Source organism: Acidimicrobiia bacterium (genome assembly GCA_040878325.1).
Taxonomy (GTDB): domain Bacteria; phylum Actinomycetota; class Acidimicrobiia; order Spongiisociales; family UBA11373; genus JAUYIV01.
The window spans coordinates 132,413-189,645 of record JBBDMM010000016.1 but is presented as its reverse complement, the minus strand read 5'-3'; the positions used below and the strand labels follow the sequence as shown (position 1 = coordinate 189,645).

General features: G+C 66.6%; 56 protein-coding genes (1 of these 56 cut by a window edge). 30 read left to right on the top strand and 26 right to left on the bottom strand.

The features are described 5' to 3' along the window. Positions 1–685 carry the 3' portion of an NAD(P)H-hydrate epimerase gene (locus WD184_09840; protein ID MEX0827034.1) on the top strand. It extends 44 nt beyond the left edge of the window, so 685 of the gene's 729 nt are visible here — the last part of the coding sequence; its start codon lies off the left edge, out of view; its stop codon occupies positions 683–685. 214 nt (positions 686–899) lie between these two features. Here WD184_09840 and WD184_09835 read toward each other — a convergent pair whose 3' ends face one another. The 5 genes from WD184_09835 to WD184_09815 all read right to left on the bottom strand — a co-directional run bounded on the left by WD184_09835 (position 900) and on the right by WD184_09815 (position 5,357). Beyond that, complete coding sequence (locus tag WD184_09835) at positions 900–1,703, bottom strand: ABC transporter permease (protein ID MEX0827033.1); 804 nt, start codon at positions 1,701–1,703, stop codon at positions 900–902. Continuing rightward, on the bottom strand, positions 1,700–2,632 hold the full coding sequence (locus WD184_09830; protein MEX0827032.1) for an ABC transporter permease: 933 nt from the start codon (positions 2,630–2,632) through the stop codon (positions 1,700–1,702). The genes WD184_09835 and WD184_09830 overlap by 4 nt, the downstream gene beginning before the upstream one ends. A gap of 54 nt (positions 2,633–2,686) precedes the next feature. After that, positions 2,687–3,823 carry an ABC transporter substrate-binding protein gene (locus WD184_09825; protein MEX0827031.1) on the bottom strand — a complete coding sequence of 379 codons (1,137 nt, stop codon included), beginning with the start codon at positions 3,821–3,823 and terminating at the stop codon, positions 2,687–2,689. Positions 3,824–3,861: 38 nt separating this feature from the next. Beyond that, entirely contained in the window at positions 3,862–4,923 is a 1,062-nt protein-coding gene (locus tag WD184_09820) for an ABC transporter ATP-binding protein (protein ID MEX0827030.1), read from the bottom strand. Positions 4,924–5,162: 239 nt separating this feature from the next. Continuing rightward, positions 5,163–5,357, bottom strand: a complete 195-nt coding sequence (locus WD184_09815; GenBank protein ID MEX0827029.1) for a hypothetical protein — start codon at positions 5,355–5,357, stop codon at positions 5,163–5,165. Positions 5,358–5,361: 4 nt separating this feature from the next. Between WD184_09815 and WD184_09810 the strand changes: the two genes are divergently transcribed. Further along, positions 5,362–6,051: a hypothetical protein gene (locus WD184_09810; protein ID MEX0827028.1), complete on the top strand. Its 690-nt coding sequence runs from the start codon at positions 5,362–5,364 to the stop codon at positions 6,049–6,051. Positions 6,052–6,250: 199 nt separating this feature from the next. Here WD184_09810 and WD184_09805 read toward each other — a convergent pair whose 3' ends face one another. The 5 genes from WD184_09805 to WD184_09785 all read right to left on the bottom strand — a co-directional run bounded on the left by WD184_09805 (position 6,251) and on the right by WD184_09785 (position 11,730). Continuing rightward, positions 6,251–7,627, bottom strand: a complete 1,377-nt coding sequence (locus WD184_09805; GenBank protein MEX0827027.1) for a multicopper oxidase domain-containing protein — start codon at positions 7,625–7,627, stop codon at positions 6,251–6,253. A gap of 148 nt (positions 7,628–7,775) precedes the next feature. Then, positions 7,776–8,531, bottom strand: coding sequence for a GAF and ANTAR domain-containing protein (locus tag WD184_09800; protein ID MEX0827026.1), 756 nt, complete (start codon positions 8,529–8,531; stop codon positions 7,776–7,778). A gap of 30 nt (positions 8,532–8,561) precedes the next feature. Continuing rightward, positions 8,562–9,290, bottom strand: a complete 729-nt coding sequence (locus WD184_09795; protein MEX0827025.1) for a GAF and ANTAR domain-containing protein — start codon at positions 9,288–9,290, stop codon at positions 8,562–8,564. After that, positions 9,280–11,220 (bottom strand): EAL domain-containing protein, encoded by a 1,941-nt coding sequence (locus WD184_09790; GenBank protein ID MEX0827024.1) that lies wholly within the window; start codon positions 11,218–11,220, stop codon positions 9,280–9,282. The genes WD184_09795 and WD184_09790 overlap by 11 nt, the downstream gene beginning before the upstream one ends. Before the next feature lie 258 nt (positions 11,221–11,478). Next, positions 11,479–11,730 carry an RNA-binding protein gene (locus WD184_09785; protein ID MEX0827023.1) on the bottom strand — a complete coding sequence of 84 codons (252 nt, stop codon included), beginning with the start codon at positions 11,728–11,730 and terminating at the stop codon, positions 11,479–11,481. A 401-nt stretch (positions 11,731–12,131) separates the two neighbouring features. On the opposite strand from WD184_09785, the gene WD184_09780 reads away from it, so the two are divergent. Genes WD184_09780 through WD184_09770 form a run of 3 tightly spaced genes read left to right on the top strand, consistent with a single transcriptional unit; the run spans position 12,132 to position 15,863 of the window. Continuing rightward, positions 12,132–13,316 carry a glycosyltransferase gene (locus WD184_09780; GenBank protein ID MEX0827022.1) on the top strand — a complete coding sequence of 395 codons (1,185 nt, stop codon included), beginning with the start codon at positions 12,132–12,134 and terminating at the stop codon, positions 13,314–13,316. Beyond that, positions 13,306–14,394: a glycosyltransferase gene (locus WD184_09775; GenBank protein MEX0827021.1), complete on the top strand. Its 1,089-nt coding sequence runs from the start codon at positions 13,306–13,308 to the stop codon at positions 14,392–14,394. The genes WD184_09780 and WD184_09775 overlap by 11 nt, the downstream gene beginning before the upstream one ends. Then, entirely contained in the window at positions 14,391–15,863 is a 1,473-nt protein-coding gene (locus WD184_09770) for a glycoside hydrolase family 130 protein (GenBank protein MEX0827020.1), read from the top strand. The genes WD184_09775 and WD184_09770 overlap by 4 nt, the downstream gene beginning before the upstream one ends. 18 nt (positions 15,864–15,881) lie before the next feature. Here the strand turns inward: WD184_09770 and WD184_09765 are convergent, their stop codons facing one another. Further along, positions 15,882–16,472: a hypothetical protein gene (locus WD184_09765; protein MEX0827019.1), complete on the bottom strand. Its 591-nt coding sequence runs from the start codon at positions 16,470–16,472 to the stop codon at positions 15,882–15,884. Positions 16,473–16,598: 126 nt separating this feature from the next. Between WD184_09765 and WD184_09760 the strand changes: the two genes are divergently transcribed. The 7 genes from WD184_09760 (at position 16,599) to WD184_09730 (ending at position 21,712) form a co-directional block, all read left to right on the top strand. Then, positions 16,599–17,069, top strand: a complete 471-nt coding sequence (locus WD184_09760; GenBank protein ID MEX0827018.1) for a hypothetical protein — start codon at positions 16,599–16,601, stop codon at positions 17,067–17,069. Positions 17,070–17,135: 66 nt separating this feature from the next. Then, positions 17,136–17,621 (top strand): cation:proton antiporter regulatory subunit, encoded by a 486-nt coding sequence (locus WD184_09755; GenBank protein ID MEX0827017.1) that lies wholly within the window; start codon positions 17,136–17,138, stop codon positions 17,619–17,621. 2 nt (positions 17,622–17,623) lie between these two features. Next, positions 17,624–18,799, top strand: a complete 1,176-nt coding sequence (locus tag WD184_09750) for a cation:proton antiporter (protein ID MEX0827016.1) — start codon at positions 17,624–17,626, stop codon at positions 18,797–18,799. Between the two features lie 51 nt (positions 18,800–18,850). Continuing rightward, complete coding sequence (locus WD184_09745; GenBank protein ID MEX0827015.1) at positions 18,851–19,852, top strand: SRPBCC family protein; 1,002 nt, start codon at positions 18,851–18,853, stop codon at positions 19,850–19,852. Further along, positions 19,849–20,283 carry a hypothetical protein gene (locus WD184_09740; GenBank protein MEX0827014.1) on the top strand — a complete coding sequence of 145 codons (435 nt, stop codon included), beginning with the start codon at positions 19,849–19,851 and terminating at the stop codon, positions 20,281–20,283. The genes WD184_09745 and WD184_09740 overlap by 4 nt, the downstream gene beginning before the upstream one ends. Positions 20,284–20,339: 56 nt before the next feature. Next, the gene (locus WD184_09735; protein MEX0827013.1) at positions 20,340–20,657 is read left to right on the top strand and encodes a hypothetical protein; all 318 of its coding nucleotides are present in this window, start codon (positions 20,340–20,342) and stop codon (positions 20,655–20,657) included. A gap of 11 nt (positions 20,658–20,668) precedes the next feature. Continuing rightward, positions 20,669–21,712, top strand: a complete 1,044-nt coding sequence (locus WD184_09730) for a hypothetical protein (GenBank protein ID MEX0827012.1) — start codon at positions 20,669–20,671, stop codon at positions 21,710–21,712. Positions 21,713–21,728: 16 nt separating this feature from the next. Here the strand turns inward: WD184_09730 and WD184_09725 are convergent, their stop codons facing one another. Together WD184_09725 and WD184_09720 are read right to left on the bottom strand one after the other, a co-directional pair. Then, positions 21,729–23,045 carry a PQQ-dependent sugar dehydrogenase gene (locus WD184_09725; protein MEX0827011.1) on the bottom strand — a complete coding sequence of 439 codons (1,317 nt, stop codon included), beginning with the start codon at positions 23,043–23,045 and terminating at the stop codon, positions 21,729–21,731. Beyond that, entirely contained in the window at positions 23,042–23,971 is a 930-nt protein-coding gene (locus WD184_09720) for a DMT family transporter (GenBank protein MEX0827010.1), read from the bottom strand. The genes WD184_09725 and WD184_09720 overlap by 4 nt, the downstream gene beginning before the upstream one ends. A gap of 174 nt (positions 23,972–24,145) precedes the next feature. Between WD184_09720 and WD184_09715 the strand changes: the two genes are divergently transcribed. Next, positions 24,146–25,837, top strand: coding sequence for an LCP family protein (locus WD184_09715; GenBank protein ID MEX0827009.1), 1,692 nt, complete (start codon positions 24,146–24,148; stop codon positions 25,835–25,837). Positions 25,838–26,052: 215 nt separating this feature from the next. Here WD184_09715 and WD184_09710 read toward each other — a convergent pair whose 3' ends face one another. Further along, positions 26,053–27,021 carry a hypothetical protein gene (locus tag WD184_09710; GenBank protein ID MEX0827008.1) on the bottom strand — a complete coding sequence of 323 codons (969 nt, stop codon included), beginning with the start codon at positions 27,019–27,021 and terminating at the stop codon, positions 26,053–26,055. Between the two features lie 103 nt (positions 27,022–27,124). Here WD184_09710 and WD184_09705 point away from each other — a divergent pair, with 103 nt between their 5' ends. Genes WD184_09705 through WD184_09695 form a run of 3 tightly spaced genes read left to right on the top strand, consistent with a single transcriptional unit; the run spans position 27,125 to position 29,442 of the window. Continuing rightward, positions 27,125–27,715, top strand: coding sequence for a DUF3105 domain-containing protein (locus WD184_09705; GenBank protein ID MEX0827007.1), 591 nt, complete (start codon positions 27,125–27,127; stop codon positions 27,713–27,715). Between the two features lie 3 nt (positions 27,716–27,718). Then, positions 27,719–28,891, top strand: a complete 1,173-nt coding sequence (locus WD184_09700) for a hypothetical protein (GenBank protein MEX0827006.1) — start codon at positions 27,719–27,721, stop codon at positions 28,889–28,891. After that, complete coding sequence (locus tag WD184_09695) at positions 28,888–29,442, top strand: hypothetical protein (GenBank protein ID MEX0827005.1); 555 nt, start codon at positions 28,888–28,890, stop codon at positions 29,440–29,442. Before WD184_09700 ends, WD184_09695 begins: the two co-directional genes overlap by 4 nt. A gap of 60 nt (positions 29,443–29,502) precedes the next feature. Here WD184_09695 and WD184_09690 read toward each other — a convergent pair whose 3' ends face one another. The 7 genes from WD184_09690 to WD184_09660 form a co-directional block, all read right to left on the bottom strand. Further along, positions 29,503–31,323, bottom strand: a complete 1,821-nt coding sequence (locus WD184_09690; protein MEX0827004.1) for a VanW family protein — start codon at positions 31,321–31,323, stop codon at positions 29,503–29,505. 75 nt (positions 31,324–31,398) lie between these two features. Continuing rightward, the gene (gene bcp / locus WD184_09685; protein ID MEX0827003.1) at positions 31,399–31,857 is read right to left on the bottom strand and encodes a thioredoxin-dependent thiol peroxidase; all 459 of its coding nucleotides are present in this window, start codon (positions 31,855–31,857) and stop codon (positions 31,399–31,401) included. Beyond that, positions 31,854–32,933, bottom strand: a complete 1,080-nt coding sequence (gene rlmN, locus WD184_09680; GenBank protein ID MEX0827002.1) for a 23S rRNA (adenine(2503)-C(2))-methyltransferase RlmN — start codon at positions 32,931–32,933, stop codon at positions 31,854–31,856. Before rlmN ends, bcp begins: the two co-directional genes overlap by 4 nt. Further along, on the bottom strand, positions 32,930–33,289 hold the full coding sequence (locus tag WD184_09675) for a helix-hairpin-helix domain-containing protein (GenBank protein ID MEX0827001.1): 360 nt from the start codon (positions 33,287–33,289) through the stop codon (positions 32,930–32,932). The genes rlmN and WD184_09675 overlap by 4 nt, the downstream gene beginning before the upstream one ends. A 64-nt stretch (positions 33,290–33,353) precedes the next feature. After that, entirely contained in the window at positions 33,354–34,364 is a 1,011-nt protein-coding gene (locus tag WD184_09670) for a TIGR03617 family F420-dependent LLM class oxidoreductase (protein MEX0827000.1), read from the bottom strand. Next, positions 34,364–35,944, bottom strand: a complete 1,581-nt coding sequence (locus tag WD184_09665) for a gamma-glutamyltransferase (protein ID MEX0826999.1) — start codon at positions 35,942–35,944, stop codon at positions 34,364–34,366. Before WD184_09665 ends, WD184_09670 begins: the two co-directional genes overlap by 1 nt. 51 nt (positions 35,945–35,995) lie before the next feature. Continuing rightward, positions 35,996–36,673: a hypothetical protein gene (locus WD184_09660; protein MEX0826998.1), complete on the bottom strand. Its 678-nt coding sequence runs from the start codon at positions 36,671–36,673 to the stop codon at positions 35,996–35,998. Between the two features lie 417 nt (positions 36,674–37,090). Here WD184_09660 and WD184_09655 point away from each other — a divergent pair, with 417 nt between their 5' ends. From WD184_09655 to WD184_09635, 5 genes are all read left to right on the top strand, one after another. Continuing rightward, positions 37,091–38,401 carry an HD domain-containing phosphohydrolase gene (locus WD184_09655; GenBank protein ID MEX0826997.1) on the top strand — a complete coding sequence of 437 codons (1,311 nt, stop codon included), beginning with the start codon at positions 37,091–37,093 and terminating at the stop codon, positions 38,399–38,401. Beyond that, the gene (locus tag WD184_09650; GenBank protein ID MEX0826996.1) at positions 38,394–39,587 is read left to right on the top strand and encodes an HD domain-containing phosphohydrolase; all 1,194 of its coding nucleotides are present in this window, start codon (positions 38,394–38,396) and stop codon (positions 39,585–39,587) included. Before WD184_09655 ends, WD184_09650 begins: the two co-directional genes overlap by 8 nt. A 42-nt stretch (positions 39,588–39,629) precedes the next feature. Further along, positions 39,630–40,397, top strand: a complete 768-nt coding sequence (locus WD184_09645; GenBank protein MEX0826995.1) for an enoyl-CoA hydratase-related protein — start codon at positions 39,630–39,632, stop codon at positions 40,395–40,397. Further along, entirely contained in the window at positions 40,394–40,876 is a 483-nt protein-coding gene (locus WD184_09640) for an NUDIX domain-containing protein (GenBank protein ID MEX0826994.1), read from the top strand. Before WD184_09645 ends, WD184_09640 begins: the two co-directional genes overlap by 4 nt. Before the next feature lie 115 nt (positions 40,877–40,991). Continuing rightward, positions 40,992–42,758, top strand: a complete 1,767-nt coding sequence (locus tag WD184_09635; GenBank protein MEX0826993.1) for an SLC13 family permease — start codon at positions 40,992–40,994, stop codon at positions 42,756–42,758. A 13-nt stretch (positions 42,759–42,771) separates the two neighbouring features. Here WD184_09635 and WD184_09630 read toward each other — a convergent pair whose 3' ends face one another. Further along, positions 42,772–43,386 carry a TlpA disulfide reductase family protein gene (locus WD184_09630; protein MEX0826992.1) on the bottom strand — a complete coding sequence of 205 codons (615 nt, stop codon included), beginning with the start codon at positions 43,384–43,386 and terminating at the stop codon, positions 42,772–42,774. 65 nt (positions 43,387–43,451) lie between these two features. On the opposite strand from WD184_09630, the gene WD184_09625 reads away from it, so the two are divergent. Next, positions 43,452–44,066, top strand: a complete 615-nt coding sequence (locus WD184_09625) for a sulfite oxidase-like oxidoreductase (GenBank protein ID MEX0826991.1) — start codon at positions 43,452–43,454, stop codon at positions 44,064–44,066. A gap of 26 nt (positions 44,067–44,092) precedes the next feature. Here WD184_09625 and WD184_09620 read toward each other — a convergent pair whose 3' ends face one another. Both WD184_09620 and acnA read right to left on the bottom strand, forming a co-directional pair. Next, positions 44,093–45,133 (bottom strand): enolase C-terminal domain-like protein, encoded by a 1,041-nt coding sequence (locus WD184_09620; protein MEX0826990.1) that lies wholly within the window; start codon positions 45,131–45,133, stop codon positions 44,093–44,095. Positions 45,134–45,143: 10 nt separating this feature from the next. Beyond that, positions 45,144–47,888 (bottom strand): aconitate hydratase AcnA, encoded by a 2,745-nt coding sequence (gene acnA / locus WD184_09615; protein MEX0826989.1) that lies wholly within the window; start codon positions 47,886–47,888, stop codon positions 45,144–45,146. A gap of 210 nt (positions 47,889–48,098) precedes the next feature. Here acnA and WD184_09610 point away from each other — a divergent pair, with 210 nt between their 5' ends. From WD184_09610 to WD184_09595, 4 genes are all read left to right on the top strand, one after another. Beyond that, on the top strand, positions 48,099–48,647 hold the full coding sequence (locus WD184_09610) for a LemA family protein (protein ID MEX0826988.1): 549 nt from the start codon (positions 48,099–48,101) through the stop codon (positions 48,645–48,647). 58 nt (positions 48,648–48,705) lie between these two features. Next, positions 48,706–50,607: a DUF2207 domain-containing protein gene (locus WD184_09605; protein MEX0826987.1), complete on the top strand. Its 1,902-nt coding sequence runs from the start codon at positions 48,706–48,708 to the stop codon at positions 50,605–50,607. A gap of 53 nt (positions 50,608–50,660) precedes the next feature. After that, on the top strand, positions 50,661–51,743 hold the full coding sequence (locus tag WD184_09600) for an Mrp/NBP35 family ATP-binding protein (GenBank protein ID MEX0826986.1): 1,083 nt from the start codon (positions 50,661–50,663) through the stop codon (positions 51,741–51,743). 138 nt (positions 51,744–51,881) lie between these two features. Continuing rightward, positions 51,882–52,124, top strand: a complete 243-nt coding sequence (locus WD184_09595; GenBank protein MEX0826985.1) for a DUF3107 family protein — start codon at positions 51,882–51,884, stop codon at positions 52,122–52,124. 226 nt (positions 52,125–52,350) lie between these two features. Here WD184_09595 and WD184_09590 read toward each other — a convergent pair whose 3' ends face one another. Then, positions 52,351–52,617 (bottom strand): WhiB family transcriptional regulator, encoded by a 267-nt coding sequence (locus tag WD184_09590; GenBank protein ID MEX0826984.1) that lies wholly within the window; start codon positions 52,615–52,617, stop codon positions 52,351–52,353. Between the two features lie 197 nt (positions 52,618–52,814). On the opposite strand from WD184_09590, the gene WD184_09585 reads away from it, so the two are divergent. The 3 genes from WD184_09585 to WD184_09575 all read left to right on the top strand — a co-directional run bounded on the left by WD184_09585 (position 52,815) and on the right by WD184_09575 (position 55,227). Further along, positions 52,815–53,276, top strand: coding sequence for a GatB/YqeY domain-containing protein (locus WD184_09585; GenBank protein MEX0826983.1), 462 nt, complete (start codon positions 52,815–52,817; stop codon positions 53,274–53,276). Beyond that, a complete protein-coding gene (gene ligD, locus WD184_09580) occupies positions 53,273–54,208 on the top strand; it encodes a non-homologous end-joining DNA ligase (protein MEX0826982.1) in 936 nt (311 codons plus the stop codon). Before WD184_09585 ends, ligD begins: the two co-directional genes overlap by 4 nt. Before the next feature lie 110 nt (positions 54,209–54,318). Further along, positions 54,319–55,227: an EamA family transporter gene (locus tag WD184_09575; GenBank protein ID MEX0826981.1), complete on the top strand. Its 909-nt coding sequence runs from the start codon at positions 54,319–54,321 to the stop codon at positions 55,225–55,227. Positions 55,228–55,289: 62 nt separating this feature from the next. Here the strand turns inward: WD184_09575 and WD184_09570 are convergent, their stop codons facing one another. After that, entirely contained in the window at positions 55,290–56,078 is a 789-nt protein-coding gene (locus tag WD184_09570) for a Ku protein (GenBank protein ID MEX0826980.1), read from the bottom strand. A 264-nt stretch (positions 56,079–56,342) separates the two neighbouring features. Here WD184_09570 and WD184_09565 point away from each other — a divergent pair, with 264 nt between their 5' ends. Further along, positions 56,343–57,119 (top strand): CPBP family intramembrane glutamic endopeptidase, encoded by a 777-nt coding sequence (locus WD184_09565; GenBank protein ID MEX0826979.1) that lies wholly within the window; start codon positions 56,343–56,345, stop codon positions 57,117–57,119. Positions 57,120–57,233 lie beyond the last annotated feature (114 nt).

Below are 57,233 nucleotides of genomic sequence, written 5' to 3'. Positions count from 1 at the left end.
CGTGACCGTCGAGCAGATGAGGGAGGTCGACCGTATCGCCGTCGAGCGCCGGACCCCGAACATCTATCAGATGATGGAGAATGCCGGTCGGGCCTTGGCCGCGGCGGCGACCGCTGTGATCGGGGAGGGCTGGACGGGTATACCCATCACAGTCTTCGGCGGTCCGGGCGGCAACGGTGGCGGCGGAACGGCTGCGGCCCGGCATCTGGCCAACCGTGGTGGCGACGTCACATTGATCCTCGCCCGTGAGCCCACGCCAGGGACGATCCTCGACCAGCAGCTCGAGATTTACTCGGAGACGCCGGGTCGCCTTGGCGCGATGCCCGAGGATCAGCCGGGGCTTATCCTCGACGCCCTGATCGGATATGGACTGAACGAGGCGCCGCAGGGGTTGGTCGCCGAGATGATCTCCGCCATCAACGAAGCCGGCGTGCCCGTCATCTCGTTGGACGTGCCTTCCGGTCGCGACGCAGACACTGGTCAGGCACCAGGTGTGGTCGTTGCTCCCACCGAGACACTCACACTCGCCCTGCCCAAACAAGGTCTGGAAGGATCCGACGTCGGTGACGTCTGGCTGGCCGACCTCGGCGTACCAGCGGGGGTCTTCAGACGAGTGGGAGTCGAACCCTCACCCCGGATTTTCGAGGGCGGATCCATCGTGCACCTGAGTCGAACATCGCCCTAGCCACGACAGAGAACTCAGTCACCACAGTCGTAGGGACCAGAGCCTTTTGATGGGTGAGCGGAACGTATGGTCCCGGCGGAGGGCACGGTCGATGAGTCATAACTCATGACCCGAAGGTCGCGGGTTCAAATCCCGCCCCCGCTACGAATCGACAAGACCCGACCGTTTCCGGCCGGGTCTTGTTTGTCGGACTCACCCCTGCCGACCCCGGGCCTCAGCTCCCCTCGGTGTTCCTGGTCATCCGGGTCGCCAGGAGGATGGGGATGAAGGTGAGCGCCACGATGAGCAGCGCCACCACGTTGGTCATCGGGCGTTGCCTGGGCCGTACCAACGACGAGAACATCCAGATCGGCAGGGTCTGCTGGTTCCCGGCGGTGAAGGTGGTCACGATGATCTCGTCGAAAGAGAGGGCGAAGGCGAGCATGCCTCCGGCAATCAATGCCGGGCGGATCTGGGGGAGCAGCACATGGCGGAAGGTCTGCCAACCGTTGGCACCGAGGTCGGCAGACGCCTCGAGCAGCGACGGTGAGGTGCGGCGCATCCGGGCGACGACGTTGTTGTAGGCGATTGCCACGCAGAAGGTGGCGTGACCGATCACGATCGTCCAGAACGAAAATGGGATGTTGCCCAACGCGATCGCCGATCGCAGCGAGATGCCGGTGATGATTCCGGGAAGGGCGATCGGCAGGACGATGAAGAGAGACACCGCCTCCCGGCCGAAGAACGGTCGCCGCCACACCGCAGCCGCCGCCATCGTCCCCAACACGAGGGCGATCGCGGTAGCCGTCGTGGCGACCCGGAGGGACAGGTACAGGGCGTCACGAACCGCGCCGTTGCTCCACGCCACGCCGAACCACTCGAGGGTCAGGCCCGGCGGTGGGAAGCTGAAGGCGGCGTCCTCGGTGGTGAACGCATAGAGCGCGACGATCAGGATCGGGAAGTGGAGAAACGCCAGGACCGCCCAGGTGGAGAGGCGGAGCCCGAAGTGCCTGCGGATGCGCGGTCTGCGGGTACTCATAGCGCGTCGAATGCTCCGGCCCGGCGGGCCAGGATCAGGTAGATCACCATGATCACGATCGGGACGAACGAGAAGGCCGCCGCTAGCGGCAGGTTCCCGGCCACGCCCTGATATGAATAGATGGCCAACCCGATGAACGGCGAGGAGTCCCCGATGATCGTGGGAATGATGTAGTCGCCCAGGGTGAGGGAGAAGGTGAAGATCGATCCGGCGGCGATACCGGGGATGGCGAGCGGCCAGATCACGGTGCGGAACGTCTGCGCTGGTCGGGCTCCGAGGTCGGCGGAGGCCTCCAGGTAGGAGCGTGGCACTCGCTCGAGCGCGGTGTAAACCGGCAGGATCATGTAGGGCAGCCAGATGTAAGTGAACACGAAGAATTGACCGAGTGCCGAGGCGCTCAGCGACGGGCCCCCGATCCCCGGGGCGGATAGGGCCGCGTCTAGCAGGAAGTTGAGTCCGAGCGTGTCGACGAACCAGAACAGAATGCCCTCACGGGCAAGGATCAGCTTCCACGCGTAGACCCGGACCAGATAGGACGACCACAGCGGGATCAGGATTAGGACGAAGAACGCGGCGCGTAGCCTCGGGCCGGCGTAGCGGACCGTGTAGTAGGCGATGGGGAAGGCGATGACGGCAGCGCCGATGGTGACCGCGGTCGCCATGCTCAACGTCCGTATCGCGATCGAAATGTTGGAATCGGTGAATAGGTCGCCCCAGGTCTCCAGAGTCAGGTCGCGGTTCACATTGCCGGAGAACTCGTCGAGGCTGAAGAAGGACTGCCACAGGAGAGCGAGCAACGATCCTCCGTACACGCCGACCAGCCATAGCGCGGGCAATCCCAGCAGGAGCAGCAGCCGAAGGCCCGGGCGGCGATGCAGCGCTCCCGAGATCCGGCCGATGCGTCCGACGTTGGTGGATTCGATGACCATTGGGGAGTGGAGAGGGGGGGCCCACAGGGCCCCCCTCTCCCCCTTGTGACCGGGTTACCGGCCGCCGATGACGGCGACCGATTGGGTAACCCACTCGTGGTAGGGGACGCACTCGCCTCCCAAACCAAAGCAGTCGGCCTGAGGCGTCTTCCAGAAATGGATCTGGTCGAAGTTCCCCTCGCCGTTGGTCGCACAACCCGTGTCGCCGAGTAGCGCATTGCCCGTGCAGGCGCTGAGGTTGGCTGGCACCGAACCGAACCAGGCGGCCAGGTCACCCTGGACCTGGGGGTTCAGTGACCACTCCATCCACATGTAGGCGCAGTTCGGGTGCGGGGCGTTCGCGTGCATCATCGTGGTGTCGGCCCATCCGGTGGCCCCCTCCACTGGGATCACGCTCGAAATGGGGGCACCGCCCGCTGCCAGGATGTTCACCTGGAACGGCCACGAACTGGACGCGACCACACCCTCAGTGGTGAAGTCGTCCATCTGTACGAACGCGTCATGCCAGTACCGGAACACCAACTCCCGCTGCTGGCGCATCAGGTCGAGCGCTGCTTTGAACTGGGCACGGTTCAGCGCGTAGGGATCGGTGATCCCCAGCTCGGGCTGGTGATGCATCAGGTAGAGCGCAGCGTCTGCGATGTAGATCGGCCCGTCGTAGGCTTCGACCCGTCCCGCGTTGCTCGCCCCGTCGGGCAAGGTCACTTCCTCGAACACCACGTTCCACGAGGTCGGGGGCGTGTCCCCGAACACCTCAGTGTTGTACATGAGCACATTCGAGCCCCACTGGTACGGCACGCCGTAGTGGGCGCCGTCGACGAAGTGCCACGGGGCCTCCTGGAGGCGCGGGTCGACGTCGCCCCACGACTCGATGAGGTCGGTGTTCACTTCCTGAACGGTGCCGCCGGCAATGAGCCGGAGGCTGGCGTCGCCCGAAGCCGTGACCAGGTCGAAGTCGTTGGAGCCCTGCATCAGGGCGACCATCTCGTCCGAGGTAGCCGCGGTCTTCACGGTCACCATGCAACCGGTGTCCGCCTCGAACTGGGTTACCCAGTCGAAGCTGGGATCCGTGTCGCCGCGCTCGATGTAGCCCGCCCAGGCGATGATCGACACGGCACCTTCACCGTCACCGATTTCGGTGAGCGGACCACCGGGTCCGGCATCGTCGTCGCCGCAGGCCGCCGCCATCATGGCGATGACCGTCACCAGCGCCAGAATTCGGCGCTTGGTCATTTCGTTCCTCCTTCGTCTTCCTCCGTTGATCCCTCGGAGAGGTACCGACAGGACTCGCGCGCCCACTGCAGGTGGACGGTGGCTCCGAGGAGCCCCCGTTCCCGGTGGGCCGCATCGAGGTTCTGCCGAACCACCTCGAGGGTGGTGGCATGATCGACCTCGACGGCATATCTTGTGAACATGCCGAGGTAGATCACGTCGACCACTGTTCCGCTCACGTCGCAGGTTGCGGCATCTGCTGGGGGCGCCGCGGCAACGTGTAGCGAGATCTTCTCCGGGCGGATGGTGAAAGCCCCGGCGCGCCCGGTGAGCGCCATGGCGAGGTGGGCGGGAACGACATTGGAGACGCCGACGAACCCGGCAACGAAGGCGGTTCGGGGTGTCTCGTACACCTGCTGCGGTGGTCCTACCTGTTCGATGCGGCCGTGGTTGAAGACCGCGAGGCGGTCGCTCATGTTCAGCGCCTCCTCCTGATCGTGGGTCACGTAGATGAAGGTGATGCCGACGTCGCGCTGGATCGACTTCAACTCGATCTGCATGGCGTGGCGCAGCTTGAGGTCGAGGGCACCCAGGGGCTCGTCGAGCAGGATCACCCTGGGTCGGTTGATCAGCGCCCGAGCCAGGGCCACCCGCTGCCGTTGGCCCCCGGAGAGCTGGCCCGGCTTGCGCTCACCGAGTGCTCCGAGGTGAACCAAGTCCAGGGCTTCGGCCACCTTGGCGGCCCGCTCCATTCTGTCGACGCCGCGCACCATCAGGCCATAACCGACATTCGCGGCCACCGTCATGTGGGGGAACAGGGCGTAGTCCTGGAACACCGTGTTCACGTCTCGCTGGTAGGGGGCCAGCCCCGTGACGTCGGAACCGTGAAGCAGCACCCTGCCCGAGGTGGGCTCTTCGAACCCGGCGATCATGCGCAGGCAGGTGGTCTTGCCCGATCCGGACGGGCCGAGCAGCGAGAAGAACTCGCCATCTTCGATCTCGAGAGACACGCCATCCACGGCGACGACATCGCCGAAGCGCTTGCTGAGTTCTTCGAGGGAGACCGCTGAGGTGGTCATGCGACCGCCGCGCTGCGCCAGCCAGGTTCCAAGACCCACCCCTCCGGGCGCACGAGGTGCGCGAGATCGGGACAATAGCGAACGACTCATGGCCGCGCCGCCCCCACCCCGCGGAGGAGGGCTAGGTGGTGCTGTCGCTTAATCCCTCCCACGGTACGCATGCCGAGAGACGATCCCGAGTCGGGGTGGGTCGCTGGGCATCGAGCCTCATCGGTCGTAGAACCCCATCTGAGGTAGCGTCACAGCACCATGCAAATGCGAGGACGTTGGATGGTGCTCACCGCATCGTCCTTGATCGTTGTCGCCTGTGCCGGTTTCCCGGACGGGGGTGTGGACACCACGACGGCAGACACTCTGGCATTGGACGCCTCGACCAGCACGCCCACGACCTCAACGGCGGCGAGCACTACCACCACCAGTTCCCCGAGCTTCATCTCGATGGGAGACCTCGACGTGATCGTCCCGCCGGATGAGAACGGCGGGTACCCGCCCGACCTCATGGTCGGGTGTCAGGGCGCATCCGTGTTTCCGCTTGGTGCCATCTACGAGATAGAGCTGATCGCCCCAGACGACCCGGACGGGATGCTGGCTGCGATCGAGCCCTTCTTGAGCAGCGAGGAGGGTTTGATGGGGCATTGGCCCCAGGACGGTTGGCAGTTGCTCTATCAGGCCGAGGATCGGGCGACCCTTGTGGCGCGAGCGAACGGAACCCTGGCATACATGCGTCTCTCCCGGGAGAGCGGCGTGTGGAAGTGGGGCGGCTCGTCCATCAGCGGAAGCCGCTGCGACCTTCAATACGCCTTGCCGGAAGGCTTGAACGTGGTCAGGTGGCGCCTTGATCCGTCGGCTCCCGAGCCAGGACCGGATACCACAGAGTTAGTTGTGTTGTTGACCGAGGCGGCGTGTGCGAGCGGCCTGCCGATGGGTGATCGGTTCGTCGGTCATCAGGTGGTGATGACGGAAACCGAGGTGAGGCTTGCCTTTGCCGCCGAGAGTCAACACAGTGCCCAATCGTGTCCGGGCAATCCCGAGACCGCCTATACGGTCGAGCTGCCTGAGCCTTTGGGAGATCGAGAGATCGTCGAATCGATGTCGATCGGCATCGTCCTCGAGGACTACGTGAGCTGAGCCTCGAGGTGGCCGAATCGGAGTCCTGGAGCCGGATCCATGGCGTCGGCGGCGGGCCCTCACGCCGCGAACTCACCCGGCCGGGGCTGGAGTTCGGTCTGGCGTAGCCGTCCTCTTGGAGGTCGCTCACCCGAAGTCACCACCCTGGCCGGGTTGGTGCTCTCTCGTGTAAGCACCCCGCAAGTTGGGTTCTCTCTGGCTACTCCTCCACGATCAGGGCGGTGAGCATCCCGAACATGGTGCCGTCGCTGCGCTCCACATGGGTGAAGATGTGGCAGTGCCATACCCAGACGCCGGGCAGTTCGGCGAGGACGAGCACGGTGTATCGCTCCCCGGGGGCGACGTTCAGCGTGTCGGCGTAATACGGTGACTCGAGCGGGAATCCGTCCTTGGCGATCACCAACTGCCGGTTGTTGTGGAGGTGCATCGGGTGGGACATGAGCCCCTCGTTCATGTAGTGCACCATCATCGCTTCGCCCTGAGCGAGAACGTAAGGGGTGGTGGCCGGGAATGACTTGCCGTTGAGGCTGAAGCCGATGTTGCCGGCGTCGTTGAGGAACATCACTTCCTCCGACACGATTTCCCAGCCTTCGGGCAGTGGCACTTCGCCCACCAGGAACGCTCCAGCGAGTCCATTGGGGACCTGGTGGATGCCCATGTCGTGCCCGTGGTACATCCCCACCGAAAGCTCCTCGGCGACGAACTCCACGGTCCAGCTCTCGCCCGGCCGGATCGGGTCCTGGGTGATGAACCCCACTCCGTCGGCGGCGTTGGGGTGACGCCGAACCCCATGGGGGTGCCACGAGGTGATCTCGTCGAGGCGGTTCTCGACGACGATGCGCACCCGGTCGCCGACATCGACTCTGATGGTCGGTCCGGGGATCTGGCCGTTGTAGGCGACTGCTTCGACCACCCGCCCCGGCTCGACCTCCCACTGCAGTTCATCGACGACCAGGACGAACTCCTTGGTTCCGTCGGGGAGGATCGTCGGCTCCATGGGCAGGGCGCCGACGCCTTCGGTCTCGGCCGGAAAGGCGGCCACCGAGGCTCGCATGTTCTCCTCCATCTGCTCCCAGGTGATCTCGGTAGAGCCATGGCCCTCGTGTCCGCCCGGTTCGCCGGTGGCACCACCCACCACGAGGGTGGCGCTCATCCCCGCCGGCTCGTGACCGGCCACCGTGCACAGGACCCGGTAGGTCCCCGGCTCGAGGCCGGTGAGGTCGAGGCGCTCCGAGCCACCCACGGCGATCAGGGGAGTGATCAGATCGGTCCCCTCGATCCGCAGATCGTGCTCGATCGACCCTTCGTTCTCGACGACGAGGGACCCGCCGGCGGCGATCACGATCTCCCCGGGGGTGATCGAAAACTCAGAGAGGGTGATGCTCACCTCAGCCGGCGTCGCCGCGGGGGTGGTCGGCGGCGCCGTCGTGGAAGACGCGGCTGGTGACGACGCCGTCCCGGGGCCCGCCAGGGCCTTCCCCAGCGCGAGGATCGACATGATCAGCGCAACGATCACCAGCACGCCGATGCCGGCGAGAAACAAGTTCCGATCGGACGCGGTGGACTCTCGAGACACGGCCCCCTCCATCTGTGGTTACTGGGGGAAGGTACGGAGAGGCTCAGCGGGGCGTTAGGGCCAAAAGCCCCGATGGTTAGACACTGACGACGGTTCGGTCAGTTCGCAGTGCGCTCATCTATGAGCGCGGGCAACTCCGTGGTCGTGCCTAACCGTTCTTGTGGTCGGATTCCGACAGCACGGTCGCTGATATGACCTCGTCGAGCGGCACGGTTCCTGCGGCGATATCCGTCGCGACCGCGCTGAGGTGGCGGCGAGAGTCGCGGGCGTACTTGCGAAGGATCCGGAACGCCTCGTCCATGTCGGTCTTGGTCCGTTCGGCCACCATCCCCTTGGCCTGTTCGATGGCCACCCTGCTGTCGAGGGCGTACTGGAGTTGGCCGGCCCGCAGCACCGCCTCTCGAGCGGCTTGGTCCTGGAGGATGGCGATGCTGGCGACATCGGCCAGGGCGCGCGCAAGGTGTGCATTCGGTTCGTCCAGCGGTCTGGCTTCGGCAGCGAACAGATTGAGCGCCCCGATGACGATGGTCCGGAGCCGCAGGGGGATCGCATGAACCGAGCCGAACCCGGCGGACACAGCCTCGGGGCCGAAGTGCGGCCATCGGTCCACCGAGTTGGCGAGGTCGGTGTGCGTCACGGGTTGGCCGGTCGAATACGCCTCCAGGCAGGGTCCCTCGTGGTTCTGTAACTGGAACAGCTCGAGTAGACGGGCTCGCTCGCTGGAGGCGGCCATGACTCGCAGATTGCTGTCCTCGTCGGCGAGGAGAATCCCGGCCGCGTCGGCGGGGTCGAGCCGGACGCATCCGTCCGAGAGCACGGTGAGCAGGTCGATGATGTCGAAGTCGTCAACCAGCGAGTCGGCGAGTTGAACAAAGACATCGACGACGAGTTGCTCTCGCTTCATTCCTCCCTGCCTCTTCCAGGCGACCCAAGACTAGTCATTCGATCCCCCGGGTGGCGTGTCATCGCCGAGGCGGAGGCGCCGTGCCACGATGTCCTGGGCCACCGCGGCGAGCGATCGGGATGTTGCGTAGGCGTGCGCCCGGATGCGCACGGAAGCGTCGGCGACGGAGATATCGAGTTGTACTGCCACCATTCCCGTCGCCTGGTGAAACTCGGCCCGGTGCGCGATCGAAGCAGGGCGTTCGTGGGTGGAGAGAGTTGGCTGCTCGGTCGTGTGGGGGGTGAGGATCGACTCGGTGAGGGCGTCTACCACCCACAGGCTGTCGGCGATCTGGTCGCGGGAAAGGTCGCCTGCGGCGTTCTGGTAGAGGGTGAGTACCCCAATGCACCTCCGGCCGCTGTGGAGAGGGAACGCAAACACGCCTCGAGTCCCCAGCTCGATGGCGAGGGGTGCAAAGTTGGGCCATCGACTCTGGCCTGCCGAGTAGAGGTCGGGTTCGAACACAGGCGCACGGCTGGCATAGGCGTCCTGGCACGGCCCCTCGCCGAGCGAGAACTGCAACTCGTCGAGGGCGCCGGCTCGTCGATCGGAGAAGCACACCGGGCCGCTGTGTCGGCCGCTCATCAGCGTGACGCCGGCAGATGAAACCTGCATCACCTCGGCGGTTGCCACGCATACGCTGCCAGGCGGGTTCGCGGTGCGATGTTGTTCGAACGCCACGGCGACGCGCGCCGCCCGGTCGCGAGCGTCATTGGTCACCGCGCCCCTCGGTTCGGGCTCCCTTCCAGTGCTCCGTGTGGCCGGGTGTACCCGGGCTTGCTGCCGCCAGTTGGGAAAACGCTGGTGCCGTGCGTCGCAATGGGAGCGTCTGCCGATCGCCGAGGAGGGCGCTGAGGTCTTCGGCGCTCCGGGGACGGGCGAACAGGTAGCCCTGGCTGAAGTCACAGCTCATCTCGGCGACCCTCATCCGCTGCCCCGCCGTCTCCACTCCTTCGGCCACGACGGCCATGTTCAGGCCATGAGCCAAACCCACTACGGCCCTGACGATCAGGCGACTCGCAAGGCTTGTCTCCAGGTCGCCGATGAACCCCCGGTCGATCTTCACCGTGTCCATCGGGAAGTGCTTCAGGTGGCTGAGCGACGATTGGCCGGTCCCAAAGTCGTCGAGTGCCAGAGCCACGCCGATGTTCTTGAGGCCGACGAGGGCGGTCAGGGCGCGCTCCCGGTCGGAGACGAGGACGCTCTCGGTCACCTCGAGTGTCATCAGATTTGGCTGTGTCTCGGTGTCGGACAATACGGTCGACACCAAGCTGGCGAAGCCCGGCGCCATCAGCTGGTGGATCGAGATGTTCACCGATACTCCAAGATCCTCCCGGGAGGTTTGGCCCACCCAACGCTTGCGGTCGCGGCACGCCTGCTCCATTACCCACCGACCGATGTCGCCGATGAGGCCCGACTGTTCCGCCAATGGGATCATCACGTCGGGATGCACCATCCCGAAAGCCGGATGGTGCCAGCGGAGCAGGGCTTCGGCCCCGGTGACTTGTCCGCTCCCGGTGGCCACGATCGGCTGGTAGTGGACCTCCATCTCACCCCGCCTTACCGCGCCGCGGAGGTCTTGATTCAGGCGCGCCCGGTGACTGACTACGCGGTGGTCACGCAGGTCGATGATGGCGTGACGTCCTCCCCCTTGCCGCTTCGCCTCGTACATCGCGGCGTCCGCCTGATCCAGAACCGAGTGGGGGATGTCGTCGGCGAGGCCGGCAAAGGCGATACCGACGCTGGCGCTGACATGCAACTGGGTGCCGGACACTACGAAGGGCTCGCGCATCGCCGCACCGATGCGTTCGGCGAGCGGTTCCGCCTGCACGGCCTCGTCGAGATCCTCGCAGAGGATGACGAACTCGTCTCCCGACAAGCGCGCGACCGTATCTCCGGGTCGGAGCAGATTCGTCAGCCGTTCGGCGACTGCAACCAGCAACTGGTCCCCGATCTGGTGCCCGTAAGAGTCGTTTATCGACTTGAACCCGTCGAGGTCGGTGTAGAACACGGCAACCATCTTTTTCGAACGCCGGCAGCGGAGCATCGCGTGGTCGAGGCGCTCGACGAGGAGGGTGCGGTTTGGCAGGCCAGTCAGCGGGTCATGGAGTGATCGGTGGCGATCGCGCTCCGACGCCTCCTCCAGATCCGCCCGCGCCTGCGCGTTGAGGAGGTAGGCGGTGGTCACATCCGCAAGCGTCTGGGCTGCCGCCATCGCCTCGGCGTCCATCGTGCCGGCCGTCGTCCGGTACAGGTCGAGAGCCCCGAGCCTGTGGTCGTAGTCCCGGAGAGGAAAGCTGAAAACCGCGGCGAGCCCCTCTTCGATTGCCCGCGTCGAAAATTCGGGGAACCGAGTGTCGTGGCGGAGGTCGGGGATGGCGACGGTCTCACCGGTCCGGAAGGCCGCGATGCAAGGCCCCTGCCCGTTCTCGGTCTGGAGTTCCACGAAGCGCAGCGCCGACTCGTCGGAGGCGGCCACATGCCTGGTTTCCCCTGTCTCCGAGATCAGCGTCACGCTGGCAGAGCCGATCGGCAGCACTTCGACGATGCGACGCACGAGGTGATCGAGGATCGACTGAATCGGATAGTCCGTCATCAGAGTCCGGGCGAACTCGCCCAGAAGCTCAGAGAGTCGCCGGTCCGAAACCACCGTGCACCTCCGCGCCGAATAAGGGCCGCGGGGTCTGGGCGGGCTACCAACTAGTGGTAGCGAAGGAAAGATACACCTCTCCGGCCCTTATGTGAAGCTCTCTCCTTTTGGCAGATAATGGGGCTCACATCGATGAAGCCCAGCTTTCGAATGAAGAAAGGACCGGCCCTGTGGCCGGTCCTTCCTCATTTCTGACCGAGCAACGGGGTTGGCGTCGGGCCTTCGCCCCGCGAATCCCGTGCTCGGGAGTGTTATCGCCTAACGGCGTTCTTTGGCCAGGTTGACGGTGAGCGCACGCCCGCCGACGTCCTTGCCGTTGAGGGAATCGATCGCCTTCTGAGCCTCGTCGGACGAGGCCATCTCGACGAACCCGAAACCGCGCGAGCGGCCGGTGTCGCGATCCATCACGACCTGGGCCTTGGTCACCTGACCGTGCTGGGAGAACAGGGACTCCAGCTGAGCGGAATCGGTGTCGAACGTGAGATTCCCCACGTAGATGTTGGTGGTCATTGTCTTTGCTCCTCTTGAAGCGTTGAACCGTCGATCGTCGTTGCGCCCCATGTGGTGCGAAGCCGGAGGTCACAACCGACCGAAACCGGGTGAGCATCTTTGCTGGGCCCAATGGCCGCTTCACCCGACGGTAGGAAAGGAGAAGGGAGGCGCAGCACGCATCAGGCGTGCACTGTTGAAGGAGAGCATAGCCGCCCCCGTCCGCAAACCCGAATCCCGATTGCGATGGGCATTTCTGTGGGCGCCCATCCCCCCGTGGCCCCGTGGCCGGCGGACAGTCCGGCCGGCACCGGTACAATGAGGGAACCGGCGGCCGGGTTTGCCGATCGGTCCTGCGGGGGAGTTCTTCCGATCAGACACTCGTGCCCGTCATCGTCGATGGTTGGTAACCCGAGCCATTCTTGATTGGAGTCGTCATAAGCACCCCCGTATCCATCGGGTTCGTCAGCACCTACCCGCCGACCGCTTGCGGAATCGCCAGCTATACGGCCGCACTGCTCGACGGCATCGCCAGCGACCGCTCCTCGCGGGAGGGTCTCGGCGTGGTCGACCTCGCCTCAGCCGCCGCAATCTCCACGTCGGCCGACGTCGCCTACCACCACCGGGTCGGCGACCGGCATTCGCTGGATCAGGCGCTGCGGGTGCTCAACGGGTTCGACACGGTTTCGATCCAACACGAATTCGGGATCTTCGGGGGCCCCGATGGCGATGAGGTGGTCGAACTCATCGACGGCCTCACCGTGCCCACGGCCGTGACCTTCCACACCGTGCTCGACCGCCCGACGGCTGCGCAGCAGCGGATCGTCGAACATCTTGGCGTTGCCGCCGATCGGCTCATCGTCATGAGCCCCATCGCCGCCGAACGGCTCACCAACCGCTACGGGATCGACGCATCGCGGGTCGAGACCATCCCCCACGGGGTACACCCGCGGTTTGGCGGCCCTTCCCTGGTGGAGGGGAATCGCCCCCTGGTCCTCACCTGGGGCCTCATCGGTCCCGGAAAGGGTTTGGAGTCTGCAATCGCCGCTTTCGCGGGTCTGGTCGACCTCGAGCCGCGGCCCCGCTATCTGATCGTGGGCGCCACCCACCCCCGGGTTCGGGAGTCGGCCGGTGAGACCTATCGCGAGTCCCTCATCGAACTGGTGAAGGCGAATGGGCTCGAGGATGTGGTCGAGTTCGACGATCGCTACCTCGACCGCGATACGCTCGCCCGTCTCGTCCGCCGGGCCGACTTCGTGGTTCTTCCCTACGAATCTGTGGAGCAGTTGACGTCAGGCGTACTGGTCGAGGCAGTTGCCGCTTCGAAGCCCGTCATCGCCACCGCCTTTCCTCATGCCGTCGACCTGCTCACGGACGGCGCCGGGATCGTCGTGCCGCACCAGGACGTCGCGGCATTGGCCGCAGCCATTCGGAGACTCGCCACGGATCGCTCCCTGCGGTCCGCGATGGCCCGGGAGGCCCAGCGTCTCGCCGCCCGGTGGTACTGGCCCGAGATCGGCCGTCGGTTCGGAGCGATGATGGGGACTATCGCGACGAGGAAGGCCGGCACGATCTCCGATTCGTCGGCGGTGCCGCATGCCGGATGACCCCGGCCGGATTGCGGCATGGGTCCCATCGCGGGATTCCTCGGGTCAGGCAGCAATGCCGGCGCCGTCGTTTGCCCACCTAGGGCGTCTCACCACTGACCTCGGCCTTTGGGAGCATGCCCTCGGGTCGTCCCCTCGCACCGAGCACGGCTTCTGCACCGACGACAACGCTCGTGCGTTGCTGGTGGTGTTGCGGGAGGCGTCCGGGTCGACCGAGCTGATCGATCTCGCCTCCACCTACCTCGGATTCGTGCTCGACTCCCGAATCGACTTCGGCCGATTCCACAATCGCCGGCACGCCGATGGGGTCTGGATCGACACCGTCGGTAGCGACGACAGTCAAGGCAGAGCCTGGTGGGCGCTGGGGAGGGCGGCCCGCTCGGGCCCCACTCCCGCCCTCCGCCGGGCGGCGGCCGACGCGTTTGCATCCAGTCATCTCTTCGAGTCGCCGCACCTGCGGTCCAACGCTTACGCCGCCCTCGGTGCGGTCGAGATGATCGCCGCGCAGCCCGGTCACCCGGTCGCCGCCGCGATGCTGGAGCGCACGGTGGGCGTCATCGCGGATGCCGCCGGCAGGAGGATCCCCTGGCCCGAGGACCGCCTCACCTACGACAATGGGCGTCTGCCTGAGGCGCTCCTCGCGGCGGGGGCGACGCTCGGTCGCGGTCACCTGATCGCGGCCGGCCTTCGGCTGCTCGAATGGCTGGTGAGTGTCGAGACCAACGGTGAGCATCTCAGCTTCACCCCGCACTCCGGGTGGGCACCCGGCGAGCCACGACCGGGCTTTGACCAACAGCCGATCGAGGCGGCGGCGTTGGCCGATGCTTCCTTCCGCGCCTGGCGCATCACTCGCGATCCAATGTGGAAGTTCCCAGCCCTCGGTGCGGCTCACTGGCTGCTCGGACGCAACGACCTGGGCCTCGCCCTCTACGATGCGGGCACCGGGGCAACCAGTGACGGCCTGATGGAGTACGGGGTCAACCAGAATCGCGGGGCCGAGTCGACACTCGCTGGAATAGCCATCCTTCAGGTGGCGGCGCGATTGGCCCAGGGGGGGATGGGGGCGCCGGCTCGGTGAAGACCGCCATCACGGTCGTCAGATCGCCCCTGACCCTCAGGCCCGATCCTCATCGACTGATCGCCAAGCCGTACCTGATCTCCGACCAGGCACCATTCACCGGGAAGAGCCGTGCCGAACGGATGATCGATCGCATCACGGCCCTCTCCCCATCCGAGGTGCGGGACACCCTCGACCGCCTGAGGATCCGCTTCACCGAGCGCCACGCCGACCTCGACCAGGTGTTCATGCAGGGTTTTGCGGCGGCGGTCGCGTCGGTCCCGGAGGTCGCTCGGGTGCCGGAGGAGTTTCGGATGCTCATCGGGGCGTACTTTGTCCACGAGTACTCCCTCGAGGGTGCTGCCCTCACCAATCCATCAATCGTTCCGGCTCCCGACCAGGGGAGCGTTGCGGATGGGTCCCTCGAGGTGATCGTCAGCCTCCGGGCGGTCGGGGAGGGTCACATATCGGCGATCGAGTTCCGCACCGGGTCGGTCGGCGCCGACGGCGCTATCGACCTGGATGTTGCGGGGCCGCCGATCATTGGAGACCGCCGGCCCCCCACGTTCCAAAGAGCAGCGTTTGCGGCCAAGCTCGACGAGATGGGGGTGCTGGGGGGTCTGGTCGGGCGCATCCTCGACTCGGTCGACGATTGGTTCACTCTCGAAGACCTCGACCGGGCTTGCGCCGATCTCCGCGGCGGAGCCCACCAACCAGAGGCGGCCGACGCCGCCATCCACTCGCTCCATTGGCTCGCTTCTTCGAACTACGAGACCACTTTCCCGGCGGAGTCGACCGTCTCGGAGCGGGTCCTGTTTCCGAGCGGGCCGACCGAGAGCCAGGGTATGGAGGATGCTCGATTTGTGCCGTTCGTCGAAGCCGACCAATCGATGCGATATTTCGCGACCTACACCGCCTTCGATGGATTGCGGATTCTCCCGCAACTGATCGAGACGACCGACTTTCGGACCTTCCGGATCGCCACGATCGGCGGCAAGGAGGCGCGCAACAAGGGGATGGCGATCTTTCCCCGTCGCATCGGTGGGAAATATGCCGCCCTGGGCCGATCAGACGGCGAGAGCAACTACCTGATGCGGTCCGACGACATCCGGGTGTGGAATGAGTCGAAACAGATCCAGGTGCCCACTCATCCATGGGATTTGATGCAGATCGGCAATGCCGGATCGCCCCTGGAGACCGAGGCTGGTTGGCTGACGATCACCCACGGCGTGGGCCCGATGCGTCGATACACCCTCGGGGCGATCCTGCTCGACCTCGACGATCCGAGCCGGGTGATTGGAAGCCTCGATGAGCCCCTGTTGGAGCCCGAAGAAGCGGAACGCGACGGATACGTGCCCAACGTGGTCTATTCGTGCGGGTCGCTGATCCACGGCGACCGGCTCATCATCGCCTACGGGGCATCCGACACATCCTCCAGCTTCGCTTCGGTGTCGGTCGACAGTCTTCTCGCCCAAATGACCAGGGTGTGATGCAAGGTCGGGGCCGTGTCAGAGGTAGTCCTCGCGGGCCTTCTCGGCGCGGCCGGCGCCGATCTGGGTCTTGACGCTCTTCTGCTCTTCCGGTGGCGGGAGCACGGCCGGCACGCCGAGATAGTCGAGCCATAGCTCGCGCGCCCAACCCATCGTGTGAAAGAGGTGCTCGGCCTCCTGTTCGCCGACCTCGTCGTAGGCCTCGCGCAACGCATCACCGAGCGCGCCGTCGACATGTTCGGCCATCCTGCCGAGAAGCTCCCAGTTCTGGTGGTCCTTCGACTCGGCTTCCACCACCGACTCCGCGGCAACCAGCTCACCGATGCGGGGATCGGCCAATCGGGCGGCCTTGACCGCGGCCACCAGCGCCGTACCCTTGGCTCGCACGGCCAGTCTTCCGATCGTCTCGGTGTCGACGTCGAGTCCGGCCACTTTGAAGATGCTGCGGAGAATCTCCTGGTGTTGCAGGGTCTCTTCCAGATACGTCTTCCACTCTTTGGCCAGATCAGTATTCACCGCACTGGCGATGGCGGCTCGATACAGCTTCTCGCCTCCCAGCTCGGTCTCGATCGCCTGATACAAAAGCTCATCCAAATGTTGCCGGTTCATACGCCTCGCTCCTTTTCGGTCGGGTGCGGTTACGTACCCATGGCCGCTTCGCAGGGAAACATGTTGGGACCGGCGTGCTGACCTATGGCCCTATCGAGGCGGGGTGACAACCGCTGGACTTGCCACATGTTCGTCCAGTACTTCGGCCTCGTCGCTCGACCGTTCACCGATGTGTCACACGACCTAATGGCGCTGAGGAGTGGTCTCTCCCGGTCGGCTGGCGTCGCGTATCGCCACGGCGAAGCCCTGATGGCCACCCTCAGCGGCCCCGGCATGGTCGCCAAGACCGTGACCCTCGAGATGGGCGAACCGATCCATCGGTCGGACTCGACCACCGTGCCGCTCTCATGGTGGGCTACCGGCTCCCCAGCCCTCTTTCCGACGATGGAGGCCGAGTTGTCCGTCGCCGCGATGGGGCCCGACCTCACCCAGGTGACGTTCCAGGGCACCTACAAGCCTCCCCTCGGAATCGTCGGCCAGGTGCTCGACCGGACGCTGCTCCATCGCTTCGCCGAGAGCAGCGTCAAGGACTTCGTTGACCGGGTCATTGCGGATCTCGATGAAGGTGGAGCCGAGGTCCGAGGCTCATTGGCCTGAACGGCGGCCACGGGGACATCGCCGAGTCGCCATAATCGGGCAGCCAGGCGACGCCGGAGGTCCCCCTTGACGGAAATCGAGAGAACCAACCTGCCCGGGGTCGGAACCCGGTTCGAGTTCACCACCGGGGACGGCAGGCGGATCGGAGTCATCCATCATCGCTCCGGGCGGCGCGAGGTGTTCGTGTGCCCAGAACACGATCCCGACACCCCGATCGTGACACTGGATCTCTCCGACGACGAGGCCCATGACCTCGTCGACCTCCTCGGTGGGTCTCGTGTGGTGGAGAACCTCTCCCAACTGCAGCATCAGATCGAGGGGTTGGCGATCGACTGGCTGACCATCGACCCGCACGCCAAGTACGTGGGGCGAACCATCGGCGATGCTCGCATCCGAACTCGCACCGGTGTCTCCGTCGTTGCGGTGCTCCGCGGTGAGGACCCTCATCCGGCCCCCGGACCCGAGTTCCGGATGGAGGCCGACGATGTGCTCGTCGTGGTCGGCACCTCCGAGGGCATCTCCGGCGTCCGCGAGATTCTTCGGTCGGGCTGAAGGTGCACGAGGGGGCACTCCTCTTACTCGAGCTGGGGGGAATCGTCCTCGGCCTCGGGTTGCTGGGCCGACTCGCCGCCCGGTTCGGATTCTCCCCGATCCCGCTCTACCTGATCGGCGGCCTCGCCATCGGCGATGGGGGGATTGCCCCGATCGTCATCTCTGAGGACTTCATCGAGATCGGCGCCGAGATCGGGGTGGTGCTGCTCCTCCTGATGCTCGGGCTCGAATTCACCGGCCGCGAGCTGGTGTCGAGCGTTAGGTCGACCGCCCCGGTCGGGTTCACCGACCTCGCGATCAATGCCGCCCCCGGTCTCATCGGCGGGTTGGTGCTGGGCCTCGGGCCCACTGGTGCGTTGTTCCTCGGCGGGGTCACCTACATCTCATCATCGGGCGTCATCGCCAAGTTGATCTCCGATCTCGGGTGGCTTGCCAACCGCGAAACGCCGGCTGTGCTCTCGTTGCTTGTCTTCGAAGACCTGGCGATGGCCGTGCTACTGCCCGTGCTCGGTGCCATCGCCATCGGCGGTGAGTTCAGCGGCGTCGTCCTGGCGGCGACGGCTGCCCTGGTGGCCGTCGCGCTGATCCTGGCGATCGGCGCTCGTCACGGCGATCGGATCAGCCGGGCAATGTTCTCGTCTTCCGATGAGGTGAACCTGCTCACCCTGCTCGGCATCACCCTGCTTGTCGCCGGAGCGGCCGAGCGCCTCAGTGTCTCGGCAGCAGTCGGGGCATTTCTGGTTGGGATCGGGGTCTCCGGCGAGGCCGTCGGGCGCGCCCGGACCCTGTTGGCCCCCCTCCGTGACCTGTTCGCTGCGGTCTTCTTCGTGTTCTTCGGCATCCAGACGGACCCGCGCGCTCTCCCGCCGATTGCCTTCGCGGTACTCGCGCTCGCGGTGGCATCGTCCGTGACCAAGCTCCTCGTGGGTTGGTGGGCGGCTGCCCGGGTCGGCGCGGGCCGGTCGGCGCGACTCCGTGCCGGGGTGCTGCTGGTGGCGCGCGGCGAGTTCTCGATCGTGATCGCGGGCCTCGGACTGGCCGCCGGGGTCGATGAACGCCTCGGCCTGCTGGCCGTCGGGTACGTGCTGGTCACGGCGGTGGTCGGCCCCGTCGCCGCCAAGATCGTCGACAGCCGGTCGGTATCCCGGCCAGGCCCGCGGTCGGTCGGGGAGCACTGAGGGGCTCCGCCTCCGCGAAATGGGCAGAATGACATCACCCGAAGGAGAAATGTGACGGTTTATGCCCTTCCGGCGTCGTGGTACGGGGATGCCGGGGTCCATGAACGTGAGCGTCTCGCCGTATGGGCGCGGGAGTGGTTGGTGTTCGCCCCGTCCGCCCGGCTTTCTGCGCCGGGCCGCTTCGTGGCATCCACGATCGCCGGCTGGCCGATCTTCGTCGTCGTCGCCCCGGACGGGTCGTTGCGAGGATTTCACAACGTATGCGCCCACCGCGCGGGACCCATCGTGCCCGACGGTCACGGGTCGGCGGGGAACCTGGTGTGCCGATATCACGGGTGGGCCTACGACTGGGACGGCTCGTTGCGCAACCCCCGGGACTTCGGGGATGAGCCGCCCCCCGCCGGGCTGGGCCTACCGCCGATCCGGGTGGAACAGTGGCGGAATCTCATCTGGGTCTGTCTCGACCCGGGCGCCCCGCCCCTGAGCGAGGCACTCGGCGGTTTCGCCGATCAATGCGCCGAGTTCCCGATGGAGGAGTTCGAATTCACCCACGAGCAGACGCGGGTCCTCGCCTGCAACTGGAAGACGTATGTCGACAACTACCTCGAGGGCTATCACATCCCCATCGTGCATCCCGAGCTCAGCCGGGAAATCGACCTGCGGCGCTACTCGGTGGAGGTATTCGCCGATGGCGGGTATTGCCTCCATTCGGCTCCGGCACGAGACGGGGCGGTGAACGCCGGTCGCTGGTTGTTCCGCTACCCAAACCTCGCCCTCAACGTCTATGCCGACGGCATGAACGTCGAGCGGATCCTCCCCGACGGCCCTCACCGCACCCGGGTGGTCTACGAGTACTTCTTCCGCGATCCCGACGACCCCGCCAATGAGGAGGCGGTGAAGATCTCGGGAGTCACCCTCGATCAGGATCAGGCGATCTGCGAGGCGGTGCAGCGGAACCTCGACGCCGGGATCTACCAATCCGGCCCGCTGAGTGTCAAGCACGAGGGGGCGCTCGGTTGGTTCCAGGCGCGGCTACAAGAGGCCGTGGAGTGAACCGTTACGAGCACACTCAGCGGTCCTTCCTGCTGCACTGGATCATGGTCCCGCTGTTGGTGGTCGTCTTGGGGGGTGTTGTTCTGGAGGGGGCGCCGCTGTGGGCGTGGCTGCTGATCGCGGTCTACCTCGTGGCCCTGTCATGGGTGACGGTCACCTTCTCGATGCTCACGGTGCTGGTGGACGTCGAGCAGATCCGGGTGTACTTCGGGCGCGGCTGGCCCCGCAAGACCATTTCCCGGGCCGACATCGTCTCGGTTCGGCCGGTGCGGAACGAGTGGTGGCACGGGCTCGGCATCCGGTGGATCCGCCGCGGGGCTCTATGGAACGTCTGGGGGCGCGACGCGGCCGAGCTACAACTCCGGTCGGAAAGGGTGTTCCGGGTGGGAACCGACGACGTCGACGCATTGGTTGCGGCGCTGCTTCTCTGAGCCGACCCCCGGAGGCCGCCGGGGCCGCTACGGTTGAGACGGAGGGGAGGCACGAAATGCACGATCACTTGCGGCCAGTCGAGCGGCGGGTGCTCGCGATGCGGGCCGACGGCCATAGTCTCGAAGACATCGGGGCGGCCTTCCGGCGGAGCCCGGACCATATCGGTCGGATCATCGAATGGTCGGCAATTCCTCGCAGCGGGCCGCCACCAAACCTCAAGTCGCGGGCGCTCGAGAACCGGGTGCTCTCCTTCCGCGGCTCGGGTGCGAGCCACGCCGAGATTGCCGATCGGTTCAACAAGACTCCGGCGTTCATCAAGCAAGTCGAGGGGCTGGCTCACTTTCGGAGGGCCCTGGAACTGCTCACTCCCTGACCATGTCATCCATGCGCCCGGGTGGCGCGATCATCGGCTTGCTGTTCGCCCTGGTGGCGACCGCATGCGCGGATGAGAGCGCGTCGAGCACCACCACCTCGTCGGTACCGATCACCACCGGGTGCGACCCCACCGTTGGGCCCGTGCCCGCGCCGGAGGAACCGTTCCGGGGCTTCTCCCTGTCGCCGGTCGACTACGAGGGGAACAGCCTTGTCGAGTTCCTCGAAACGGCGGCCGCCAACGGCGAAGCCATCGAACGGGTCGGCGACATCCTCGAGTGGGAGGAGCCACCCAGCTCGGGCCTGGCGGTGGTCGACGGACTCGCTGCGAAATACGGGTACTTTCCCCTCAGCATCACCGGGGTCTTCAATGTCGACGACGGCGTGCTGCTCCGTCTGATCGACGATGAGACCTTCGATCGCTATGTCACGGCCGCGCGCTCGTATGCGGCCAATTGCCGGCCGCCGTATCTGGGGTTGGGGGTCGAGATCGACAGCCAATGGCGGCTTCGCCCCCAGGACTTCGACCGATTCGCCGAGCTGTTCGCGGCGGTGGCGGTCGCCGTCGACGAAGTGTCACCCGACACGGAGATGTTCACCTCGTTCCAGCTCGAGAGGATCTCGGGCATGCTCGGTGGGCTGTTCGGCGGGGTCAACGACCCCGAACTCGCCTTATGGACCCTGATCGATCGCTTCCCGGATGCCGACATCATCGCCTTCACCACCTATCCCGGGCTGGTCTTCAGCGACCCGGCCGAGATTCCCGAGGATTACTACAGCCGACTCAACGACTACGCCGGTGGGCGCCGGATCGCCTTCACCGAGATGGGCTGGCAATCGGCCGGTGAATATGGCGCGTACTCGGGCTCCGAGGAGAAGCAGTTGGCGTTCGTCACCCGGTTCCACGAGTTGATCGAAGACGCCGACGTCGCCTTCTACATCTGGTCGTTCCTCTACGACCAGCAAGTGCAGGGGCCGTTCGCCTCGATGGGCCTGGTCGATCGCGCCCTCCGCCCCAAAGCCGCCTGGTGGGAGTGGCAGTCGCAGGGGGGATGACCGAACGGCGCGTCGCTCAGCGCTCGGGCACCAGCCTCATAAGCGAGCCGGTCCAGGTGGTGACGAGCAGCTCGCCGTCGGAGTCGACTCCGAATGAGGTGACCTGGCCGACATCCTCCAATCCCCAGTCGGTGACCTCGCCCGCCTCGCCGTTCTCGTAGCGGAACGACCGGATGAAACCGGAACACCAATCGCTGAAGAAGAAGTGGCCGCTCAGCTCGGGCATGGCTGCACCCCGATACACGTACCCCGCCGTCATCGAGCAGTGGCCGCCGTCGTGATTGACCTGGATGACCGGCATCTCCATGCCGTCCATTTGGCAGTCCGACGCGGGCGACCAGCACATCGTCCCTTCCATCTCGGGCCACCCAAAGTTGTAACCGGCCGGCGCGAGTGGGACCACGTTCACTTCTTCCCAGGTCGACTGGCCGACATCGCCGATGTACATGAGTTGGTCGACCGGGTCGATGGCGAACCGCCACGGGTTACGCAGCCCGATCGCCCAGGTCTCGGGCGCGCCTGACCCGTCCGCCCACGGGTTGTCACCGGGGGTGCCATAGGGCGAGGCAGAGTCGACATCGATTCGGAGGATTGCCCCCTTCAGCGTGTCGGGATTCTGCGGGTTGATCGAGAACTCGCCGTTGTCGCCCGACGCGATGTAGAGGTATCCATCCGGTCCGAATTGCATCATGCCGGCGTTGTGGCGGTGCTCGCCCGCGGCGAGGCGGTCCACCTTGAGGACAAGCTTCTCGCTGGTTGGATCGGCGACGCCGTTGGCGTTCACCCGGTACTCGATCAGCACGGCATCGAAGTCGAGGTCGGTGTAGTAGATGAATGCGCGGCGGTTGGTCTCGAAGTCGGGATGGAACGCCAACCCCAGCAGGCCCACCTCGATCCCGGCATTGGCGTGGGTCTTGTTCACCACGTCGAGAAAGAGGGTCGAATCGACCTGACCCGTGCCCGGATCGACCCGTTTGATACGGCCACCCCGCTCGACGACGAGCAGGATGTCCTCGCCGGGCATCGCGATCGGAAACACGGGCTGGGCGAACCCTTCGGCGATCGTCTGGAGGCCGATGCCGGTGAGTGGCGAGGCGGGCAGCGTGGTCGAGGCGCCGGGGAGGGTGGTGGCCCCACCGTCGGGGAGGGTGGTTGCGGTCCCGTCGGGAAGGGTCGTACCCGACGGGTCGCCCGCGGTCGAGGTGGTGGCGGCTACCGATGGACCTTTTCCGGCGAAGGGATCTTGGAACATCAGGGACCAGACGATCGCCGCGGTCGCCAGCGCGATGAGGGCGAGGTAGAGGACATTCGCGCGGCCCAATGGCGTGCTCACCCTGGTTCCCTCCTGCTCAAGAGCCATCCACCGGACACTGCCACCGCGACACCGAGTAGCTGCACCGGCTCGACCGCCTCGCCTCTCACCATCACTCCGAGCCCCAGTGCGACCACCGGGATCAGGTACCCGGCAATGGTCCCTCTGTTGGCCCCGACCCTACCGACCAGTGTCAGGTGCATCACGCGCGCCCAACCGGTCCCGAGGACACCCAGCGCGACGACGGAGAGTACCGGCACCCACGAGAACGAGGAACGAGCGAGGCCGGCGACCCCGAGCGGAGTGAGGACGGCGGCGGCTGCCACCTGTGCCCAGAACATCGTGGCGAGGGCGCCGTGGCGCTGGGTGAGGGGCGGGTACAACTGATTGGCGAACCCGTATCCGAATACCGCCACCAACACCAGGAGGATCCCCAGGACCGAGGCGCCGGCCCCGGTGACGTCAGGTATGGAGAGCATCACGACCCCGAGGAGGCCGATGAGTACTCCCCAACGCTGCGGGCGAGACGGCAGCGCCCGGTCGATGCCCACTCCGATCAATACCGTGGCCAGCGGAGTGGCGCTCACCAGCATCCCGGCGACGGCTGACGACACCCATTGCTCCGCCAGGGCAAAGAGGAGGGCCGGCATGCCGACGCCTGCGAATGCCACCGCGGCGATCCGGGGCCAGTCGCCGCGAGGAATCGGGCGCCGGGCCGCCGGCAGCAGTCCGAGGGCCGCCACCCCAAGCACGAGGCGAGCCCAGGCGATCGTGCCCGGGGCGATGGTCTCGAGCCCCTCGGCGATGAACAGGAACGATGCTCCCCAGATGAGAGAGGTCCCGGCCAACAGGACCCAATCGACTGCGCCATAGGCCTCGGTGCGGGTCCCGGCTCCGGTCACGAGGACGCGTCGCGTCAGGTCGCGAGAAGGAGATGGTTCGGTCACCGAGTGCGACGGTAACGGTTCCTGACGCATCGGGCGCTGCCACCGGGGCTCGGGGGTCGTAGACCTAGAACCGTCGTATCGTTGGCATGTTCTGGCGGGAACTCGAACGGCCCGGCAGAGCGTCGTAATCGTTGCGGGATCGTCTTCGAAGACTCGATGAGCCTTGGAGGGGCAGTGGCCAAACCCACGGACGACCAACCCGACGAGGCGTCCGGCGCCGAGGAGGCGCCTCTGGTCGAGGCTGAGGCCGCCGACGATGCACCGCCGGCCGACAACTCGTTGTCGCGCACGTGGATTCCGGATCGGTGGCGGGGGGTCGCCGCGGCGGCGCTGTCGCTGATCGTTCCCGGGTCGGGTCACCTGTTCCTTCGGAAGTGGCGCCGGGCCGCACCGTTCCTCGCGGGCAGCCTGGTCGTGTTGCTGACCGCCTTCTACTTCTACGGCAGGGGCACGATCGGGCTCCTCGGCCTCCTGGTGCAGCCGAAATGGGTCTGGGGCCTGGTGATCGCCAACCTGGTCATCGCGGCGCTACGGGTCGTTGCCGCGGTGGACGCATATCGGCTGGCACCTGCGTTCGAGACGCGTTCCCAGAACTGGGCTGTCCTCGTTCGCGGCGGAATCGCCACCGTCCTGGTGCTGTTCCTGGTGGTGCCGCACGTCTTCGTGGGTGAGCGGGCCAGCGCCCTGCTCACCTTGCTGGACCGGGTGTTCGTCGACGACGCCCAGGCGGCCGCCGCGGAGATCCGGGTGAGGGTCGCCGCCGATGCCGCTCGATTCGGTGGTTCGGTTTCGGCCACCACCACCACCGTTCCGCCGTCGACGACGACGACCCTCCCGCGGGGGACGATTCCCACCGGGGGAGTCGAATTTGGAGAACTCCCGGACCCGACGCTGTCACCTACCGCCAACACCCGAGTCACGGTGCTGCTCGCTGGTGGAGACGCCGGGCCGGGGCGAACCGGTCTGCGGACCGACGTGATGATGCTCGCCTCACTCGACCTCGCGACCAACCAGGCATCGATCATCAGCATCAGCCGGGAAACCGTTGGCTGGCTGCTGCCCACGTCGCTGCAGGGCGAGTACCAGTCCAAGCAGGACTACCTCTTCAACCTCGCAAAGCTTGCCGAGGAGAACGGCTCGACCCAGGCGACGGACCCGGAGCCCGAAGAACGGCCCCGCCAGATCTGGCTCGATCGCATCAATGCGGTGTATCCATCGTCGACCTCATTCACCAATCGGTACCCCAACGGGGTCAGCCCGGGAATGGAGGCCCTGATCGACGTCATCGAGGCGACCCTGGCGATCCCGATCGACTACTACGTGTTGGTCGACTTTGCCGGCTTCGTCGACGTGATCGACGCGATCGGTGGCGTGACGGTGACCGTGCGTTCATCGATGAACGTTCTCTTCTCGCCGGCCAAACCCGGTGACGAGGAGTTCATGCTCGAACTGAGTCCGGGGCGACAGCGCATGGACGGCCGGACCGCCCTCGCCTACGCCCGCAACCGCAGCGATTCCAACGACATCGTGCGGACCCGACGTCAGCGCTGTCTCATCCGTGAGGTGGCGGCCCAGGCCGACGCGTATCGAATCCTGCGGGAATTCCCTCGCCTGGCCACCACGATCGAGCGCCATGTGACCACCAACATCCCCCTGCGAGTGTTGCCCGACCTGATCACGCTCGTGGCCGCCCTCGACACCGACGACATCACCACCGGGGCCATCGAACAGGGCAACCTCGCCCCCAAGCGCAACTACCGGTTCCTGCCCGTCATCGACCCCGACCGGGCGCGCGCCTACATCCGCCAGGTGTTCGCCGGCCTGGAAACCGGATCCTCACCCCTGAGTACCGAGGAGTGTGGGTAGGGCCGGGCTTCGCCCGGCTTTGCGATAGGAGGCCAGCTTCGCTTCCTCCGCGATTGGGCCTCGCTCCGCTCGGCCCGCGATGGGCGAAACCCGGCCAATCGCCAATCGCCAATCGCCAATCGCCGGAGGCTGCCGCAGGCAGCCGACCAAACAGACACGCCCCCGGTCTCTGGCCCGGGGGCGTGTCTCGAGTTGGTGGCCGCGTGGGCGGCCCCTTACTCCGCTGTGGGGGAATCTACCCCTCCGAACACGATCTCGTCCAGAGCGCGGGAGAGTTCGGCGTGGAGGGGGTCGATCGAGTCGGCGGACCAGGTTGCGGGCTCTCCCCGCAGGAACGAGGTGTGGTCGTCCCGGTTGTCGAAGCGGGAGAACGGCAACAAGTGGGTATCCCCGCCGCCCGCCACCGCGATCGTCCCTGGCTCGGGCGAGGAGGCGGCGAGCCAGTCGATGTCATCCACGCCGTAATCGCCGCGCATCACCCGCTCGGGTACGCCGTGGTGGAGGATGGAGGCATCGCCCTCGGGCCCGGGGAGGGCGCGCTCCCGGTTGCGCCGGCGGCTCTCTTCCGGGGTGACCCATACATAGAGGATCGACGCCCGCCGCAGGATCTCCGGGGACAGCGCCGCGAGCGAGTGCTCGTAGCCGAAGGGGAACGGCAGCGGTGGGTGGGATCCCTCCGGTCCGCCTCGGGCGAACTCGATGAGGATCGTCGAATTTCGCATCGATTCCGCCGCGAGTCCGGGTAGTGCATCGGCGAGTGCGGCGGCATCGTCGGCGGTGGCCCGCTCGAGGTCCTCGCTGCGAGCAAAGGGAGAGGCGATCCCGGCGAGGCGGCGGGCGGCCTGAAAACGATCGAGCAAGTGGCCCGGGTCGTCGCGTCGAGGGTTCGTGGAATCCAAGGCGGCGAAGTCCTGGTTGATCAGGTGGATCAAAGTCAGCCAATCTCGCGGGTCGGTGAATGGTGTCTGGTCTGATTCGAAGAAGGCCGGTGCCAGGCCAAGGCGGCGCTGCCCCTCGGAGATCCGGCGCATGAGGTGCACATAGGGGTAGTCGTCGAGCTGGATCGTCGGGCCAAGATGTATCTGGTCCCGGCGGGGGCCGAGGTGCTCGATGTAGCGGCGGAGCTCCGACTTTCCCGAGGCGGGCAGCGCCAGGAGCAGCAGCACGTCGATGGTCGATGGCATCTCGTGATACTCGCAGATCGGTCCTGCGTCCCGACCCGGTGGGGAGGGATACGCATTTGCGCCGGGATGTCGTAGATTGGCACCCGTTCAGGACCGGAGGACCATGGGCAACGCACCGAAACCACGCCGCAACGTGCAGGAACGCCGCGTCGCGTCCTCGACCCAAGCGTCGGGTGGCAGGCCCTGGCTCAAGTACATCATGGGCGTGGGGATCGTGGCGATTCTCGTTGGCATCGTGATCTACATCTCTGCCGATGTTTCCGGGAATCCCCAGGGGGTCGCCGAGCCGCCTCCCGGTACCGAGGTTTTCGTGATCGAGGAGTTCGCCCACACGGTCGAGCCGGTCACCTACGCCCAGAACCCCCCCGTTGGCGGGCCTCACCACCCCGAGTGGTTGGCGTGTCGGGTGTATACCGCCCCGGTGAGGAACGAGAACGCGGTTCACGCTATGGAGCACGGGGCGATATGGATCGCCTACGACCCGGACCTCGACGAGGGCGACATCGACGATCTCGAGGGTTTCGGTCGCCGACGCGAGGTGATCGTGAGCCCCTATCCGGGAATGGACTCCGCGGTGGCGGTGTCGGCCTGGGGGAGACAGCTCAAGCTCGACAGCGTGGATACGGATCTGATCGACCAGTTCTATCGGGCGTTCCAGGATCGGACCGCCCCGGAGACCGCAGCCAGCTGCTGATCTGTGTTTCGCAGACGCCTGGCACTCCACTTCTCCGTATTGATCGTCGGTGCTGCGGTGATACGGGTCGGGGTGATTCCGGCTGAGGTGTGCCCGCCGATCGACGGTGCCACTGCCTCGAGGGCCATTGACGATGCGGTGCGCTGGATCGTCACCGGCATGGGCCCAGAGGGGCGGTACACCTACGGCTATCACCGTGGCGAGGACCAGGTGAACCCTGGCTACAACGGTCCGCGCCACGCCGGCGTGACGATGTCGCTCTATCAGGCTCATGCCTTCACCGGTTCGAGTGAGGCGCTGGCCGGAGCGGACCGGGCGCTCGAGTTCGCACTCCAGGGGATGTTCACGCACGGGGACTTCGTGGCGTGGGACGTGCTCGGTGAGGTGAACACCGGCGCAAATGGGTTGCTTCTCGCCGCCCTGGCGATCCGTCGTGAGGCCACCGGCGACCCGCGCCATGATGAGTTGATGCGGGGCATCGGCCGCTTCCTCCTCGTACAGCAGTACCCCGATGGCAGTGTGAGTGGCTATTGGCACCGTTCGACCGGCACTTCTGATCCGACCTTCGGCACCTATTCGACCGGGGAGGCCTCGTGGGCGCTGGCCCTGCTCGATCACGCCTTCCCCGGCGAGGGTTGGGGCGAAGCCGCCGCCCGGACGGTCGACTACATGGCGACGGACCGGGACCGCCGCGAAGGGCGGCTGACCCGTCTGCCCGATCACTGGGCGGCCTACACGATCTCCGAGCTGCGGCCGGATCTGCTCACCGAGGAGCGGGTGGACTACGCCCGGCAGCTGGCCGGCTACTTCGGAATGCGCCTCCGCTTCGAGGCGCAGCGGCGGGGCGACGGGATCAACCTGGCATTGCGTTGGTTCCCCGGGCCTCCCGCCGGCGTCGGTACCGCCGGCGAGGGCATCGGTGCGCTGTGGACCATCGGGGACGATCCCCGGCTGGCCGACCTGCAGCCCAACATCGAAGAGCGCATGCTCTGCACGGCCGGATTCATGGCACAGCGGCAGGTCACTGCGTCGGAGGCGGCGGACGCGCTTCGGCCCGACCTCCAGCGAGGCGCCTGGTTCTACCGCGGCTACACCCAGATGGACGACCAGCAGCACGTGCTCTCGTCGCTGCTCTACGCACTGACCCTGATCGAGTCGAGGGAGGATGGACGATGAGCGATGTGTTGCTGGTGGTGGCGCTGATGGCGGCAGTCAATCCCCTTCGGTCGCGCATCGCGCTGCCCGAGGACGGGCGCGGCCGGGTGCGCCCGTCCGTGATCGCGGTCGCGTTCGCCGTATCGCTCGGAGCGGTCGCGCTCCTGGGTTGGTGGTCGGCGCCGATCCTGCGGACGCTCGAGGTCACTCCCGAGACATTCCGGATCGCCGCCGGTCTGGTGGCAATCCTCGCTGGGGCGTGGGCCTTCGTCGTCCCGACACCGGCGGCCGAGCCGGAGTCGGGCGGATGGCGCGATGGGCTGTGGCCGGTCGCCTTCCCGCGCCTGCTGGCTCCCGAGGTGCTGATGCTGGCGTTGGCAGGGGCGACCCAGAATGGCGTGGCTGCGACGGCCGGCGCAGCCGCCGCTGCGCTGGCGGCTTTCGGTCTCCTCGGCGCCGTGCCTAGCGGAGGCCGGACAAGTCGGGTCTTCGCCGCCGCGGGTCGCGTGCTGGCGGTGTTGCTGGTGCTCGTCGGGATCTTCTTGATGATCGACGGGATCCGTGATGTCTGAGGCGATCGCCTTTATCGGGACCCGTCCAACGGCGCGGCAACCCTCAGCACTGCTGGAGGATCACGGGTCGTCGGGCGGGTCGCAGTTGGGGTGGTTGTCGTTCCACTCCCTGATGGTGTAGTAGCCGGTGTAGTGCCAGGACCATGTCTCGGTGGTCTTGGTGCCGTCCGGATGCGTGATGTAGCGATACACGTCCACCGACCATCCACCGGTACCGCTCTGGACCGTGACGGCGGTGGAAGGGCTGCAACCTGCCGGCCCGCTCGGCACCAAAGAGGAATTCTTGCGGATGACGGGGCCACGGGCGCTCGTGTGGTTGTAGCGGTTGGACAGCCCTGCTTCGACCACCAGCCCACCGTTGTCACCGTAGATCTTGGCAGTGATCTCGGTGGGGGTGTGGGTGGTGCGGACGATGATGGCGTTCTCGGTGTTGTTGCGGAAAATCAAGTTGGGGTTCTGCCATCCGAGTGTGGCCTCTCGTCCTTCCGGGTACCGGCTGAACCAGATCGAGTGCGGGGTATGGGCCACGTCCTCGAGGCCGGCGAAGAAGGCGGCGTTGTACATCGTGGTCGTGAACTGGCTGCTGCCGCCCCCGATGCAGACGGCTCCCTCCTCCACCAACTCGCCCCCGACGATGGCCCCGGCGCATCGATAGCCCTTTTCGGTGGTGCGCTGGCCGACGATCTCGTTGAGGTTGAACTCCTCGCCCGGCATGATCACGACCCCGTCGACCGCGTCGGCGATCAATTGGATGTTCACGACCCGGTTCGCGCAGCAGGCGTGGTAGGTGGTGAACTCGCCGATGAGTTCCTTGATTCCGAGTGCGTCCGCATCCTCAGTGGAGAATTCGGCCTCGCGCCCCTCCCGGTAAGGGAGCACTCCCGCCCGGGTGCCATCCGCGATCGCCGTCTCCAGGGCCACCGTCAGCAGGTCGGGGTCGGGTTCTCTGACCGGAATGCTGGGAACGACCGTCACTTCATCCGTCTCGACATCGATCAGGATCTCGGCATCGACGGGCTCGGTCTCGACGGCGGGTCCCAGCGCGCTGAGGAAGGTGGCGATCGGGTTGCGGTCGAAGGAGAACTCGAACTCGGGGTCGTCGGCCTCCTCGTCGAGGGTCACCTGGAGTGCCGCCGCGAGCACCCGGGGGGGAATGACCACCGAGGTCCCCAACTCGGCGTTGGTGAAAGTGACCTCGTCGGCGATGATCTGTTGAGCCTCGATCACCGCTTCGTCGACGTCGTCGTCGGTGACCTTCGGTTGGAGGAATCGGGTGGGCAGGGTGACCACCGCGCGATCAGGATCGGCGAGGGCGGCGGTGAGCAGGTCGACCGCGGTGGCGATTTCGATGCCGGTTCCCGGCGATGGGTAGGTGTACTCGACGTTTCCATTGACCACCCGCACCTCGCCCTGATCGGCCGGGTCGTCGATGCCTTCGACCTCCCATGTCGAGATGATGTCGACGAGGGCCGATCGATCGAAGTCGTAGGCAAGCGTCAGGTCGGCGTCGTCGCCGGTGAATCGGCCGAGCCACCAGCCGAACTGGTTGGCGACATTTCCCGACCGGCCATTGGACATCGCGATGTCGACCAGATCCCGCTCCCTGATGTCGAAGCTCACTTCGGCGGGATCCAGGAAGAACTCATGACCGTCGACCTCGACTTGAACGGGCGAGGCGAGAAGGTCCGCCTCCAGGTCTTCGAGGCGGGAGCGGGCGGCCCGTTCGTCGAGCCCGCCGAGATTCACTCCCACGACCTCGACGTCGCCGAGGATCTCGCCGGCGTTGGTGAGGCGGTCCACGCCGAAGACGACGGCGATGAGCGTCAGCGCCGAAGCGGCGACGAAAAGCGACAACTGGAGCGGGCGGGGAAGGTGATCCATAGGGGAGGGGCCGAGTGTAAACGGGGGGGCGGTTAATCAAGCGCGCATCTTCGCCAGCGGCACTTGCCGCCAGCCTCAAGCGGTGACTTCGCGCAGGATCCTTTCCCCGTGGCCCTTCGCTTTGACGTTGCGCCATGCCTTCTCGATGGACCCGTCCGGCCCGATGACGAAGGTCGAGCGGATGATCCCCTCGTACTCGCGCCCGTAGTTCACCTTCTTGCCCCAGGCCCCGTAGTCACGAGCGGTGGCGTGGTTCGGATCGGATAGCACCGGGAACGGCAGTTGGTGCTCATCACGGAATCGCCCCAGCCGATCGACCGGGTCGGGGCTGATGCCGACGATCTGGTAGCCGGCCTTCGCAAAGGCCTGGTGATTGTCCCTGAAGTCGCAGGCCTGGGTGGTGCATCCCGGCGTGAACGCCTTGGGATAGAAGTAGATGATCAGCCGCTCCCCGGAATAGTCGGCAAGCCGCACCGGTCTGCCGTCCTGGTCGGGCAACTGGAAGGATGGAGCGGGATCGCCCGGCTCGATCATTGAGGGGTCCTCTCGGTTTCTGCCCTGACCCGAAGCTGCCCGCAGGCCGCATCGATTTCGACACCACGGGTGTCGCGGAGAGTCACGGTCGCCCCGTGCCTGGCGACCTCCTCGACGAAGGCCTTGATGCGATGGGCAGGAGGGCGCCGCTGGGGCGCCAGCGGGGTGGGGTTCATGGGAATGATGTTGACATGGGCGTCGAGGTCCTTGGCGATGGCCGCCAGCGCCCGCGCCTGGTGAGCGCTGTCGTTTACGCCGTCCATGAGGGTCCACTCGAGCGATACCCGCCGACCCTTTTTCTCCCGGTACCGCCGGGCAGCGTCGATCAGGTCTGCGATCGGATAGCGCCGGTTGAGCGGGACGAGTTGCTCCCTGAGATGATCGTCGGCCGCGTGGAGGCTCACTGCGAGGGTCACCGGCCACGGCTCGTCGATCAGGCGCAGAATCCCCGGAACCACACCAACCGTCGACACGGTGATCGAACGGCCCGACATTCCGCCGACCTCGATCATCCGCCGAATCGACTCGCGCACGTTCGAGTAGTTGGCGAGTGGCTCACCCATCCCCATGAACACCACGTTGGTGACCCGGTCGGGCGAGCGCGGCATCGGGCGGCTCTTGAGGTGAGCATTGGCGTACGCCACCTGGGCGTAGATCTCGCCGGCGTTGAGGTGGCGCTCGAACCCGAACTGCCCCGTGGCGCAGAAGGTGCATGCCATCGCGCACCCCGCCTGACTGCTGATGCAGAGCGTGGTGCGCCGGGGATAGCCCATGAGCACGGCCTCGATGGCGGCTCCGTCGGAGCAGCGGAACAGCCACTTGACCGTTCGTCCGCCATCACCCGAGCTCTCCCGCTCGACTTGGAACGGCCAGAGCGGGTGGCCCACCTGCTCCCGCACGTTGCGGGGGAGGTTCGTCATCGCGTCGGACGACAGGACGGGGTGGCGGTATAGCCATTCCCTCAGCTGATCGATCCGATATGAAGGCTCGTCGGGGAGGAGACCTCCGAGTTCTTCGGGAGCGGTGAGGTAGGGCGAACCGGAATCGGCGTCGCCCGGTTCAGGATCGACGATCACCGGGCGAGCGTAGACGCCTGCTTCACCCAGGCGGCTGCGGTCTCCTCCCCGACCTCGGCGATCTCCGCCAGCTTGGCGGGGGCGGTGGTGGAGACCGCGGCGAATGTGGTGACGCCGCCATCGATCAGTCGCGCCATATAGACAGGTCCGATTCCCTTGATCTCGGAGAGGTCGTCGGCGTCGTGACTCGATCGCCCCGGCTTGGGCGAAGGGACGACTCGGAACCGGGGCGCCTGCTCACGGGTCACCGGAGTGGTCTCCGGGCCGAGGATCCGGTCCTTGAGGAGCCAGACCATCGCCACCCCGGCGGCGGCGACGCCGACGACGACTCCTCCGATTCGGGTTGCGCGCTGCATACCGCGATTGTACGGCTGCTGAGGATTGTCCGGTCCGGCACCTCAAGAGGGGAGGCTTACCCCCTCACCGATTACTCAGTTGGGCCACCAGCCCCCCGAGGGTCTCGTCGGCGGGTTCCTCTCCGAAGACCAGCCCGAGCCGGTCGACGGTTCCATCGCAACGCTCTTCGATTGCGCGGGCGACGCGGTCGATCGGAGCCACCACCGCGACGGTCTCGAGCACTTCGTCGTCGACCAGGTCGCCCATCATCGACCATTCACCTCGCTTGCTCATCGCGGTCAACTCGTCGCCCATCGCCCAGCCATGGAGGTCGAGCACCGCCCGGTAGGCGGGAGTGCTGGCGTAGAACGCGATTCGGTTCCTCACGGCTGCTGCCGATCGCTCCATTTCCCCGGCGTCGCGCCCGGTCACCACGAACAGGGTGGCTACCCGGGTGACCGCGGCCGCATCCCGCCCGCGGCGGGCGGCGCCGACCGCGATGGCGGGACCGACCGTCTCCTCCAGGTATCGGCGGGTGTGGAAGGGGTGGATATGGATCCCGTCCGCGGCTTCGCCGACCAGGCGGCACATGGCAGGCCCCACCGCGGCCAGATAGATCGGCACCTCCGGGTGTGCGATCGGCCCGGGGTTGAAGAAAGGGGTCATGAGTGAGAAGCGGTAGTGCTCCCCCTTGAACCGCAGCGGGTCGCCGTGTTGCCATGAGTGCCAAATCGCCCGCAACGCCGCGATGAATTCGCGCATCCGCGGGACGGGCTCGCCCCAGGGCATCGAGAACCGGCCGACGATGTGGGGGCGGATCTGGGTTCCGAGTCCCAGCAGAAACCTGCCCTGCGAGAGATCGGCGAGGTCCCAGGCCGAGTGAGCGATCGTCATCGGCGAACGAGCGAACGCCACCGCCACCGCGGTGCCCAGGTCGAGTTCCGGCTCGGCGGTGGCGGTCACCGTCAGGGCCAGGAACGGGTCGTGGCTGGTCTCCGCCGCCATCACCCCGTCGAACCCGAGGGATCGCGCCCGATGCGCTTCGTCCGCGACGGTTCCGATCCTGTCGGCGGCCAGGTAGTGGTCGAGGCGCATCAGTCGCCGGCGGCGGTGGCCGACGTCACCCTGGGGTCCGCTGCTCCGATGCGGGTGCCGCTCTCGTCGATCGCGATCATCGAGACCGGACCCCACCCCTGCGGGTAGTCGGGTCCGACTTCGACGGTATGGCCACGGTCGCCGAGCCCGGTGACGACCCGGTCGGACATGCGGCGTTCGACAGCAACCACCGACCCGCGCGGCCCGGGTCCTTCGGCATGCCACCGCGGAGCGGCCTGGGCATCGCCGGGCGCCAGGCGCGCGTGGAGGAGCAGCGCGGCGATCTGGGCGAGGTACTGGGGCTGCTGGTGCCCGCCCCGGGTGCCGAGGATCAGGGCGGTGCGGTCACCGCGGGTCCAGAGCGTGGGGGAGAGGGTGTGCATCGGGCGCTTGCCCGGAGCCGCCTCATTCGGATGCCCGGCGACCAGGCTGAAGCCACCGCCCCGGTTGTGGAGGAACACTCCGGTATCGCCAGCCGAAATGCCGCTGCCGATGCCGGTGAAGTTCGACTGGATCATGGAGACTGCCAGCCCGTCTCCGTCGATGGCGCAGAAATAGGCGGTGCCGCCGGGTGCCTCCCCCGGCTCCGGCCACAGGGCGACCATTTCGGGATCGATCGACTCGAGTCGGTCCAGAATCCGCTCGCGGTCGAGCAGGCGCTCGGGGGGCAGCGGAGCATGCCGGGGGTCGGCGACCAGGTCGTCTCGCTCCCAGGCGACGGCGCGGTAGGCCTCGATCACGGCATGGTGAAATGCCGGGTCGTCGGGATCGGCGGGTGGGTCGAGCGCCTCGATGAGCATCGCCGCGGCGAGCGTCAGATAACCCTGGCTGTTGGGGGGGACGGTCCATCCCTGCAGCCCGAAGACCTCGGTGCCGATCGCTTCGACCCAGTCTGCGGAGTTGCCGGCGAGGTCATCCGGTTCCAGGATCCCTGAGGTCGCCTCGGTGATGGCCGCGGCGACCCGTCCCCGGTAGAAGGCGTCCCGGCCGCCGGCGGCGATCGCTTCGAGGGTGGCGGCGAGATCGGGGCGAAAGAGGGTGGCGCCAGGGACGGGGGGCGAGCCGCCGGGGTACAGTGCCAGAGCGGAAGGTTGTCCGCCGATCATGGGCTCGATGCGGGTGAGATCGCTCGCCAGCTCCGTCGATACAGGGCATCCCTCTCGACCGAGCCCGATGGCCGGCGCCAGCAGATCGGCGAGAGGGCGGGTGCCATGCCGGGCCAGCAGTGCTTCCCATCCATCGACGCAACCCGGCACCGTGATCGAGTCGGGTCGACGCAGCGGGATCGTGGTATGCCCTTCCCGGCGAAGCCGTCCGGCATCCAAACCCGCTCCGCCTCGTCCCGACGCATTCAGGACTTCGGGTCGGTCGGTGCCGGGTCGGTGGACGATGGCGAACAGGTCGCCCCCGATGCCGCAGGTGGTGGGCAGCACCATCCCGAGCACGGCGTTGGCGGCAACGATCCCGTCGACGGCGTTGCCCCCCGCCGCCATGACATCGACCGCCGCCTGAGTGGCGAGATGGTGGGGAGTGACAGCAACGGCACCGGTACCGCGGTGCGTCGAAACGGCTCGGGTCATGCGGCCCGACGATAACGCGGCAAAGCTCCAGCTACGGCTCCAGCCCTCCTCCTACTCCGGGCGGGTGATCCGCCGGTTGAGGGCGTCGAGGACCGCCCGTACCACCGTCTCGCTGTCGTCGCCGTGGCTGAGGGCCGAGCCGATCGAGATCTCTTCGCCGCGCTCGCCGGTGGAGACGATCACGACGACGATCACCGTCCGCATCCCGATCATCGGCGCGCCTACCGCGTCGAGGGCCAGCGCCTCGCCGGGGAGTAGGTCCTCGATGGCGCGGATGGCCGCTTCGCCGACGAGGCGGTGGCGTGCCGTCGGCGCCGCCGGGCCGGTGGCGGTGCCGACGTATTCTTCGCCGTGCCATCCGAGGGTGACCGCCACGGTGGTGCGCGCCCCTTCGGGGATCTCGTGCACCCCCTTGATGGCGGGCCGATCGTCGCCTGCATCGAGGCGCTCGGGGCCAATCTGCACCACCGAGATCGCCCGCCGGTCGACGGTGATACCAAACCGGGCGAGGGCCAGTGACTGGACGTCGCGCACGACCTGCTTGGGGGCCTTGTCGGGGGCGGCGAGCACATGCACCTCGCGAATTCCGTCCCTACCGCCGACCACCCGCACGGCGTTGATCGAGGGCAGACGGGAGAGAGTTTCTTCGAGCTCTTGGATGTCCACCCGTTCCACTCCCCGAATTCCCACGCCCACCGTTCCACCACGAAGGGTAGTCAGTTTGGTCACCCATTGTCATGAGAACGCGAAAATCGCTTGGCAGGGGCCGAAGACCGGTTAGTGTCCTGATTGGGCGGACGTCTCCCCGATTGCGGGGGCGTCCGTTCTTGCGCGCCAGGGCTCATTTCCTGGCGGCGGGTAGCGGTCACTTGACAGGTGAAGGTGCGCGCAGATCGTGCCGATGAGAGTCGGACACGATCGGCGACACCGGGGTTGCCCGGGTCATCGTATGGCTAGCCCTCGACAACGAGCGAAGCGGATTCAGCCGCCACCGGATTAGAACCGGCGGCGAGCCTCCGACGAAGGGAAGCGGTAGGTGACATGTGGTCGACCGTGGGAAATTGGCCGAAAGATCCTGCCGATACGAAAGCCAAATGACTTGGCGTATCGGATAACTGAATGACCCGGGCTTCCCCGCTACCCCATATGACAAGCACCTCACACGATCGCAAGACCGCCATCCTCGCCGGCTCCTTTGCCGCGGCGGGAGCGGTGGTCCTCGCCCTCCTCTTCGTGGTCCAGTCGGACCCGCAGCCATTGGGCGTCTGGTTCGTTTTGGCCGCCTCCTTCTTCTTTCTCCAGATCAGCGCGGTCGAAGTCAACGATCGGCTGTTCGTGTCTTCGGCGATGATGGTGGCGTTCACGGCCGCGGTCGTCTTTGGTCGGGAGAGCGCCGTTCTGGCCGTGGCCCTCATGGCGGCGGTGTCGGCGTTGCATCCCGACGACTTGCGGGAGCGGCGGTGGCGGCAGCCCGCCGGGAACTTCGGGCAACTGGTCATCTCGGCCGCGGTCGGTATCGCCGTGTTCCTGCCGTTCCTCCCCGACGGCCCGGTCACCGGTCGCGACCTCCCGTTGCTCGCCGTTGGGGCCGCCCTCGCCGCGGTGGTCTACGACTGGGTCAACTTCCGTTTGGTCGCCCTCTATGTGCGTGTCGCCTATCCCGACCGCGACCTGCGGCCGTGGTCGAAGATGCTCGCCAATCACTTTGCCCTTTCGGTACTGGGTGCCTTCGGCGGGATTCTCGGGGCGGCGTACGTGCTGGTGGGGCCATTGATCCTTCCGCTGATGTTCCTGACCTTCGTGGTGGGCCATGTCGGCTTCGCCTCCTACAGCAAGCTCCGGGAGGCGCACGAGGACACCATCCGGGGGTTCGTCAAGGCCGTCGAAGCGCTGGACCCATACACCAGAGGGCACACCGAGCGGGTTGCGAGGTTCGTCCGGATTACCGGCGAGGAATTGGGCCTCGGGCCCGAGCGGCTCGAGACGCTCCGCTGGGCGGCGCTGATCCACGACGTCGGCAAGGTGGCGGTGCCGGCGAGCCTGCTGCACAAGCCGGGGTTGCTCACCGATGACGAGTACCGCCAGACGGTGCGCCACATGCAGGTCGTCGAGGAGGTGCTCAGTCGGGTCGACTTCCTTCGTCCGATGGTGGCCATCGTCGCCGGCCAGCACGCGCTGCTCGACGACGGGAGCAAGGCCGAGGTGCCGTTGGAGAGCCGGATCCTGGCAGCGGCAGATGCCTTTGACGCGATGACCAGCACCCGGTCATACCGGTCGGCGGTCAATCAGGCAACCGCCTTCGACCAGCTGCGCCGCCGCGACGATGTGTATGGACCCGAGGTGGTCGCCGCCCTGATCGCCGCGATCGAGGCGGCCGGAGAGGTGTACGGCTCGCCCGACGAGGAGAGCGCCGCTGAGGTGGAGCGACTGGTGAGGGAGCGTGCGATCCGTGCCTGACACCTTCCTCCGCCGCTTCGCCCTGCTGGTAGCCCCCGGCCTGGGTGCTGCCGCAGCAGTCCATTGGGCGGCCGGCTGGAAGTTTGTCGTGGTCGCTGCGATCTTTGTCGTCGGCCACCTCTTGCTGATTCCCAATCCGTCGGGCCGGGGTGCCCCTCTGTTGGTCGCCGTCGCCGCCGGCTTCGCCCTCGAATCGCAGGGATCCACGGTGCTGGTGCTCGGGGCGGCCGCGGTCGCCCTTCCCCTTGGCTGGTTCGTAGTGCAGTTGGTACACGGTCGCCGCGTGTCCGACCAGATGTTCCCCGCCGAGCCGGCCGGGCTCGTCGTCTTCGTCGGGGTGATGGCCGCCGCCGCGATGTTGATCCCCACCGGGACATATAGCGCGGCACTCGGTATGGCGGCCTTTGGGGTCGCCGCCGTCATGTGGTTTCTCACCGTGGTGGTGGTGCGGGCGTTCTACTCCCGTCAGGCGCGCCTTGCTCCGCGGCGGTTGGCCCTGGTCCGGGCCCTCGAAGACTGGCCCGCCTACCTCGCACTCTTCTCGAGTGGGGCGCTCTACGGGCTCACTGCGCCCGCGATGGGGTGGTGGGCGCTTCCACTGGCCGGATTGCCGTACGCATTCAGCCATGTCTCATTACACCGGGTGCAGACCACCCGGAGCACCTACCGGCAGACGATTCAGGCCCTGGGTGCGATCCCGGAGGCCGGCGGTCTGGTGGCCGTGGGTCACGCCGCTCGCGTTGCCGACATTGCGGTGGGCGTCGGGGCCGAGATGGGCCTGTCGGCGGGCGTATTGCAGCGTCTGGAATACGCCGCTCTCCTCCACGACCTCGGCCGGGTGGTGCTGGCCAATCCGACGGTGGCGGCGGGGTCGTACACGCTGTCGGATGTCTCAGGGTGGAGTGCCGCGATCGTCTCCGAAGCGAGATATCTCGAGAATGTGGCGGAGGTCGTCGCCGCCCAGCACCATCCCTACCGCCGACCCGGCGAGGAGCGCGACCCGGACCACCCCCTGGCGTCGAAGATCCTGCGCGTCGCCGCCGCATACGACGGTGAGATGAACAACGGGCTGTCGCCGATCGAGGCGATCGAGACTCTGCATCGAGGCGCGGCGTACGACTACGACCCTGAAGTGGTCACCGCCCTCCGACGGGTCCTCGAGCGTCGGGCAGCCATCGCCGCCTGAGGCTGGCATGGGGGATCCGATCCCGACCCGTAGAATCGCCGTGTGCTCCGTTACGAGGTCGAACCGCCGCGAGCCACGATCACGATCGACGACCCGGAGCGTCGCAACCCGCTGTCGAATGCGGCCATGGGCGAGATCGCCGATCTGATCGACCGCGCCGCCGCCGACCCGTCGGTGCGGGTGGTCGTCATCACCGGCGCCGGCAACCAGGCGTTCTCCGCCGGCGGTGACCTGAGCGGGGGTTTCGTGGAGAACCCGATCGCCGACCATGACGAACGGGGGGCGCTCGGCCGCTTGCTGCGTTCCCTGCGGACTTGCGGAAAGCCAACAGTGGCCAGGGTCAACGGGCATGCACTCGCCGGCGGCTTCGGATTGGCGGCTGCGTGCGACATCGTCGTGGCCGTGAAGGAAGCGACTTTCGGCACCCCCGAGATCAAGGTGGGTCTGTGGCCGATGATGATCACGGCAGTGCTGCAGCGGGTGATGCCGCACAAGGCGGTGTTGGAGCTCATGATGACCGGGCGGTCGATCACGGCCGAGGAGGCCCAGCGCCTCGGAGTGGTCTCCCGGGTGGTGCGGCGATCCGAGCTCGATGAGGCGGTCGATCTGGTTGTGTCGGGACTCGCTGCCGCCAGCCCGGCGGTTCTCCGGCTGGGGCGCGACTCGTTCTTTGCGGTCGAAGATCTGGACTTCGATTCGGCGGTGGCTCAACTCCATATCGGGCTGACTTCGGTGGCGGCGACCGAGGACGCTGCGGAAGGTGTTGCGGCGTTCCTCGAGAAGCGGCGACCGAACTGGCGCGGTCGGTGAGCTCAATCGTCCCGAGCCGGCTGCGCCCTTCGGCCAAGGCAGTTGTCGTCAAGGACGGGCGGGTGCTGGCCAACCACCATCGGCCTGTCGGTGGGCAGTCCGAGTGGTTCGGGTTTCCCGGAGGCGGCCAGCGGCCCGGTGAGACGTTGGCAGACGCCCTCCGCCGCGAGGTCGCCGAGGAGACCGGGTGCGTGGTGGAGCCGATCCGCCTGCTGTGGGTGCGTGAGCTGATCGTCGCCTTGCGGCCCGAGCTGCCATTCGACCCGGCGGATCACGCCATCGAGTTCATGTTCGAGTCCCGGCTCATCGACGATCGGGGGGTGGCCACCGCCGTCGACACCGATCAGGTCGGGACGGCCTGGCTGTCGCCCGAGGACATCGCCGACCGGGTGTTCTTCCCGCGTGCGCTGGCGGCGTCCGTGGCGGGGTTCCTGCGCGGCGGGCAGCCCGGGCCGGTGTACCTGGGAGACGTGGATTGAGCCGGTTCACCCAGCGGCAAGTCAAGTGGCACGGCTGCGCGACCTGGCAAGTCGCCAATCGCCAATCGCCAATCGCCAATCGCGCCGCTCCGCAGGAGCGGCCCAGGAGCGGCCCATGACCTGGGAAGCCTGGTTCACGCTGGCAGTGGTGGTGCTGACAATCATCCTTCTGGCCCGTGACTTCACCGCGCCATCGGCGATCGTCTTCGGCGCCGTCGTTGCGTTGCTGGTAGCGGGTGTGCTGGAGCCCCACGAGGCCTTCGGCGGGTTCGGGAACCCCGCCCCGATAACGGTCGCCGCGTTGTACGTGGTGGCCGCCGGGATCGAACGCACCGGAATCCTCAACCGGATCGTCGACCTCGTCTTGGGTTCTGGTGGCGGTGATCGGCGGACCCTCACCCGTCTGCTGGTTCCCACGGCGGCCGCCTCGGCGTTCTTGAACAACACGCCGATCGTGGCGATGATGGTGCCACCGGTGAGCCGGTGGACCCAGCGGATGGGCCGGTCGGTCTCCCGGTTCCTGATGCCCCTTTCGTATGCGGCCATGCTCGGCGGAATGGTCACTCTGATCGGGACCTCGACCAATGTCGTGGTGTCGGGCCTCCTCGAGTCGGCGGGGATGGATCCGATGGGATTCTTCGAGATCTCGAAGATCGGGCTCCCGGTGGCAATCGGAGGGGTCGCCCTTCTGGTTCTCCTGGCGCCGAGCATCCTCCCCGACCGGCGTCCGGCGCGCCAGGACATCGAGGATGTGCGGGAGTTCGTCGTCGAGATGACCGTCGATACCGGTGGTCCGCTCGACGGGCTCTCGGTGGCCGCCGCCGACCTGCGCCACCTGGCGGGAGTGTTCCTCGCTCAGGTAGAGCGTGCCGGCGAGACGATCGCCCCGGTTACGCCGAGCACGGTTCTGCGCGGCGGTGACCGGCTCCGGTTCGTGGGCAACGCCCGCGAGGTCGCCGACGTGCACGACCGCGCCGGGATCACCCCGGAAGCCCAGGAGCATGCGGTGGCCATCCCCACCGGCCAGCACGCCTTCTTCGAAGCAGTGATCGGTGACGCCTCTCCGCTCGTCGGGGCATCACTCAAGGGAATCGGATTCCGCCAGCGATACCAGGCAGCCGTTCTTGCCATCCATCGGGCGGGCCAGCGGGTGGAGGGGAAGCTGGGAGAGGTGCGGCTCAAGACTGGAGACACGCTGCTGGTGCTGGCATCGCCGGCATTTCAGGATCGTTGGCACGGGAGCAACGACTTCCTGCTTGTTTCACGATTCGGCGGTCCCGAGCCCGCTCGGCCCAAGAAGATCGTGCCGGCGAGCCTCGTGGGCCTGGCGGTCGTGGTGGCTGCCGGGTCCGGGCTTCTCCCGATCCTGGAGGCGTCGCTGCTCGGAGCGATCGCGATGGTGGTGTTCGGGGTGCTCAGCCCCAACGAAGCGCGGACCGCGGTCGACCTGGACGTGATCGTCGTGATCGCCGCTGCCTTCGGGCTGGGGGAGGCCATCGGCATCACCGGCCTGGCTCAGCGAATCGCCGACGGTCTGGTGGCTCCGGCAGAGAGCTTGGGCCCGGCCGCGCTGGTCCTGGCGGTCTCCCTGGCGACGCTGGCGTTGACCGAGGCCATCACCAACAACGCGGCGGCCGTGCTGATGTTCCCGGTGGCAGTGGCCGCAGCCAACGACGCAGGCGCCGACCCGCGCGCCTTCGCCATCGTGGTGGCCCTCATGGCCTCAGCGTCGTTCCTCACCCCGATCGGTTATCAAACGAACACCATGGTGTGGGGCCCGGGCGGGTACCGCTTCGGCGACTACGCCAGGCTGGGCACCCCGCTGACGATCTACGCCCTTGCCATGGTGGCGGTGCTGGCTCCGGTGTTCTGGGTCATCTGAGGTTCGGCCAGGGCTATCCGAACAACGAGTCGATCAGGTCCTGAACCTGATCCTGCGTCACCCCGCCGTACACGATGCGGACCAATTGGCCGTCCCCGTCGACGAAGAAGGTGGCAGGAAGCCCCGGAGAGGGGTAGCGGGCCCCGACCGCGTCATCTTCGTCGACCGCCAGTGCGTACGACACGCCGATCTCGGCGGCAAAGTTGCGGGCGGCGGTGGGGTCGTCGTCCACCGCGACCCCGATCAGGAACACCTCTGGATTGGCGGCGGCCACCGCGTCGAGCGCGGGCATCTCCTCGCGGCACGGACCGCACCACGATGCCCACAGGTTGAGGATCACCGGGCGCCCGTCGCTCTCCAGGTGGTCGCTGAGCCGGAAGCGGCCGCCGGCGATCAGATCGACGGCGAAATCCGGTGCTTCGTCTCCGGTGGGAGCGCCCCCGATCGTCGGGATCGTCGGACCGGACTGATCGTCGCCCCCGAAGAAGGCGATGCCGATCACGACGAACGCCGCAGCCACCAGCGTGAGTGCCCCCAGCGGCCAGCGCGGCCCTCGCCGCCGCGGCTCGGGAGCGGGTTCGTGGGGTGCGAGCGGGTCGGGGCCGGCAGGCTGGGGAGAATCGATCACGCTCGGGAGCGTACCGCCCGCCGCCGCCTAGAAACCCCTGCTATTCGGCCTGTACCATCCCGCCGGTGACGTCATTCTTCGAGCGGAATCGGAGTGAGCTGGCGGCCCAGGGGATCGACCCCTCCCGTCTTCCGCCCGGCCAGTACAACACCGACCGGTTCCCGGTCCTTCACGCGGGAATCGTCCCCGAGACCGATCCGGCCACCTGGGACTTCACGGTCGGGGGGCTGGTCGACGTTCCGCTGCGGCTGGGTTTCGACGAGTTCCGTTCGCTGCCCACCAATACCATCACCGCCGACATCCACTGCGTCACGAAGTGGTCGAAATTCGACACCGAGTGGGAGGGGGTGCCCACGACGACGGTGCTGGAGCAGGCAGGGTCACAGCAGTCCGCCACGCACGTCGTCATCCGCGCCGAGCACGGCTTCACCGCCAACCTCCCTTTGGCCGATTTCGCCCGGGAGGGAAACCTCTTCGCCTGGCGGTTCGGAGGCGAGGAACTCGAACCGGATCACGGATGGCCTCTGCGGCTGGTGGTTCCGCACCTCTATTTCTGGAAGTCGGTGAAGTGGGTGCGCGGGATCGACCTGCTCGACCACGACGAGCCGGGGTTCTGGGAGCGCAACGGGTATCACATGTACGGCGACCCGTTCAAGGAGCAACGGTACTGGGGCGATTGACCAGGTCCCGGTGGCGACTCTCACTCCTAGGCGACCACCACCGTCCTGCGGATCTCTAGTCGGGCCAGCCGCTCCCGATCGGGTGAGGCTCCGATGCCGGGTGTTTCGTCGGGCGCCGCTTCCCCCTCGATGAGCGGCGGGTAGTCGGCCACGTCGGCCTGGAGGTAGCCCAGGGGTGGCGCGATCTCGGCGTCGGCCACTCCGTCGAGCATGGCGAAGGCGAGCAACAGCCGCCGGCCGATCGCGGTGTCGAAAGTTCCTCCGACCTTCACCCTGATGCCCTCGCCGACGGCGAGGGCGAGGATTGCCTTCGCCGCTTCGAGTCCGAGCCGGTTCACCTTCACGGACAGGAGGTCGGCGGCATCGGCACGGAGGATCTGGCGGACGTCGCCGATGGAGTGGATCGCTTCGTCGACCGCTACTGGGATCAGCCCTCTACGCCTCAGTTCGGCATGCGCCGCCAGGTCGTGGGCCGGGAACGGCTGCTCGATGAGTGAGACGCGGGCTTCGGCGAGGCGTTCGAAGATCGGGTCGGCGGGGCTCCGGTAGGTGGCGTTCGCGTCGACGGCGAGGTCGATGAGCGGAAACGAGTCGCGAATCGCCCCGACGGTTTCGGCATCCCGCCCGGGAGCGATCTTCACTTTGATCGCTTTGAGGCCCCCTGCCGTCAGCCGGCCCAACCGTTCCACCAGATCGCCCGGCTCGGTGGCGAGTCCCAGAGTGTGCCTGGCGACGACCCGGCGGGTACCTGCTCCGAGGAACCGGTGGAACGGCAGACCCGCCATGCGAGCCTGAAGGTCGGCAGTGGCGGCCTGCAGCGCCGCGCTGGCGATGGGGGGGAGCGGGGCCTCGCCCCGGATGACATCGGCCGATTCGAGAGCGGCCCACGCCGCCTCGGCGGTGCCCCAGCGCCTCGACGGGAACGCCGGGGCTTCGCCCCAGCCAACGACTCCGCCGGCCTCGGCGCCTACCAGGATCGACCGTCTGCTCGGGTAGACCCCATCGGGGGTGACCAGCGGTTCGGCGAACCCCAGTTCGACCTCGTGGAGGTGGAGTCGTTCGATCATCGCGAAAATATTACGCGCGGGCATGCCTCGCGGCCATATCGCGAAGGACCATGTGGAGGATCCCGCCGTGGCGGAGGTACTCGATCTCGATCGGTGTGTCGGCACAGGCGAGCGCATCGAACTCGACCACGGACTGGTCCGCCCGGGTGGCTCGAACTCGAACGAGGCCATGGGGGACGAGGCGATCGTCGACGGCCAGGTCGTAGACCTCGGTCCCGTCGAGCCCGTATGCGTCGGCGTTCATCCCGTGAGGGAAAGTCAGCGGCAGAACACCCATCATCACCAGGTTCGACCGGTGGATTCGCTCATACGACACCGCGAGGACTGCCTTGACCCCCAGCAGGAACGAGCCCTTGGACGCCCAGTCACGCGAGGAGCCCATTCCGTAGTCCGCTCCGCCCAGAACGACCAACGGGATGCCGGCCGCCCGGTAGGACACGCTGGCTGCGAACACCGACTTGACGGTGCCGTCGGTGAAATCGGTCGTGAACCCACCCTCGGTGCCGGGGGCAAGCAGGTTCCGGATCCGGATATTGGCGAACGTCCCCCGCGTCATCACGCGGTCGTTCCCGCGGCGCGATCCGTACGAGTTGAAGTCAGCCGGTTCGACGCCCCGCGACCGCAGATAGTCGGCCGCCGGTGAGGCCGGGTCGATGGCGCCGGCCGGGCTGATGTGGTCGGTCGTGATCGAGTCGCCAAGGAGCATCAGGGCGCGGGCACCTTCGATCGGGCGCAGTGGCGTGGGTTCAGGCGCCATATCGACGAAGAACGGCGGCTCCTGGATATAGGTGCTGGCGTCGCTCCAGGCATACAGATCGCCGCTCGGGACCTGGATCGCCCGCCATTCTTCGGAGCCGGTGAAGACCTCGGCGTACTCGCGGTTGAATTGCTGTTGCGACACCTTGGAGGCGACCACCTCTGCGATCTCGTCCTGGCTCGGCCAGATGTCGGCCAGGAACACCGGCTTGCCCTCGGGGTCCTGGCCGATCGGATCGTTGATCAAGTCGATGTCGACGGTCCCGGCGATCGCGTAGGCCACCACCAGCGGAGGAGACGCGAGGAAGTTGGCCCGCACGTCCGGGGAGATCCGACCCTCGAAGTTGCGGTTTCCCGAGAGCACGGACGCCACCACCAGGTCACGCTGGTGGGTCGCCTGGCTGATCGGCTCGGGAAGGGGTCCGGAGTTGCCGATGCAGGTGGTGCATCCATAGCCGACGAGGAAGAATCCGAGTGCTTCGAGGTCGTCCATCAGGCCGGCTTCGGTCAGGTACTCGGTGACCACCTTGGACCCGGGCGCGAACGAGGTCTTCACCCATGGCTTGCGTTCGAGGCCCAGTGCCCGTGCCTTGCGGGCCACCAGACCGGCGCCGATCATCACATCGGGGTTCGAGGTGTTGGTGCAGGATGTGATCGCGGCGATCACGACGTCGCCGTGGTTCAACTCGAAGCGCTGGCCGTCGTAGAAAACGGTCGCCCCGTTGGGCTCGTCGACCGAGGGCTCTGCCACCGGGCCGCCCTCGTCCTCCCACTCGAGGACGGTGCCCTTACCGGCCGGGGCAGACTTGCCGAACACGTTCACCAGATCCTGGTGCCACTGGCCTTTCATCGCGCTCAGGTCGACGCGGTCCTGCGGGCGTCGGGGCCCCGCCAACGCCGGGGTCACCGTTCCCATGTCGAGTGCGAGCTCGGACGAGTAGGCGGCCCTGCGGGAGTCGTCCCGCCACAGCCCCTGCATCCGGTAGTACTGCTCCACGGCCTCGATCAGTGCCTCATCCCGCCCGGTGAGGCGGAGGTAGGCGGTGGTCTGAGTATCGACAGGGAAGAAGCCGACCGTCGCGCCGTATTCGGGCGCCATGTTGGCAATCGTGGCGCGATTGGCGACCGGCATCGCGTCGAGGCCCCCACCGTGGAATTCGACGAACTTACCGACAACCCCGTGCTCGCGGAGCATCTGCGTCACCCTGAGCACCAGATCGGTGGCCGTCGATCCATCGGGGAGGCTCCCGGTCAACTCGAAGCCCACCACCTCGGGGAGGAGCATGAAGATCGGCTGGCCGACCATCGCCGCCTCCGCCTCGATTCCGCCGACACCCCATCCGAGGACGCCGAGGCCGTTGATCATCGTCGTATGGGAGTCGGTGCCGACGAGGGTGTCCGGATATACGGCAAAGCCGTCATCCCACAGCACCTTGGCGAGGTACTCGAGGTTCACCTGGTGGACGATCCCCGTCGCCGGCGGAACCACCCGGAAGTTGGCGAAGGCGGTCTGCCCCCACTTGAGGAACTCGTAGCGCTCGCGGTTGCGGGCGAACTCCTTGGCACTGTTGATGCCCAGCGCCAGTGCGCTGTTGAAGGCATCCACCTGCACCGAGTGATCGATGACGAGGTCGGCCGGCACCAGCGGGTTCACCATTGCGGCGGCGGAGGGGTCGCCAGTCATCCGCACTATCGCCGACCGCATCGCGGCAAGGTCGACGACCGCCGGTACGCCGGTGAAGTCCTGCAGCACGACCCGGGCAGGTCGGAAGGCGATCTCCGCCTCCACCACCTCAGCGGCGCGGTAGCGGGCCACTTCCTCGATGTCCGAGTCTTGGACCACCAGGCCGTCGTGAGTACGGAGCACCGCCTCAAGCAGCACCTTGATCGAGTACGGCATCGACTCGAGATCGGCGATGGACTCCAGCGCATCCAGCCGGTAGACCTCTCGGGTGCCGAGCGGGGTCTCGATGGTCGCGCGCGCGCCGAATGGGTCCATGCTCCGAGTTTAAGGGGTGAGCGAAATGGCTCGCCCCGGGGTCAGGGTTCGGCTTGCCACAAGCCGAACCTGATGAAGCGAGCGACGTATTCGGTCACCCCTTCAAGAGCCGCCACCCTTCGGTCAGATCGCGGCGAGACGGTTACGGCGGTCCGTGCCGGGTTGCCCGCCAGCTCCGCCAACCGCCTCCCTCCCCGGTACTCTTAGGGCATGCCACTGATCATCGGACTCGCTGTAATCGGCCTGCTGGTGCTGGCCGTCATCGCCATCTACAACCGGCTGGTTCGCCTCCGCAACCGCACCGACAACGCCTGGTCTCAGGTGGATGTGCAACTGAAGCGCCGCTACGACCTCATTCCCAACATCGTTGAGACGGTGAAGGGATACGCGGCCCACGAGCGGGAGACCTTCGAGGAAGTAGTGCGGGCACGCACGGCCGCCCAAGATGCCTCGACTGTCGAGGAGCAGGCGGTGGCCGAGAACATGCTGACCGGAGCGCTCCGCAAGCTGTTTGCGCTCGCCGAGGCGTACCCCGAGCTGCGGGCGAGCGAGAACTTCCGCCGCCTGCAAGAGGAGCTCGCCGAGACCGAGAACCGAATCTCGGTGTCGCGTCAGATCTACAACGACTCGACGCTCACCTACAACAACGCGGTCCAGACGGTGCCGTCGAACATCATCGCCAGCATGTTCAACTTCGCAAAGAGGGCCTACTTCGAGATCGAGGACGATGCCCGCAGCGCTCCCGAGGTGAGCTTCTGACCCCGTCGACCCTGCGACGAATCCCCATGCGACCGACAGCCGATGAGCGGCGAGTCCGATGATCGATCCTTCGCCCGTCCGCCGTCTCGCCGTCATCGGGCTGCTGTCGTTGGCGTTTCTAGCGCTGGCGATGCCGGTGGCCCAGGCTCTGTCGTATCGCGTCGTCGAGGCGCACGTCGCGATCACCGTGAACCCCGATGGTTCGCTGACGGTCCGCGAGGATCTCACCTTCTCGTTCGACGGGTCGTTCCAGGGCGCATATCGAGACATTCCGCTGCGGGCGGGTGAATCGATCACCGATGTGGTCGTCTCGGAAGACGGCGTGGGGTACGACCCCGGGGCCCCGACGGCGCTCGGCTCGTCGGGCGATCCCGGCAGCTATGGAGTCGTGGATCTCGGGTCCATCGTCCGGGTGGTCTGGCATTACCGGGCGAGCGACGAGCGGCGGACGTTCTCGGTGACCTATCGAATGGACGGCCTGGCGGTCGCTTACGCCGACGTCGTCGACGTCAACTTCAAGGTCTGGGGCCAGGAGTGGGACTTCGACCTCGACAATCTCACAGCCGAGGTGGTGATCCCGGCGGGCGCCCGGCCGGGTGAGGTGCTCGTTTGGGGGCACGCTGCTTCGGCTGGCGGGTCGACCTCGCTCGGCCCGGATGGCCTGTCTCCGACCCTGGAGGCGACCAACGTGCCAGATCACGAATGGGTGGAGATTCGCGTGGTGTTTCCGCGGGAGCTGCTGTCGTCGACAGGGGGGGCCAGGGTCGAGGCCGGGGACGCTCTCGAGGGCATCCTCGCCGAAGAGGAACACTTCGCCCGTGACCTGGGGCTCAACGCCGATCGCCGCCTCCAGGAGGGCCGCCGGCTCAAGGTCACGCTGGGGGCTTTGGCATTCTTCTTGATCCCGATCCCGGTCGGGGTCATCTGGGCATTCCGGCGGTATGGCTCGGAGCCCAGGGTCGCCTATGACCGGGAGTACGAGCAGGCTCCGCCGTCCGACGACCCGCCAGCCGAGGTGGGGGCCCTCGTCGCCCAGGGGACTTCTGACGAGGCCGAGTTCACCGCGACCCTGTTCGATCTCATCCGCCAGGGGGTCTTGGTTGCCCGGCCCGTGTCGGTGGATCGCAAGACCTGGGCGGGCCTCAGGCGTGAGGAGATCTCCGACCTCGAGATTGCGATGGGCGACGCCGACCGGGAGTTGAGGGCATACGAGCGGTCGGTGGTGACCGTCGTGCAGCGAGTTCTCGAGGATGGGCCCCAGCCGCTGACTGCATTTCGCAAGCGCATCCGCGAGGATGCCGCCGCCAACGCCACCACCTATCGGTCGTTCCGGGAGAAGGTCAGCCAGGCCCTCGTTTCCGCCGGGCTCATCAACGACAAGGCGCGCTACACGGGTCCGCTCATCCTGGCCGCAACCTTCGCGATCATCGGCGTGTTCGGGTACTTCGTGCTCGGCCCAATGCTCGCCGCGTTCTTCGACCTCATAGACGTCGAGATCATGCGAGTCGGAATCGTCGTCGTGACGGTCTTCGCCATCCTGGTCGCCCTCGCGTTGGCCTTTAGGCACACCCTGTGGGTTCGGAGGTCGAAGGCTGGTGCCCTGATGAATGCCCGCTGGCGGGCGTTCCGGGACTACCTCGAGGACTTCAGCCGAATGGACGAGGCGCCGCCGATGTCGTTGGCCCTCTGGGAGGAGTACCTCGTCTATGCCATCGCCCTCGGGGTCGCCGACGACGTCCTGGAAGCCGCCCGGCTGCAAGCACCGCCGGAACTGAACGACAGCAACCTCTACTGGTACGGCAGCCATGGGTACGGCGGTCATTCGTCGAACGCGATCACCGGGATCGCCTCTGCGCTCAACGGTGCATTCACCCCGCCGTCTTCGTCTGGTGGGGGAGGCGGGGGGTTCTGGGGCGGTGGTGGTGGCGGTGGCGGCGGTGGCGGCGGCGGGGCGTGGTAGGCGGGCGGCCTTCGGCCGCTGGGGCCGGCTGCCTTCTGGCCTACGATCAGCCCATGGCAAGGGACTCAGAGCTGTTCGGCGCGCTTTCTGGCGTCGTCGATCCTGACCTGCGGCGGCCAATCGGCGACCTCGGCCTGATACGGGAGGTCACCGTCGGCCCGTCCGGCGTCGTCGCCGTGGGGATCGCCGTCCCGACCCCCAACTGGAACGCCGAGCCCCTGGGGCGCCTGATTGCCGAAGTGGCGAAGGAGCAGGAAGGCGTCGAGGAAGTCCAGGTCGACGTTGCCTTCCTCGATGGCGCGGAGCAGGAGGTGTTGGCGGCGAGGCTGAAGGGGGAGCGCACCGTGGGTGGTGCGGGCTCTCGAACCCGGGTGATCGCGGTGGCATCCGGTAAGGGTGGGGTGGGCAAGTCATCCGTCACCACCAACACCGCCGTCGCCCTTGCCCGGTCGGGGCACGACGTAGCGGTGATCGATGCCGACGTCTGGGGGTACTCGATCCCGCGGATGCTGGGCATCGAGACCCCACCCCAAGCCGTCGCCGGTCTGATCATCCCTTCAGGCGCCAACGGCGTTCGGGCGATATCGATGGACTTCTTCGTCCCCGCCGATCAGGCCGTGGTCTGGCGGGGGCCGATGCTCCACAAGGCGCTCGAGCAGTTCCTCAACGACGTGTATTGGGACGAGCCCGAGTTTCTGCTGATCGACATGCCGCCGGGAACCGGGGATGTGGCCATCTCGATCTCGCAGTTCCTTCCCCGGTCGCAGACGGTCGTGGTCACGACCCCACAGATCACCGCACAGCGGGTCGCCAAGAGGGCGGCGGGGATGGCGGAGAAGGTGAACCAGGAGGTCCTGGGAGTCATCGAGAACATGTCATGGTTCACCGGTGACGACGGGACCCGATATGAGATATTCGGTTCCGGGGGCGCCGAATCGCTCGCCGCGGAGCTAGGGGTCCCGCTGCTGGGCAAGATCCCGCTTCTCCCGGCCATGCGCGCCGGTGCCGACCGCGGCGAGCCGGTGGCCATCGCCGCCCCCGAATCGGAAGCCGCCCAAGCCTTCGACGCGATCGCGCTGAAGATCGTCGAACTGCGGCCCCGCGTAAGAACGCACCCTGAGTTGATCATTCGCTAGCCGGCCTCCGCTCCGGCTCCGGCTCCAGCCAGAGACAGCCCCGGCTCCGGCTTCAGCCACGGCCGGAAGGTGCTTTGACTCTCCGCGTTGGCCGTCTCTGGCCGTGGCTGGGGCTGGGGCTGGGGTACCATCTTCAAGATGGCCAACACCTCGAATAAGACGCGCGTCAAGATCGGGATCACCTACGCACCTCGCGAGATCGACATCGACGTTGCCGACGGGGATGCGTTCATGGCCGAATTCGAACGGGTGATCAACGGCCCGGACAAGGTGTGGTGGATCGACGATCAGGAGGGCCACCGCCACGGAATCGTGGTCGACAAGGTCGCCTACGTCGATGTCGAAGCCCCGCGCGAACGCCTCGTGGGGTTCGGTAGCTAAGGCTCACAGCCTCGCAAGGCAAGGTGGGCGGGGTTTCGAACGGCGGTCCTGATGACTCCGGCTGGTGAGCAATGGTCTGCCGCCGTCAGGGAGGCGTCAGCAGTCGACCGACGCTCGGTTCCGCCGGTCCGCAAGATCGGGCTTGGGCTCTGGAGGCGCCTTGAGGCTGTCCTTCGAATTGTCCCAATTGCCAATCGCCAATCGCGGGCCGAGCGAAGCGAGGCCCTTAGGAGGCCCGCTTCCGGCGTTCGGCGAGCCAGCGCTTGCGCAGCCGTCGCCGCTCGTCTTCGGCATAGCCACCCCAGACGCCAGCTTCCTGGTTGGTCTCCAGGGCGTAATTCAGGCACTCTTCCTGGACGGGACACTGGGCGCAGATGGCCTTGGCGGCTTCGATCTGGTCGATGGCGGGTCCGGTGGTGCCGATCGGGAAGAAGAGGCTCGGGTCGGAATCTCGACACGCGGAGAGCTCTCTCCAATCGGTAATGGTCAGCATGGGATTTCTCTGTTCCTCCTCCACACGCCCGGCGAATGTGAAATCATTCACAAGGCAGTGTCAAAACTAGGCGCGATCTGCCAGTTGGTCAAGGGGTTTTGGCGGCAGTTGTTGCCCCGCGCCGGCGGGGTCTAAACCCCCGACTTGGCGCAATTTCGGCGAAAGTTGGCTGCTTCCGGCATTACCCTGCGGCGGCCATGTCGATCCACGAAGAACTCACCGCCGAACTCAGGGACGCGATGCGTGCTCGAGACCGCAATCGCCTCGATGTGATCAGGCAGATCGAGACGGAGGTCTCCAAGGCGCGCAGTGAGCCCGGATTCAAGGGCGAGGCCGACGATGCGCTCTATCGATCGGTGATCGCGGCGTATATCAAGAAGATGGACAAGGCTCGCGACGAGTTCCGCGCCGTCGGCGAGAGGGGTCAGAGCACCGTCGAGAAGCTCACGTTCGAGATCGAATACCTGGCCCGATGGCTCCCGACGACCCTTGACGAGGCAGCGACCCGCAAGGTCGTCGACATCGCCATCAAGGAGCTCCGAGCCAGCGACGCCAAGCAAGCAGGCCAGGTGATCGGCCACATCATGAAGAACGGCCCGCTCGGGATGGATGGCTCGCTGGTGAGCCGCCTCGTTCGGGAGGCCCTGGAGCAGGGGTGAGGCCCCCTCCCTACGCGCCGATGCTGGCCACCCCGTGGCCGAAGGCCTTCTCTGATGACGGGTGGCTGTTCGAGCCAAAATGGGACGGGATCCGGGGAGTGGTCACTTGGGATACCGAATCTGCCGAGATTCACACTCGCCGCGGTACCGAAGTCTCCTCTCGCTATCCGGAGCTAACCCGGCTGGAAGGTCTGCCGCCTTGTGTTCTCGATGGTGAAATCGTCGTTCTGGGCGATGCCGGGGTCCCCTCGTTCGAGAGGCTCCAACAGCGGATGAACCGGCTCGGCCCCAGGGCAACGGCGCATCCGGTCTCGTTCATCGCATTCGACCTTCTCCATTTCGACGGTGGCCCGCTGACAACCGAGCCGCTGGAAGCACGGATCGAGCGGCTCGCTTCGCTCGCGCTGCCTGCTCCCTACGCACGGATCGAGCCGACCGAGGGAGACGGCCTCAGCCTCTGGACCGTCGTGGCCGAGCGCGATCTGGAAGGGATGGTGGCCAAACGGCTGGGAAGCCGCTATCGGCCCGGCACTCGCTCTCCCGACTGGCGCAAGATCCACAACCTTCACACCGCCCGCGTTGTCGTCGGCGGGTTCACCGCTGGAGACGGTGGTCGGGCCCCGACGTTCGGTGCCTTGCTGCTGGGGCTGCCGGCCGAGGGAGCGCTGCGGTGGGTGGGTGCCGTCGGCTCCGGGTTCTCCGACGAGGCGCTGAGCGTGATTCGGACTGCCCTCGACGAGATGCGGTCTGAGCGGTCGCCGTTCCACCCCGATCCCGAGATCCCCGCAGCAACCTGGGTGGAACCGAATCTGGTGGCCGCCGTCGGTTACCGGAACTGGACCGCCGCCGGAAGGCTCCGCCATCCGGTCTTCAAGGGATTCACGGATGACGACCCGGAGGAGATCACCTGGGACGGCGAGCGGCCGTTGTGAAATTCACCCGGCTGCCGCACGCTGGTGCCATGGCCGTGCGCGTGATCCTCGCCGTCCCCTCGCACCCGAGGGCCGGGGGCTAGCATCTCGCTGCCTCTCAGGGGAAAACCGTGCCGACAGATGCGCCCAACCGTCTCACCCTCGCAGCATTCTCAGCTACCGTCTTGATCGGTGGGGTCAACTTCGTCGCAGTCCGGTACTCCAACCGCGAGCTCGAACCGCTATTCGGGGCGGGACTCCGTTTCGCGGCGGCAGCACTGCTTTTTCTGGGCTTCATCGCCTTGCGCAGGATCGGTTTACCGCGCGGCAAACAGCTGGTGGTGGCCGCCATCTACGGCGTGCTGGCGTTCACCGTCACCTACGCCGCCGCCTACTGGGCGCTACAGGAATTATCGGCCGGCGTCGCTGCGGTGGTGTTTGGGGCGACGCCCCTGATCACGATCATGCTGGCGGCCCTGCACGGCCTGGAGCGGGTCACCCGGCGCGGCCTCCTCGGCTCCCTGGTCGCCATCGTGGGGATCGGGGTACTCGCCAATCCCGGTAGTGACTCGGTGCCGTTGCTCCGCCTTGGAGCCGTTCTACTTGCCTCGGCGGCAGCGGCCGAGTCGTCAGTGGTCGTCAAGCTGGTGCCTCCGACGCACCAGGTCGCGACCAACGCCACGGCAATGGGCATCGGGTCGGCGTTGTTATTGGGCTTGTCGGCGCTCTCCGGTGAGGCTTGGGCGGTCCCCCAGTCGGCGCAGACCCGGGTGGCGCTCGGATACCTGGTGGTGGTCGGCTCGGTGGGCTTGTTTGCCCTCTTCCTCTTCACGCTGGGTCGGTGGACGGCATCGGCGGTGGCCTATGTGACCCCGCTGATGCCGGTGGTGGCACTGGTAGCCGGGGCCGTGATAGCCGGAGAGGAGATCACTGTTGCCGGCGTCGTCGGCGGTGCCATCGTCATCGCCGGGGTATGGATCGGGGTGCTGTGGAGACCCAGACGGCGTGAAACCCTCAAACCCCAACCCGCGGAGACCTGACGATCCCTCGACCGGGATGGGAATCGCCGATTGCCAATTGCGGCGAGCGCAGCGAACCCTCTTTACCCCGCCTTGCGTTTGGCCTTGGTGGCTTCGACGCTCGCCTTGAGGGCTTCCATCAGGTCGACGACCCCCGCAGGCTGGCTCGCCTCGGCTGAACTCACGATCTCCTGGCCGTCTAGCTTCCGCTGCGCCAGTTCCTCGACGGCTTCGCGGGAGACATCGATCCAGTCGTTCGGATCGAATGGTGCGGTGAGGTTGTCGATGATCATCTGCGCCATCTTGACCTCCTCTGGCCGGACCGTGATCTCCTCTTCGAGTGCCTCGAACGCCGGCTCACGGATCTCGTCGGGCCAGAACATGGTCTCCATCACCAGCACCCCCTCGTCGGCGCGGAGGGTGGCCGGGTACTCGCGGTCGCGGATGGCGACCTTCGCCAAACCGACCATGCCTTTGTCCTCCAGGGCAGAAAGGAGGATGCGATATGCCTTGACGCCGGTCTTCTCAGGAGCGAGGTAGTAGGAGGCCCGGTAATAGATGGGGTCGATCTCCTCGGACTTCACGAACTGGACGACATCCACCATGCCCGAGCCCTTTGCCTTGAGGGCGGCCTCCAGTTCGTCGTCAGTGAACACGACATAGCGATCCTTCTCGAACTCGAAGCCCTTGACGATGTCTTCGTAGGGGACCTCCTCCCCGTCGGAATCCGCGACCCGCTTGTACTTGATCCGCGCATGGTCGCCCGATCGCAACTGACGGAACCTGGGGCGCTTGTCCTCAGTGGCGGTGTAGAGCCCGACCGGGATCGTGACCAGGCCGAACGAGATGGCGCCTTTCCAGATGGGACGCATGGGGCTCCGTTTTCGCGTTCTCCGATGATACCCAGCCAGCTCTGGCCCCAGCTCCGGCCTCAGCCAGAGCCAGTCAGAGCCAGCCCCGGCTAGTTGACCTCAGAGGAGCCTGGCGATCCGCGTCGTCGGCCACTCGCCGGCCTCGCCACTGTCCGGCTGGGGCGGGGGCCGGAGCCGGGGCTGGCTCTCGCTGGAGGCGCCGTGCGGCGGTCAGACTCCACGCCGGCAACTACCTTGAACGGCCGCAACGGGGAGTGACGACTCGTGGAGAGTGAGAACGGGGTCGGGGCGGTTCGCCAGGCGCTCGCCGGCGTCGATCGGCGGACCCTCATCGTCTTCTTGTCGGCGACCGTGCTTCTCGTCGTGTTCGAGTATTGGGGTCTGCCGGGTTGGTTCCGGACTTCGCCCCTGCATCGATCGGTTGCCGATGCTCTCGGCCCCGGGTATCGCGAATATTACGGCCTGCTGCCGTACCAATACTGGGGGGTGAGCAGCCTGGTCATCAGGGTGCTGCTCCCGGTGATGGTGATCACGCTGGTGCTGCGGGAGCACCCCCGAGACTGGGGATTTCGGGTGCGGGGGCAGTGGCATCAACTCCGGCCGTATGCGTATGCCCTGGTGTTCATGGTGCCGGTGGTGTACGTCGCTTCGGCGCTGGGTGCGTTCCAGGCGAAGTACCCGTTCTACGAGCTGGCGTCACAAGGGGACTGGCATTTTTGGGGCTACCACCTCTTCTACGGCCTGCAGTTCCTGGGTTTGGAGGTGTTCTTCCGGGGGTTCCTGCTCTTCGGTCTGTATGCCCGGCTGGGCTACTACGCGATCCCGGTGATGGTGATCCCGTACACGATGATCCATTTCGGCAAGCCGGCGCTGGAGACTTTCTCGGCGATCATCGCCGGGTTCGTGCTCGGCTACCTGGCGCTCAAGTCGAAGTCGGTCTTATGGGGCTTTGCCGTCCACTGGGGCGTGGCGATCACGATGGACCTCATGGTGATCGGCCGCGAGATCGGCTTCAGCGAGTTGAGGCGAGTTCTGTTCTAAGAGTTCGCAATTCGCAATACGCCATTCGCAATTCGCAATTCGCCCAAACGGCTTGCCGCGTCGGTCGGGCCTTCTTGCGGAAGGCGGAAGGCGGAAGGCGGAAGGCCGTCACTG

Excerpts from the sequence above, each read along its gene's own strand:
- WD184_09595 (MEX0826985.1), top strand. The coding sequence starts at position 51,882 with ATGGCCAACACCTCGAATAAGACGCGCGTCAAGATCGGGATCACCTAC.
- WD184_09600 (MEX0826986.1), top strand. The coding sequence starts at position 50,661 with ATGGCAAGGGACTCAGAGCTGTTCGGCGCGCTTTCTGGCGTCGTCGAT.
- WD184_09675 (MEX0827001.1), bottom strand. The coding sequence starts at position 33,289 with ATGCAGCGCGCAACCCGAATCGGAGGAGTCGTCGTCGGCGTCGCCGCC.
- acnA (MEX0826989.1), bottom strand. The coding sequence starts at position 47,888 with ATGGACCCATTCGGCGCGCGCGCGACCATCGAGACCCCGCTCGGCACC.
- WD184_09665 (MEX0826999.1), bottom strand. The coding sequence starts at position 35,944 with ATGACCCGAGCCGTTTCGACGCACCGCGGTACCGGTGCCGTTGCTGTC.
- WD184_09590 (MEX0826984.1), bottom strand. The coding sequence starts at position 52,617 with ATGCTGACCATTACCGATTGGAGAGAGCTCTCCGCGTGTCGAGATTCC.
- WD184_09730 (MEX0827012.1), top strand. The coding sequence starts at position 20,669 with ATGCGCCCGGGTGGCGCGATCATCGGCTTGCTGTTCGCCCTGGTGGCG.
- WD184_09815 (MEX0827029.1), bottom strand. The coding sequence starts at position 5,357 with ATGAAGCTCGGGGAACTGGTGGTGGTAGTGCTCGCCGCCGTTGAGGTC.
- WD184_09695 (MEX0827005.1), top strand. The coding sequence starts at position 28,888 with ATGAGCGATGTGTTGCTGGTGGTGGCGCTGATGGCGGCAGTCAATCCC.
- WD184_09710 (MEX0827008.1), bottom strand. The coding sequence starts at position 27,021 with ATGCCATCGACCATCGACGTGCTGCTGCTCCTGGCGCTGCCCGCCTCG.
- WD184_09760 (MEX0827018.1), top strand. The coding sequence starts at position 16,599 with ATGTTCGTCCAGTACTTCGGCCTCGTCGCTCGACCGTTCACCGATGTG.
- WD184_09765 (MEX0827019.1), bottom strand. The coding sequence starts at position 16,472 with ATGAACCGGCAACATTTGGATGAGCTTTTGTATCAGGCGATCGAGACC.
- WD184_09810 (MEX0827028.1), top strand. The coding sequence starts at position 5,362 with ATGGGAGACCTCGACGTGATCGTCCCGCCGGATGAGAACGGCGGGTAC.
- WD184_09775 (MEX0827021.1), top strand. The coding sequence starts at position 13,306 with ATGCCGGATGACCCCGGCCGGATTGCGGCATGGGTCCCATCGCGGGAT.
- WD184_09830 (MEX0827032.1), bottom strand. The coding sequence starts at position 2,632 with ATGGTCATCGAATCCACCAACGTCGGACGCATCGGCCGGATCTCGGGA.
- WD184_09825 (MEX0827031.1), bottom strand. The coding sequence starts at position 3,823 with ATGATGGCGGCGGCCTGCGGCGACGACGATGCCGGACCCGGTGGTCCG.
- WD184_09610 (MEX0826988.1), top strand. The coding sequence starts at position 48,099 with ATGCCACTGATCATCGGACTCGCTGTAATCGGCCTGCTGGTGCTGGCC.
- WD184_09690 (MEX0827004.1), bottom strand. The coding sequence starts at position 31,323 with ATGGATCACCTTCCCCGCCCGCTCCAGTTGTCGCTTTTCGTCGCCGCT.
- WD184_09635 (MEX0826993.1), top strand. The coding sequence starts at position 40,992 with ATGACCTGGGAAGCCTGGTTCACGCTGGCAGTGGTGGTGCTGACAATC.
- WD184_09655 (MEX0826997.1), top strand. The coding sequence starts at position 37,091 with ATGACAAGCACCTCACACGATCGCAAGACCGCCATCCTCGCCGGCTCC.
- WD184_09735 (MEX0827013.1), top strand. The coding sequence starts at position 20,340 with ATGCACGATCACTTGCGGCCAGTCGAGCGGCGGGTGCTCGCGATGCGG.
- WD184_09570 (MEX0826980.1), bottom strand. The coding sequence starts at position 56,078 with ATGCGTCCCATCTGGAAAGGCGCCATCTCGTTCGGCCTGGTCACGATC.
- WD184_09705 (MEX0827007.1), top strand. The coding sequence starts at position 27,125 with ATGGGCAACGCACCGAAACCACGCCGCAACGTGCAGGAACGCCGCGTC.
- WD184_09670 (MEX0827000.1), bottom strand. The coding sequence starts at position 34,364 with ATGCGCCTCGACCACTACCTGGCCGCCGACAGGATCGGAACCGTCGCG.
- WD184_09800 (MEX0827026.1), bottom strand. The coding sequence starts at position 8,531 with ATGAAGCGAGAGCAACTCGTCGTCGATGTCTTTGTTCAACTCGCCGAC.
- WD184_09605 (MEX0826987.1), top strand. The coding sequence starts at position 48,706 with ATGATCGATCCTTCGCCCGTCCGCCGTCTCGCCGTCATCGGGCTGCTG.
- WD184_09585 (MEX0826983.1), top strand. The coding sequence starts at position 52,815 with ATGTCGATCCACGAAGAACTCACCGCCGAACTCAGGGACGCGATGCGT.
- WD184_09835 (MEX0827033.1), bottom strand. The coding sequence starts at position 1,703 with ATGAGTACCCGCAGACCGCGCATCCGCAGGCACTTCGGGCTCCGCCTC.
- WD184_09620 (MEX0826990.1), bottom strand. The coding sequence starts at position 45,133 with ATGATCGAACGACTCCACCTCCACGAGGTCGAACTGGGGTTCGCCGAA.
- bcp (MEX0827003.1), bottom strand. The coding sequence starts at position 31,857 with ATGATCGAGCCGGGCGATCCCGCTCCATCCTTCCAGTTGCCCGACCAG.
- WD184_09820 (MEX0827030.1), bottom strand. The coding sequence starts at position 4,923 with ATGACCACCTCAGCGGTCTCCCTCGAAGAACTCAGCAAGCGCTTCGGC.
- WD184_09785 (MEX0827023.1), bottom strand. The coding sequence starts at position 11,730 with ATGACCACCAACATCTACGTGGGGAATCTCACGTTCGACACCGATTCC.